The organism is Zobellia uliginosa (assembly GCF_018860745.1).
GTDB classification, from domain to species: Bacteria; Bacteroidota; Bacteroidia; order Flavobacteriales; family Flavobacteriaceae; genus Zobellia; species Zobellia uliginosa_B.
Window position 1 is genome coordinate 1009 of sequence record NZ_JAHKPY010000004.1, and the last position, 57671, is coordinate 58679.

General features: G+C 37.4%; 53 protein-coding genes (1 of these 53 running past the window's edge). 32 read left to right on the plus strand and 21 right to left on the minus strand.

Annotated elements, in window-relative coordinates; translation table 11 throughout:
* From KO521_RS08990 to KO521_RS09025, 8 genes are all read left to right on the plus strand, one after another.
* Nucleotides 1–1774, plus strand: a 1774-nt coding sequence (locus KO521_RS08990) for a hypothetical protein (RefSeq protein ID WP_215939593.1), incomplete at its 5' end; no start/stop codon positions are given.
* Nucleotides 1775–1795: 21 nt separating this feature from the next.
* Nucleotides 1796–3823 carry an Ig-like domain-containing protein gene (locus tag KO521_RS08995; protein WP_215939594.1) on the plus strand — a complete coding sequence of 676 codons (2028 nt, stop codon included), beginning with the start codon at nt 1796–1798 and terminating at the stop codon, nt 3821–3823.
* A gap of 8 nt (nt 3824–3831) precedes the next feature.
* Nucleotides 3832–4782: a PorP/SprF family type IX secretion system membrane protein gene (locus KO521_RS09000; RefSeq protein ID WP_215939595.1), complete on the plus strand. Its 951-nt coding sequence runs from the start codon at nt 3832–3834 to the stop codon at nt 4780–4782.
* A gap of 320 nt (nt 4783–5102) precedes the next feature.
* Entirely contained in the window at nt 5103–11537 is a 6435-nt protein-coding gene (locus KO521_RS09005; protein WP_215939596.1) for a DUF6923 family protein, read from the plus strand.
* A gap of 188 nt (nt 11538–11725) precedes the next feature.
* Entirely contained in the window at nt 11726–12271 is a 546-nt protein-coding gene (gene idi / locus KO521_RS09010; RefSeq protein ID WP_215939597.1) for an isopentenyl-diphosphate Delta-isomerase, read from the plus strand.
* Nucleotides 12255–12662: a 6-pyruvoyl trahydropterin synthase family protein gene (locus tag KO521_RS09015; protein ID WP_215939598.1), complete on the plus strand. Its 408-nt coding sequence runs from the start codon at nt 12255–12257 to the stop codon at nt 12660–12662. The genes idi and KO521_RS09015 overlap by 17 nt, the downstream gene beginning before the upstream one ends.
* 32 nt (nt 12663–12694) lie before the next feature.
* Nucleotides 12695–13657, plus strand: coding sequence for a type I phosphomannose isomerase catalytic subunit (locus tag KO521_RS09020; RefSeq protein WP_215939599.1), 963 nt, complete (start codon nt 12695–12697; stop codon nt 13655–13657).
* An 81-nt stretch (nt 13658–13738) separates the two neighbouring features.
* Nucleotides 13739–14008 carry a hypothetical protein gene (locus KO521_RS09025; RefSeq protein WP_215939600.1) on the plus strand — a complete coding sequence of 90 codons (270 nt, stop codon included), beginning with the start codon at nt 13739–13741 and terminating at the stop codon, nt 14006–14008.
* 43 nt (nt 14009–14051) lie between these two features.
* On the opposite strand, the gene KO521_RS09030 is transcribed toward KO521_RS09025, so the two are convergent.
* Nucleotides 14052–14753, minus strand: coding sequence for a DUF4369 domain-containing protein (locus KO521_RS09030; RefSeq protein WP_215939601.1), 702 nt, complete (start codon nt 14751–14753; stop codon nt 14052–14054).
* Nucleotides 14754–14960: 207 nt separating this feature from the next.
* On the opposite strand from KO521_RS09030, the gene rpiA reads away from it, so the two are divergent.
* From rpiA to KO521_RS09045, 3 genes are read left to right on the plus strand one after another with little or no spacing between them, the layout of a single operon-like run.
* Nucleotides 14961–15635: a ribose-5-phosphate isomerase RpiA gene (gene rpiA, locus KO521_RS09035; protein ID WP_215939602.1), complete on the plus strand. Its 675-nt coding sequence runs from the start codon at nt 14961–14963 to the stop codon at nt 15633–15635.
* A gap of 49 nt (nt 15636–15684) precedes the next feature.
* Complete coding sequence (locus KO521_RS09040) at nt 15685–17253, plus strand: protein adenylyltransferase SelO (protein WP_215939603.1); 1569 nt, start codon at nt 15685–15687, stop codon at nt 17251–17253.
* A gap of 11 nt (nt 17254–17264) precedes the next feature.
* Nucleotides 17265–18230: an aldo/keto reductase gene (locus KO521_RS09045; RefSeq protein ID WP_215939604.1), complete on the plus strand. Its 966-nt coding sequence runs from the start codon at nt 17265–17267 to the stop codon at nt 18228–18230.
* Between the two features lie 17 nt (nt 18231–18247).
* Here KO521_RS09045 and KO521_RS09050 read toward each other — a convergent pair whose 3' ends face one another.
* Genes KO521_RS09050 through KO521_RS09060 form a run of 3 tightly spaced genes read right to left on the minus strand, consistent with a single transcriptional unit; the run spans nt 18248 to nt 22683 of the window.
* Nucleotides 18248–19564, minus strand: a complete 1317-nt coding sequence (locus KO521_RS09050) for a DUF819 family protein (protein ID WP_215939605.1) — start codon at nt 19562–19564, stop codon at nt 18248–18250.
* A 31-nt stretch (nt 19565–19595) separates the two neighbouring features.
* The gene (locus KO521_RS09055) at nt 19596–20399 is read right to left on the minus strand and encodes a Cof-type HAD-IIB family hydrolase (RefSeq protein WP_215939606.1); all 804 of its coding nucleotides are present in this window, start codon (nt 20397–20399) and stop codon (nt 19596–19598) included.
* Between the two features lie 34 nt (nt 20400–20433).
* On the minus strand, nt 20434–22683 hold the full coding sequence (locus tag KO521_RS09060) for a transglycosylase domain-containing protein (RefSeq protein WP_215939607.1): 2250 nt from the start codon (nt 22681–22683) through the stop codon (nt 20434–20436).
* A gap of 106 nt (nt 22684–22789) precedes the next feature.
* Between KO521_RS09060 and KO521_RS09065 the strand changes: the two genes are divergently transcribed.
* Nucleotides 22790–23560: a S1/P1 nuclease gene (locus KO521_RS09065; protein ID WP_215939608.1), complete on the plus strand. Its 771-nt coding sequence runs from the start codon at nt 22790–22792 to the stop codon at nt 23558–23560.
* Nucleotides 23561–23578: 18 nt separating this feature from the next.
* On the opposite strand, the gene KO521_RS09070 is transcribed toward KO521_RS09065, so the two are convergent.
* The 3 genes from KO521_RS09070 to KO521_RS09080 all read right to left on the minus strand — a co-directional run bounded on the left by KO521_RS09070 (nt 23579) and on the right by KO521_RS09080 (nt 25559).
* Entirely contained in the window at nt 23579–23857 is a 279-nt protein-coding gene (locus KO521_RS09070; protein WP_215939609.1) for a TIGR03643 family protein, read from the minus strand.
* Between the two features lie 215 nt (nt 23858–24072).
* Entirely contained in the window at nt 24073–24672 is a 600-nt protein-coding gene (locus KO521_RS09075; protein ID WP_215939610.1) for an alpha-ketoglutarate-dependent dioxygenase AlkB family protein, read from the minus strand.
* The gene (locus KO521_RS09080; protein WP_215939611.1) at nt 24672–25559 is read right to left on the minus strand and encodes an AraC family transcriptional regulator; all 888 of its coding nucleotides are present in this window, start codon (nt 25557–25559) and stop codon (nt 24672–24674) included. Before KO521_RS09080 ends, KO521_RS09075 begins: the two co-directional genes overlap by 1 nt.
* A 215-nt stretch (nt 25560–25774) precedes the next feature.
* Between KO521_RS09080 and KO521_RS09085 the strand changes: the two genes are divergently transcribed.
* Nucleotides 25775–26359, plus strand: a complete 585-nt coding sequence (locus KO521_RS09085) for a hypothetical protein (protein WP_215939612.1) — start codon at nt 25775–25777, stop codon at nt 26357–26359.
* A gap of 62 nt (nt 26360–26421) precedes the next feature.
* On the opposite strand, the gene KO521_RS20435 is transcribed toward KO521_RS09085, so the two are convergent.
* The 6 genes from KO521_RS20435 to htpG form a co-directional block, all read right to left on the minus strand.
* Entirely contained in the window at nt 26422–26781 is a 360-nt protein-coding gene (locus KO521_RS20435) for a DoxX family protein (RefSeq protein WP_252729994.1), read from the minus strand.
* On the minus strand, nt 26778–27419 hold the full coding sequence (locus KO521_RS09090) for an MOSC domain-containing protein (RefSeq protein ID WP_215939613.1): 642 nt from the start codon (nt 27417–27419) through the stop codon (nt 26778–26780). The genes KO521_RS20435 and KO521_RS09090 overlap by 4 nt, the downstream gene beginning before the upstream one ends.
* A 97-nt stretch (nt 27420–27516) precedes the next feature.
* Nucleotides 27517–28338 carry a hypothetical protein gene (locus tag KO521_RS09095; RefSeq protein ID WP_215939614.1) on the minus strand — a complete coding sequence of 274 codons (822 nt, stop codon included), beginning with the start codon at nt 28336–28338 and terminating at the stop codon, nt 27517–27519.
* 343 nt (nt 28339–28681) lie between these two features.
* Nucleotides 28682–29056: a hypothetical protein gene (locus KO521_RS09100; RefSeq protein WP_215939615.1), complete on the minus strand. Its 375-nt coding sequence runs from the start codon at nt 29054–29056 to the stop codon at nt 28682–28684.
* A 181-nt stretch (nt 29057–29237) separates the two neighbouring features.
* Nucleotides 29238–30587, minus strand: a complete 1350-nt coding sequence (locus KO521_RS09105) for a hypothetical protein (protein WP_215939616.1) — start codon at nt 30585–30587, stop codon at nt 29238–29240.
* A gap of 100 nt (nt 30588–30687) precedes the next feature.
* Nucleotides 30688–32580 carry a molecular chaperone HtpG gene (gene htpG / locus KO521_RS09110; protein ID WP_215939617.1) on the minus strand — a complete coding sequence of 631 codons (1893 nt, stop codon included), beginning with the start codon at nt 32578–32580 and terminating at the stop codon, nt 30688–30690.
* Nucleotides 32581–33007: 427 nt separating this feature from the next.
* On the opposite strand from htpG, the gene KO521_RS09115 reads away from it, so the two are divergent.
* From KO521_RS09115 to KO521_RS09130, 4 genes are all read left to right on the plus strand, one after another.
* A complete protein-coding gene (locus KO521_RS09115; RefSeq protein WP_215939618.1) occupies nt 33008–33667 on the plus strand; it encodes a TetR family transcriptional regulator C-terminal domain-containing protein in 660 nt (219 codons plus the stop codon).
* 31 nt (nt 33668–33698) lie between these two features.
* A complete protein-coding gene (locus KO521_RS09120; protein ID WP_215939619.1) occupies nt 33699–35009 on the plus strand; it encodes an ABC1 kinase family protein in 1311 nt (436 codons plus the stop codon).
* A gap of 110 nt (nt 35010–35119) precedes the next feature.
* The gene (locus KO521_RS09125) at nt 35120–36127 is read left to right on the plus strand and encodes a 3-oxoacyl-ACP synthase III family protein (protein ID WP_215939620.1); all 1008 of its coding nucleotides are present in this window, start codon (nt 35120–35122) and stop codon (nt 36125–36127) included.
* 208 nt (nt 36128–36335) lie between these two features.
* Nucleotides 36336–36695: a CoA-binding protein gene (locus KO521_RS09130; protein WP_215939621.1), complete on the plus strand. Its 360-nt coding sequence runs from the start codon at nt 36336–36338 to the stop codon at nt 36693–36695.
* Nucleotides 36696–36741: 46 nt separating this feature from the next.
* Here KO521_RS09130 and KO521_RS09135 read toward each other — a convergent pair whose 3' ends face one another.
* Nucleotides 36742–38235, minus strand: a complete 1494-nt coding sequence (locus KO521_RS09135) for a sodium:solute symporter (RefSeq protein ID WP_215939622.1) — start codon at nt 38233–38235, stop codon at nt 36742–36744.
* 57 nt (nt 38236–38292) lie between these two features.
* On the opposite strand from KO521_RS09135, the gene recR reads away from it, so the two are divergent.
* The 11 genes from recR to ftsY all read left to right on the plus strand — a co-directional run bounded on the left by recR (nt 38293) and on the right by ftsY (nt 46691).
* Complete coding sequence (gene recR / locus KO521_RS09140; protein WP_215939623.1) at nt 38293–38913, plus strand: recombination mediator RecR; 621 nt, start codon at nt 38293–38295, stop codon at nt 38911–38913.
* 82 nt (nt 38914–38995) lie between these two features.
* Nucleotides 38996–40348, plus strand: coding sequence for a dihydrolipoamide acetyltransferase family protein (locus KO521_RS09145; protein ID WP_215939624.1), 1353 nt, complete (start codon nt 38996–38998; stop codon nt 40346–40348).
* 163 nt (nt 40349–40511) lie between these two features.
* The gene (locus tag KO521_RS09150; protein WP_215939625.1) at nt 40512–41789 is read left to right on the plus strand and encodes a hypothetical protein; all 1278 of its coding nucleotides are present in this window, start codon (nt 40512–40514) and stop codon (nt 41787–41789) included.
* Nucleotides 41790–41872: 83 nt separating this feature from the next.
* The gene (locus KO521_RS09155) at nt 41873–42649 is read left to right on the plus strand and encodes a 3'-5' exonuclease (protein WP_215939626.1); all 777 of its coding nucleotides are present in this window, start codon (nt 41873–41875) and stop codon (nt 42647–42649) included.
* 20 nt (nt 42650–42669) lie between these two features.
* On the plus strand, nt 42670–43281 hold the full coding sequence (locus KO521_RS09160; protein WP_215939627.1) for a fumarylacetoacetate hydrolase family protein: 612 nt from the start codon (nt 42670–42672) through the stop codon (nt 43279–43281).
* On the plus strand, nt 43281–43619 hold the full coding sequence (locus KO521_RS09165) for an Hpt domain-containing protein (RefSeq protein WP_215939628.1): 339 nt from the start codon (nt 43281–43283) through the stop codon (nt 43617–43619). The genes KO521_RS09160 and KO521_RS09165 overlap by 1 nt, the downstream gene beginning before the upstream one ends.
* Nucleotides 43619–44869, plus strand: coding sequence for a competence/damage-inducible protein A (locus KO521_RS09170; protein ID WP_215939629.1), 1251 nt, complete (start codon nt 43619–43621; stop codon nt 44867–44869). Before KO521_RS09165 ends, KO521_RS09170 begins: the two co-directional genes overlap by 1 nt.
* A gap of 66 nt (nt 44870–44935) precedes the next feature.
* Complete coding sequence (gene rpmB / locus KO521_RS09175) at nt 44936–45172, plus strand: 50S ribosomal protein L28 (protein ID WP_215939630.1); 237 nt, start codon at nt 44936–44938, stop codon at nt 45170–45172.
* Between the two features lie 11 nt (nt 45173–45183).
* A complete protein-coding gene (rpmG, locus tag KO521_RS09180; protein WP_038234759.1) occupies nt 45184–45366 on the plus strand; it encodes a 50S ribosomal protein L33 in 183 nt (60 codons plus the stop codon).
* Nucleotides 45367–45403: 37 nt separating this feature from the next.
* Complete coding sequence (locus tag KO521_RS09185; protein WP_215939631.1) at nt 45404–45556, plus strand: DUF4295 domain-containing protein; 153 nt, start codon at nt 45404–45406, stop codon at nt 45554–45556.
* Between the two features lie 178 nt (nt 45557–45734).
* A complete protein-coding gene (gene ftsY, locus KO521_RS09190; protein ID WP_215939632.1) occupies nt 45735–46691 on the plus strand; it encodes a signal recognition particle-docking protein FtsY in 957 nt (318 codons plus the stop codon).
* A 5-nt stretch (nt 46692–46696) separates the two neighbouring features.
* Here ftsY and KO521_RS09195 read toward each other — a convergent pair whose 3' ends face one another.
* Nucleotides 46697–47800 carry a serine hydrolase domain-containing protein gene (locus KO521_RS09195; protein ID WP_215939633.1) on the minus strand — a complete coding sequence of 368 codons (1104 nt, stop codon included), beginning with the start codon at nt 47798–47800 and terminating at the stop codon, nt 46697–46699.
* Nucleotides 47801–47920: 120 nt separating this feature from the next.
* Here KO521_RS09195 and rimO point away from each other — a divergent pair, with 120 nt between their 5' ends.
* The 4 genes from rimO to KO521_RS09215 all read left to right on the plus strand — a co-directional run bounded on the left by rimO (nt 47921) and on the right by KO521_RS09215 (nt 53012).
* Nucleotides 47921–49222, plus strand: coding sequence for a 30S ribosomal protein S12 methylthiotransferase RimO (gene rimO, locus KO521_RS09200; protein ID WP_215939634.1), 1302 nt, complete (start codon nt 47921–47923; stop codon nt 49220–49222).
* Between the two features lie 210 nt (nt 49223–49432).
* Nucleotides 49433–50590, plus strand: coding sequence for a galactonate dehydratase (dgoD, locus tag KO521_RS09205; RefSeq protein ID WP_215939635.1), 1158 nt, complete (start codon nt 49433–49435; stop codon nt 50588–50590).
* Nucleotides 50591–50657: 67 nt separating this feature from the next.
* Entirely contained in the window at nt 50658–51980 is a 1323-nt protein-coding gene (locus KO521_RS09210) for a GntP family permease (protein WP_215939636.1), read from the plus strand.
* Nucleotides 51981–52013: 33 nt separating this feature from the next.
* Nucleotides 52014–53012 carry an SMP-30/gluconolactonase/LRE family protein gene (locus tag KO521_RS09215; RefSeq protein WP_215939637.1) on the plus strand — a complete coding sequence of 333 codons (999 nt, stop codon included), beginning with the start codon at nt 52014–52016 and terminating at the stop codon, nt 53010–53012.
* Nucleotides 53013–53085: 73 nt separating this feature from the next.
* Here the strand turns inward: KO521_RS09215 and KO521_RS09220 are convergent, their stop codons facing one another.
* The 6 genes from KO521_RS09220 to KO521_RS09245 all read right to left on the minus strand — a co-directional run.
* The gene (locus KO521_RS09220; protein ID WP_215939638.1) at nt 53086–53571 is read right to left on the minus strand and encodes a hypothetical protein; all 486 of its coding nucleotides are present in this window, start codon (nt 53569–53571) and stop codon (nt 53086–53088) included.
* A gap of 99 nt (nt 53572–53670) precedes the next feature.
* Nucleotides 53671–54036 (minus strand): hypothetical protein, encoded by a 366-nt coding sequence (locus KO521_RS09225; protein ID WP_215939639.1) that lies wholly within the window; start codon nt 54034–54036, stop codon nt 53671–53673.
* A 46-nt stretch (nt 54037–54082) separates the two neighbouring features.
* Complete coding sequence (locus KO521_RS09230) at nt 54083–55543, minus strand: potassium/proton antiporter (RefSeq protein ID WP_215939640.1); 1461 nt, start codon at nt 55541–55543, stop codon at nt 54083–54085.
* A gap of 199 nt (nt 55544–55742) precedes the next feature.
* Nucleotides 55743–56780 carry an ACR3 family arsenite efflux transporter gene (arsB, locus tag KO521_RS09235; RefSeq protein WP_215939641.1) on the minus strand — a complete coding sequence of 346 codons (1038 nt, stop codon included), beginning with the start codon at nt 56778–56780 and terminating at the stop codon, nt 55743–55745.
* 3 nt (nt 56781–56783) lie between these two features.
* Entirely contained in the window at nt 56784–57422 is a 639-nt protein-coding gene (locus tag KO521_RS09240) for a low molecular weight phosphatase family protein (RefSeq protein ID WP_215939642.1), read from the minus strand.
* An 11-nt stretch (nt 57423–57433) separates the two neighbouring features.
* Nucleotides 57434–57671 carry the 3' portion of a DUF6428 family protein gene (locus KO521_RS09245; RefSeq protein ID WP_215939643.1) on the minus strand. It continues 230 nt past the right edge of the window, so 238 of the gene's 468 nt are visible here — the last part of the coding sequence; its start codon lies beyond the right edge, outside the window; the stop codon is at nt 57434–57436.

Genomic DNA, 57671 nt, shown 5'->3' on the forward strand with positions numbered 1-57671 from the left:
GATAACGATTCCAGCGAACAATGATAACGATGCGACGAATGAAATCCAGACAGTAGCTTCAGCAGATGGTTCTGTAGATGTAATTAGAACAGGAGACGATTTTGACCTTTCCGTAGCAGCTGCCGATGGTTCCGAAACCGTAGTTAACGGAGCAGGTATCAATGCGGTTACCGGTTCAGGTACGACAGCCAGTCCTTATGTAATTACCGGAACGGAAGTGGATGGGGATATCACGAACGAAATCCAGACACTAACCTCTACAGATGGTTCTGTGACCTTAACAGAAACAAATGATGATTATAATTTATCAGTAAACTTTCCTGCAAGTAGTGATAACCAAAATATAGAAAGCCTAGCGGTAAATACAAGTTCAAACGTTCTTACTGTTGGTATTGAGGATGGTAGTAGTCAAACAGTAAATTTATCACATTTAGATGATTCAGGTACTGATAATCAAAGTATTCGCAATCTGACTTTTTCAGGTAGTACTTTGACTGTGGGTATTGAAAACGGTAGTTCCGATACGGTAAGTTTAGCTGCTTTAGCAGACAATCAAAGTATACAGGGTTCAGGTTTGTCAGGGACTACCTTAACAATTGGTATTGAAGATGGAAGTTCTCAGACGGTTAACTTATCTAGTTTAGCAAATACGGATAATCAGCAAATAAGCCTTTCTGGAAATATTCTTACGTTAGATAATGGTACAGGAACAGATACAACAGTAGATCTTACTGATTTTAGAGATGATCAAAATCTTACTAGTGCTGTTGTTGTGCCGAATCAATCTGTTGAAGTACAAATTAACGATGGTACGAATACAACAATAGATATTAGGGATGCCGATTCTGATGCAACTAATGAATTTCAGGATTTAGAATTAACCGGATCAACTCTTACGTTAACTAATCCTGCAACTGCGGGAAATAGTGTTGATTTATCTAGCTTATCTGATCATGACTGGTATGAAGTAGGAGGTACAGCTGCTCCAGATGCTATAACCGATAATATTTATACTGATGGGAATGTTGCAATTGGTAAAACGACAATTACGGCTAATAGGGCTTTAGATGTAGAAGGTAATGTTGAAATAGATGATTACCTATACATGAATGGCAAAGAAACCTTGCGGGCAACTGATGCTTGGTTACGAATTAATACGCACGGCTCTAACGGTTTCACCACGGGTAACTTGTTTAATAAATATACAAGAATAGATAATAGGGTAACAATTAATGAAACAGGTGCTAATTATGATTTTAGGGTAGAAGGCGATACGAATACCCATCTATTATTTACTGATGCTTCAGCTGATGAAGTTGGTATAGGTACCAATTCACCAGATGCAAAATTAGATGTTGAAGGCGGTACAGTTCGTTTCTCCGACTACGGTTCAAATGCGGTAACGGGAACGGCTACTTCGTTAATTGGTGTTGAGGCAGATGGTGATTTAGTAGAGGTTAATTCATTAAAGGCATCTAAAATATTTTATCCTCCGTCTATTGAGGTGGATGCTTCAACAAATGGAACCGGAAGAACTATAGATTTACACGCTCAATATATAGCACAATTTGGTTCTCCAATGGTTGCTAGTGCCTCGGCACCGGCAGCTATTCCAACATATGCTAACACAGAGTTGTATTACTATGTTACGTTTTATGATACTGCTGTTTTCGACAATGTTTCGGTAAATGCTTCTGGTGTAATGACGTATGATGTTATAAATCAACCGGCAAGTTATAACTCATTAATAAACGTAGTTTTTGTTGTAAAATAATCTAAAGGATAACCAATCGATTTGAAAGCAAAATCTACATATAAAAAGCTTGTTCTCAGTATAGTGTTCACTATATTGGGATTTGCGGTATCCAGTGCTCAGTATCTATTGCGAGCTCCTGATGATACGGCAGAAGAAACCAGGACTAACTTTCGTTGGTATGAGGCACAGGATACCAGTACGGTTTTAAGCACGGATCCTTTTCTGGAAGTAAATGATCAAGGAATATATTTTGCTACTTATGACGGTACTTTATGTGGTAAAAATGCAACGAGTTATTTTATTGTTACCAACTGTAATTCGCCTTATAATGAGGTAACCCTGGACATTAGTGATAATACGGATAATCTATCTGCAGGAGCTTCTGTAAGTTGGAACCCTCCTTTACCCGGTAATCAAAGTGCGCCTATGGTAATAGCTACACAAACTGTGGAGCGTTATATTGCTACTATAACCAAGGCGGGGAATAATAAAAGTTTACCCAGTTTTACAGTGGTTTGTATAGATGAGGCAGCTATCCTTGTTGACGATTTAGTAACGGTAGATGAGGACAGTTCAGTTATTATAGATATTTACGATAATGATAGTGAGCTACCTACGGAAGGTGTTCTCACCGCTACTGATCCAGCAAATGGCACGGTAAATATTGATAACAACGGTACACCCAATGATCCAACAGATGATATTGTAACCTATATTCCAGATCCTGATTATAATGGTCAGGATACTTTTAATTATACGATTTGTAATGTTTTTGGAGATTGTAGTACCGCTACCGTAATTGTAGATGTACTCCCTATCCTTGATACAATAGACGACAGCTTTTCAACGGCGGAAGACACTCCTGTTGTACTGAACATTCTTGCTAACGATAATGATATTCCTACGGTAGGAACCTTAACTACGACCAATCCAGCAAATGGCTCATTAACATTAGACGATGGGGGTACACCAAATGATCCATCTGATGATATGGTGACCTATACGCCAAATGGAAATTTTGACGGTATGGATTCATTCACATATACCGTTTGTGATACGGCAGGTAATTGTGATACGGCTACTGTAACTATTTTAGTGACAGATGAAGTTGATCTAGATATGGATGATGATGGTATTCTGGACAATTTTGAAGACTTGAATTTAGATGCGGATAATGACCCTGCAACCAATCCAACGGATACGGACAATGATGGTGTTCCGGATTATTTGGATATAGATAGTGATGATGATGGTATTCCAGATAATGTAGAAGCACAGTCAACATTAGATTATGTTGCTCCAAGTGGAGTGGATGTTAATGGGAATGGAGTAGATGATGCTTACGAAATTAATGGACTATTGGGTATTATTCCTGAAGATACGGATGGTGATGATTTGCCTGATTATGTAGATGAGGATAGTGATGATGACAATATTCCAGATAGAATAGAAGCACATGATCACAACAGAGATGGTATTCCAGACGTTGTATTAATTGGTTCAGATAAAGATCGTGATGGTCTGGACGATGGCTATGAAGGTGGAACAGCAATAGATCTTGATGTAAACGATGAGATAAATGATCCTTATAATGATTTGCCGAATACAGATGGTGACGGAGAATCTGATTATAGAGATACGGATGATGATGATGATGGTATTCAAAGTAAAGATGAGGACATAAATATTGACGGGAACTACGCCAATGATGACTCAGATGGCAATGGTATACCGGAATATCTGGAACCAAATGAAGTAGAAGACCCTATTGAAGTATTTAATGTAGTGACGCCTAATAATGATGGCGCGCATGATGTGCTAACAATCAATGGTTTAGAAAATTATCCAGATAACTCAATTAGAATCTATAATAGATGGGGTGTTCTGGTTTACAATACGCAAGCCTATAATACAGAAGGAAATGTATTTGACGGAACCTCTCAAGGAAGAGTAACCGTTGATTCCGATAGGAAACTACCAGTAGGTACATACTTCTATATTTTAGATTACAAAGATGCTAAAGGAGAACAACAAACCCTTTCAGGATACATATATATTAACAGATAGCAGTAACGATGATCCCAAATCTCAGAATAACCGCTCGTAAACTTGGTGTAATGCTTGCCCTCTTATTTGTGGCAACCGTTCAAGATGCCATTGCCCAACAAGATTCTCAGTACACCCAGTACATGTATAACACAGTAAGTGTAAATCCGGCTTATGCTGGATCTAGAGGCCATATAAGTACGGCACTTTTGCATCGTTCGCAATGGGTAGGTCTAGATGGTGCACCTACAACACAGACATTTAACATACATTCTCCAATTGGGTATAGAGGCGTTGGTTTGGGAGCTTCTATTGTTAATGATGAGATCGGACCAACTTCTGAAACCTATATAGATATAGATTTTTCATATACTATATACACTTCTTCCGAAGGGAGACTAAGTTTTGGATTAAAAGGAAGTGCTCATTTATTAGATGTTCGTTTCTCAGAATTAAATCAGTTTACTTCAGATAATAGTTTACAGAATGATATAGAAAACAAGTTTTCCCCTAATTTTGGAGCGGGTGTCTATTATCATAATGAACGTTTTTATGCGGGACTTTCTGTTCCTCGTATGTTGCAGACACTTCACTTTAAAGATGGTCCAGAACCTTCTACGGCAAAGGAACAAATGAATTTTTATCTCATAACAGGTTATGTTTGGGATTTAAACGATAATACAAAATTTAAACCCGCTTTGTTAACCAAATTGGTAACAGGCGCACCTTTACAAGTTGATATTTCTGCAAACTTTATGTTTAGCGAAAAGTTTATTCTTGGAGCAGCTTATCGTTGGGATGCAGCCGTTAGTGGAATGGTAGGCTTTAATATCTCTAAGAAGTTTTTAATCGGTTTAGCGTATGATCGCGAAGTGACCGAGTTAGGCTCGGCCGTCTTTAATTCAGGTTCTTTTGAAGCAATTCTAAGGTATGATTTCATAAGTACGAAAGGCAATCTAAAATCACCACGTTTCTTCTAAAAAATTATAAAGCAATACAGTTTAGATAATTGATAATATGAATTAAATATATGGTCGATAATTGATTTTTTTTAGCTTTTCGCCGAATGGTAAAAAAAATGTCAGGAGCTAAAAACAAAGGAAGCCACAAGGTATTAGTGCTTTCACATCATAAATTATCAATTACACAACAAAAGTTCAGATTACGGTGCGGTTCAAGATTACTTTTATTGCTTCTTAATCTTATGATTGGGAGGCTGATATAAAATTTTTCAACGACATATTTTAACAATATTAGAAGGAGATTTTCGTTAAAATAGTTCATCTAACCTGCTTAGCATATGCGAGTCAAACAAAAAGGAAATTCTACCTTTTTTGCAGAATACTCTAGGTATTACGGTTTTCTACTACTTTTCTTTCTACTTATAGGAGAATCCTTATGGGCGCAGCCTGCAAACGATGATATAGCAAATGCTACCCCACTTTCAATTAATGGTTGTTCCGCAGATGCGGCGTACAATACCTTGAATGCCACCCCAGACGGTACTATTGGTTCTTGTTGGCCTGCTGGTCCCAACGCAAATGTTTGGTTTAGTTTCGTGGCAAGTGCTACCGGAACCGTGCAGATTAATTTAGATCGTGGAACTATCACCGGAGACATGACGGGCGATATGCGTTATGCTATGATGGCTTTGTGGGACGCAACGGGTTCTTCGGAAATTGCTTGTAGTTCCTTTAATGATGTGAGCGATGATATTTCAATATTACAAAGTGGACTAACCCCCGGAGATACCTATCTTTTTTCAGTAGATCGCCGTTATGGGACTCCATCTGGAGCGGAGAGTTTTAAACTTTGTTTAAGCGATACACCAACCAACGATTATTTAGAAGGAGCGATAAACATAGATTCATTTATGAACGGATGCTCTGCCGACGCTGCTTTTTCAACGCTAGGAGCTTCTGCAGACAGAAATGCAGCTTCCTGTTGGGGAACGGGCCCAAATAGAAATGTTTGGTTTCAAGTTACTGCGCCAGCTACAGGAAATATTGAGGTAAAATTAGATACAGGTTCTCCAAAGGGAACATTACAAACTGCATATTTAGCCTTGTGGGACAGTACCGGTACTACAGAACTAGGCTGCAATAGTTATAGACCCGGACGTGATTATGATGATATTTCATTATTGGCAACAGGTTTAACACCTGGAGATGTATACTATGTTTCGGTAGATAATAGATATATACATGCTTTGGATACATTTACATTGTGCTTAAGTGATCAGGCAACAAATGATTATTACCAAGGCGCAACAGATGTTACAGGTTTAATCGGAGGATGCTCTTTAGATGCAGAATATACCACACTTGGTGCTACCTTTGATAAGGGTACTGGTTCATGTTGGTTAGACTTGGTAAACCATAATAAATGGTTCAGTTTTGTAGCACCTACTTCTGGTAGAATAGAAGTAAATCTTGATAGAGGAGGCAGTAAAGGAACCCTACGCCATGCCTATATGGCCCTTTGGGAGAATGATGGTGAGACTGAACTTGCCTGTACCACGTATTCTGACCCAGAAGATGATTTAAGAATTAGGCATTGGAGTCTTACTCCTGGCGAAACGTATTATATTACGGTAGATAACAGATATATTACAACCACAGATACTTTTACACTTTGTTTAGATGCCTTGAACGGTCCAGATACGGATGGAGATGGTATGGGCGATGTGGTTGACCTGGATGATGATAATGATGGTATTTTAGATACGGTAGAAGGTTGTGAAAATACAGATATTTCTGGTACGGTGGGGATTGGTAATCCTATTACAGATACCACCTATCCATTGGTAGGTACAGATATCACCTATACTATTAGCAAACCTGCAAGTACAAATATTTATGCATACGATGCTGGTGCCAATGGACATGGTATTCGTATTGAAGGCCAGGCAGGAGATGTTGGAAGTTTAACTTCCACTTACAGTACGCCAATCGAAAATGTCTTTTTTAAGATGACGGATTTCGATAACAACACACAATATACGATTGAAGTTTATGATGATAGTAATGTGCTGTACGATTTAGATTCTGAAGGTGTTATTTTGGTAGGTTCTGATATTACACAGACTGGAAATGACTTTGTTGCCGATGCCGTAAATTCTAATGGAAACGACCCAGCAGATGATATGCACGGCGCAATTTACTTTTATTTTGAGAGACCTGTAAGTCGTATTGTTCTATCATTCAATCATCCTTCAAATTCATCAACTCGTTTTATACAGCCAACTTTTTGCATTGCTGATTTTGATAATGATGGCATAACCGATCATAAAGATTTAGATAGTGATGGAGACGGTATTCCGGACAACATAGAAGGGCAGACTACCTTAAATTACATTGCCCCTAATACGGATAACGCAGCCACATATCGCAGTAATAATGGTGTCAACTCTGCATATTTGGGAGGAATAACTCCTGAAAATACAGATGCTACGGACAACCCGGATTATCTGGATTTGGATTCCGACAATGAAGGAGGAAATGATATTGCAGAAGCGGGAATAACACTTTCAGGAAACGATATAGATAATGATGGTCTTGATGACAATATGGATGCATTTACATCAGGTTATGATGATCCAGCTGGTACTATCGATGATCCTTTAAGCAACCCCATTGCCTTACCGGATACTGATTCTGATGCAAGTACTGGGGGAGATGTAGATTATAGAGATGCTACGGATGATCGTCTGGATTCCGATAATGATGGCGTAGTAGATGTTGTTGATTTGGATGACGATAATGATGGTATTCCCGATATTCACGAACAAGGAAGTATGTATGAGTGTTCCGAAACCTTCTTGGTAGACGGTGCACATGCTGTTAATACACATACCACAACTCAAATAAATACTACTTCATCTGGTATTACATGGGATTTACAGACAATGAACGGTATTACCTTAGATACCTCTGTAAGTCCAGATTTTAATAATACGGTGGCATACCCCGTAGGTGCGGAGTTTCAAGGTGCTCAGACGCATATGATGATGGTCATGAATACGGATCGTAATGTGGGTCAGCATGCAACTTTGACCATTACATTTCCTAATCCAGTTAAAAACCCAACCATTTACTTTGGTAACCTTAAATCATCACCGGGCATTGGAAGGCGTAGTGTCTATTATGAGTTGATCAATGTGGGTGTTAATATGGATGTGGTATATACGGATGGTGATTTTTATGTAGCTGATAACAGAATAGGAACCTCATTTAATAATACAAGTACCCGAGGAACCGGACTAGTGCGTTTTAACGGTGTATTCAATGCATTGACATTTACCTTAGGTCACTTTTCTAATGTTAATGAAGATGGAGTAATCAGAACTAATCTAAATTTAGGTTATTATGATTGTGTTGATACCGGTTTTTCTTCGAACGCAGATACCGATAATGACGGTATAGTTAATTCATTGGATTTAGATAGTGATAACGACGGTATTTATGATGCTGTTGAAGCTGGTCACAATCAACCTCATACGGCAGGTCGTTTGGATGGGCCAATTGGCACAGATGGTATTCCTGATGCAGTAAGGCTCACACCGGATTATTCATCAATTAATTATGACATTGCCGAAAGTACGGACGACACAGATTTAAATCCTAATTTTTTAGATTTAGATAGTGATGGAGATGGTATTCCTGATAACGTAGAAGCGCAGACAACTACGGGTTTTATACTTCCAAACGAAACTGTAGATGTTAATGGCGTTGATACAGCATATCCTTCAGGCATAGTCCCAACTAACACAGACGGAACGGATAATCCAGATTATTTGGATACGGATTCTGATAACGAAGGAGCAAATGATACTACAGAGGCGAACATCACTTTAACAGGCAATGATGATGATAATGATGGTTTAGATAATGCAACTGATACAACAGCAGATTATTCTGATGTTGCAGGTACTATAGACAATCCGTTGACAGGAACAGTGATTTTACCGGATAACGACTCAGATGCAACTACTGGTGGTGATGTAGATTTTAGAGATGATAACACCATATTATTACCTTTTACCTGTGATGAAAGTTTGTACTTAAGTCAGCATGAAGCAGGCACTGCAACTATATTCTATGATTTAGAATCTTCAACAAATCCATTTACAGTCTCTCAATTAGGAAGTAATTCGCACGGTATTCAATACAATGCTATGGGCTATAATCCGTTGGATAATTTTATTTACGGAATAGAAGAAAACAGTAATAATCTAATTCAGATTGCTGCAGATGGCACAGTAATTAGAGCAGGAGCAATTACAGGATTACCGGTTAATATTTATTCTTCGGGTGACATAGATAATAATGGCAATTATTACGTTCAGGAAGATGGTAGTTCTTCGATCATATATCAAATTGATATTGCCGCGCGAACCGCAACAATAATCAACTTAAGTCAGAGTATAGTTGTTAACGATTTCGCCTATAACATTACTAATGATTTAATGTATTCAGTAATGCAAAGTGGAGCGGATGCAGGTACCTTGCTTACTATAGATGTAACGACCGGAACGGTTAATACAATCGGCAGCACCAATAGTTTAAATTTATTTGGAGCCATGTACGCCAGTAGTACGGGAGATATTTATGGTAACTTGAATACAGGAGGATTCTACCAGTTTAACACACTTACTGGAGAGCGTACACTTATTTCAACCTCTAGTTCTGCTTTACATAATGATGGTGCGCACTGTGTTACGGCACCTATTATGTTCGAATCCAATCTGTCCGTTACAAAAACAGATGGAACTACTACCTACGTTCCGGGAACGGATACAACTTATACCATCGTGGCTAGTAATAACGGTCCTTTTGGCGTTCTTGATGCCTCTGTTACGGATACGCCTACCGGAATACCTGCAGCGAACATATCCTACTCGGCAGTAGCTTCTTCAGGAAGTGTTACTACCGTTACAGGGACACAGACAGGAGCAATAAACGATACTGTTAGTATACCCGTTGGAGGTACTATTACCTATACGGTTACGGTTAGTATTCCATCAACATTTACAGGAGATTTAACCAATACGGTTACCATAAACAATCCGGTAAATTCAGATGACCCTGATACAAGTAATAATACGGCTACGGACATAAATACCTTATCGAATCCGGATATAATTATTGATGATGCCAATGCTATAGAAGGTAGTGAAGTTTCCTTTCCAGTAACATTAAGTGCTGCCAGTACAACAGATATAACGCTAACGTTTACCTTGATTAATGGTACTGCGGGCGATGCAGATTATACAACTACGGATATTCAAAGAACTATCCCGGCAGGAACGACTACAATAAATGTAGATGTACCTACTATAGATGACACTATAGATGAATTAGATGAGGTATTTACCATTGCAATTGCAAGTATAGATGCAGGTATGGTTGGTGATATATCGGATACGGCCATAGGTACGATAATAGATAATGATAATGGGCCCATATTAACCATAGACGATGCCAGCGCGGTAGAAGGAAATGCAATTTCTTTTCCGGTAACTTTAAGTAACGCCAGTGCAACGGATATCACCCTAACCTTTACATTTATGAATGGTAGGGCAGACGATACGGACTATACCAATACAAATATTCAGGCTACTATTCCGGCAGGTACCACATCCATTACTATAGATGTGCCTACAACGGATGATACATTAGATGAGATTGACGAGGACTTTACTATTTCCATATTAAGTGTAGATGCAGGTATTGTGGGCGATACATCAGACACTGCTACGGGTATTATTCTGGATAATGATTTACCGGATATTGATAGTGATAACGATGGTATTTTGGATGTAGTGGAAGATTTAAATACCGATGGTGATGATGACCCATCTACCAACCCTACAGATTCAGACGGAGATGCGTATCCAGATTATTTGGATATTGATAGTGATAATGATGGTATTCCTGATAATGTAGAAGCACAGACTACATCAGGTTATATAGGGCCAAGTCTAGTAGATGCGAACGGCAATGGGTTGGATGATGCCTATGAAAACGGAACGGATTTAGGATTGGTTCCTGTAAATACAGACGGAGAGGATCAACAAGATTACTTAGACCCAGATAGTGATAATGATGGTGTTCCGGATGCTATAGAAGCACATGACCATAACCAAGATGGTATGGCAGATGTAACGTATGTAGGTTCGGATAAGGATAATGATGGTCTAGATGATGGTTACGAAGGTTTTGAAGCTATTGATGATGATGTAAATGATGAAATAGACAATCCGTTCGCAATGCTTCCAAATACTGATGGTGATGAAGAATCAGATTATCGAGACTTAGATGATGATAATGATGGCATTCCAACACTAGAAGAAGATACCAATTCAGATGGTAATTATGCGAACGATGATGAGAACAACAATGGTATCCCTAATTATTTAGAAGAACCTTACACTCCAGTTGTTGTCTTTAATGTTGTAACTCCAAATGGCGATGGCGCGCATGATACACTAACCATTACGGGGCTTGAGGTAAGACCAAATAACAATATACAGATTTATAACCGTTGGGGTATTTTAATATTCAGTACAGAATCTTATGACACACTAAGCAATTATTTTAATGGGTATTCGCAAGCAAGGCTTACAGCAGGAAAAGAAGAAAGACTACCAAGTGGAACCTATTTTTATATCCTGAATTACGAAGATACAACAGGGGAGCAAAAATCAATTTCAGGTTATATTTACTTGAATTGAGGTGCTCTACAGAATGATACTAACACTTAAACCTCTGAATTTTAATTTAGAGGTTTTCTGGTTATTAATGGAAGGCCTAATAGTTTCTATAACTATTATTTAGCAAGCTCTTGGCGGGATACTAATGTAAAGGTGTTATTTTTGTAATTGAAGAACGTCTTTATTCCCTCTAAAGAAAAACAGTAGTATTGAAAGAAGAAGAAGTAATCTTGGTAGACCAAGACAATAATCAAATAGGTACTATGCCTAAAATGGAAGCACACGAGAAGGCTGTGCTCCACCGTGCATTTTCCGTTTTTGTAATGAATGATAAAGGTGAGACCATGCTACAGCAAAGGGCTTCACACAAATACCATTCCCCGCAACTTTGGACGAATACTTGTTGCAGTCATCAACGTGTTGGTGAGAGCAATATAGAAGCAGGAAAGAGAAGGTTGCAAGAAGAAATGGGATTCGTAACGGAACTCAAAGAGTTATTCTCATTTATTTATAAGGCCCCTTTTGATAATGGACTTACTGAGCATGAACTAGACCATGTAATGATGGGTAGCTACATGGGTGCACCAAAAATAAACCCCGATGAGGTAGCGGATTGGAAATGGATGAAACCAAGGGATATTAAAAAAGATATTGCCGAAAATCCGGATACATACACCGCATGGTTCAAAATTATTTTTGAAAAATTTTATGATCACATAGGCCAAAACTCAACTGAAGATGAAAGTAAAGGTTAGTAGAAAAGCCCATTTTAATGCCGCCCACCGTTTGTATCGTAAAGATTGGGACGATGACAAAAACACTCAGGTTTTTGGCAAGTGCAACAATCCAAATTTTCACGGTCACAATTATGAGTTGATTGTGAGTGTTACAGGGGAAATAGACCCTGAAACAGGTTTTGTGATGGATATGAAGGTTTTAAAAGACCTCATAGAGGAAAAAGTAGAAAATGCCTTAGATCACAAAAATCTTAATATTGAAGTTCCGGAATTCAAGGACATGAATCCCACTGCAGAAAACATATCTATTGTAATATATAATAAGTTGAGACCTCATATTAATAAAGATCATGAGCTTGAGGTTGTACTTTATGAAACTCCCCGAAATTTTGTTACCTATACCGGTTGATCCGAAAAAATAAATAACTATAAACAAACGCTATGCATCCCTTAAAATTCAATCCTATTTTAAAAGAACGCCTTTGGGGCGGAACCAAACTTAAAGATGTTTTAGGCAAACCAATAGAAAATGACATTACTGGCGAAAGTTGGGAGCTTTCTACTGTGCCAGGAGATATCTCCGTTGTTGCCAATGGAGATCTTGCCGGTGCTTCATTGCAGGAACTTATAGAAAAAGACCCACAAACTGTATTGGGTAAAAGTGTTTATGAACGATTTGGAACCGATTTTCCTATTCTAATTAAGTTTATTGACGCTAAACAAGACTTGTCTATACAGTTGCACCCTAATGATCAGTTGGCTAAAAAACGCCATAACTCATTCGGAAAAACGGAAATGTGGTATGTCATGGATGCTGATGATGATGCTAGCCTTATCGTAGGTTTTAACAAAGATGTCAGCAAAGAGGAATATGCAAAAAGTATTGAAAATGATACACTCTTAGATCTTTTGAATTATGAAAAGGTAAAAGAAGGAGATACTTTTTTTATCAACACAGGAAAGATTCACGCTATAGGCGCAGGTGTGCTCCTTGCAGAAATTCAACAAACATCAGATGTTACATATCGTGTTTTTGATTTCAATAGAAAAGACAAAAACGGAAATCTTAGGGAATTACATACAGAGCAGGCTTTAGATGCTATTGACTATACTCAGAAAGATGATTTTAAGGTCCAGTATAGCAATACTAAGAACAAGGTAAACGACATGGTAGATTGTCCGTATTTTAAAACCGATTTTCTAGACTTGAATTCAGGTTTAACCCAAGATGTAACGGAGCGAGATTCGTTTACGATTTTTATGTGCGTAGGTGGTTCGGCAACTATTGGTAATGAAAACGGTTCAGTGAAAATCCAAAAAGGAGAAACTACGCTTTTACCGGCATCGACCAATGTTATAGAAATTACGACAGATGGTGCAAAACTTTTAGAGGTCACTATCTAAACCCTTAAAACCATTTCTTCGCATATATTTTCTGTTCTAATTGATTATAAATAGCGTATTTTTGCGTAAAATTTATTGAAAATGGCAAGTGTAAAAGAATTAAAGAAGGATATTAATAATGTCTTGGGAGACATCATTGAAGCAGTATACATAGTAGAAGCCGCTAATGCAGACCAAGAGTCTAAAGAAGGAGCAAAGGTTATTGATGAAGCTATTGAGACTTTTGATGTCCTTATTCAGAAAGTAAATCAAAGAGGTGTTGAGAATAGAAAGAAACACCTAACAGAAGTTCGTCAGGAATTAGAAGCAAAAGCTACTGGTCTTGTTGAAAAGGTGAACAAATTAGGTTAAACCTGTTAAGAGTAAATGAAAAAGCCCGCTACAGCGGGCTTTTTTACTTTTTAATACTTTCTAAATATGACTTTAGTTGCTTGCCGTATTTGGATTCGGATACCTCGGGCGAAAGTACGTTGTAAATAGAATCCAGATATTTTACATTGGCATCCGGCACTTCGTTAAGGGCTATGTAAGGAGCTATGTAAGAGTTTTTATTATTCAGGGCAAAGTTAAGTGCAAAAGCATAACCACGCTGCAGGTTTCGGTCGCTCAAAGTCTGAATAGAGTCTGACTGTAATGAATCCTTAGCTATATTTGGATTGTTCGCCATTTGAGCGATTTCCAACGTTTTCATATTAAACCTAGACATGGTTTTTCTATATTCTTCAAGTCTTTCTTGACTTTCAGAGCCCGTTATTTTTGCATTCGTATCAAATGTGTTCCATGTCGTATTTATAGTAATGGCACCAGGTTCTCCAAAAAAGGTGATACGGTCGTTTACATCGTTAGCATCTTTTTTGTTTAGGTAGAGATAGAAAATTTCAGGACTGTCTAGCTCTGTAGTAAAACTGAAATTCCCATCACCCTCTATCTGCAAAGAATCTATTGTGGTTAAAGTGGAATCGGGTACATGTTGAAGGTAGAGAGTCCCTTTCTTTAATCCTTTCACATTTCCCGTAACTGTCATCGTATTTTTGCTATCACCTCCACAAGAAAGCAACAGAAGGGAAATAGCACTTAAAAAAAATATGTTTTTCATGTTTAGTTTTTGGTGGGGCAAATATCTATATTTTTTTTGGTTTCCTTAAGATGCTATTTTCAAAATCATTAAGTGCTTTGTATACACACCTTTATTTAAGGAATGATATGATGAAAGAAAACGGTACGGATTACGACTAAATTGGGAAGTGATTCTGCAAATAATTCTATATCTTTTCAAACATTGAATTACTTCTAATGTTAGCTTATGAATGCTGAAAATGAAAAATGGATTGCAGCTATTGCTTCCGCAGATTATGTAAAGAATGGAATGCTAGTTGGTCTAGGTTCTGGGTCTACCGCAGCTTTTATGATTGCAGAGTTAGGTAAGAGAATAGCAGGTGGTCTCATTATGAAAGGTGTACCCTCATCAGATGCTACGGCTAGACTTGCAAAACAAGCTGGTATTTCCTTGGTATCTTTGGATGAGGCAGGTACTATTGATATCAATATTGATGGTGCAGATGAATTTGATTCTAAATTTCAATTGATAAAAGGTGGGGGAGGAGCTTTACTCCGCGAAAAAATATTGGCTCATAACGCAAGGTTTAATATTATCATAGCAGATTCTGGTAAGCGGGTGGAGCGTTTAGGTAAATTTAAACTACCTATTGAAACAATACCTTTTGCTACACAAATTATTATTTCTGAATTGCAGAACATGAATTTACAACCGCAATTACGCATGAAGAATAATGAAGTTTATAAGACCGATGAGAATAACTGCATCATAGATGTTGATATTTTTCAAAAAAATCATTTAAATGAATTGAATAATCTCCTCATTCAAATTCCTGGTGTTGTGGAAACGGGACTTTTTTTGTCCACCACGGATATAGTGTTGATGGGAGAAGGAAACAAAGTAGTAACATTTAAGAAGTAAGCATTTTTAATTGTTTGGAGATGGCGATAAAATGAAAAAAGAGAAACAGATGAAATTCAATATAAAAGAAACTTTCAATAAAGAATTACCTTCAGACCCAATTTTGGAGAATAGTAGAAGGCAGGTAGAAAAAGCTTGTTTTTCCTATGTCACGCCAAAGCATACCGCCAACCCAAGTATGGTTCACGTATCGCCTGAAATGGCAAAAGAATTGGGCTTTTCTAAAGAATACATTCAGAGTGAAGAGTTTCTAAAAATTTTCACTGGGAATAAAGTTATTGAGGGCACTACTCCTTATGCCATGTGTTATGGTGGTCATCAGTTCGGAAATTGGGCAGGGCAACTGGGTGATGGTAGAGCTATTAACCTAACGGAAATAGAACAGAACGGCAAACACTGGGCACTACAATTAAAAGGCGCTGGAGAAACCCCATATTCCAGAACAGCGGACGGACTTGCGGTTTTACGGTCTTCCATACGGGAATACTTATGTAGTGAGGCTATGTACCATTTGGGTGTACCTACAACACGAGCCTTGTCTTTGGCATTATCCGGAGACCAAGTACTTCGTGATGTACTTTATAATGGTAATCCTGCTTATGAGAAAGGCGCTATCGTTTGTAGGGTAGCACCCTCATTCCTTCGTTTTGGCAACTATCAGATTTTCGCTGCACACGAAGATATTGCTACCATGAAAACGTTGGTAGATTACACCATAAGGCACTTTTTTCCTGAACTTGGCAAACCTTCAAAAGAAACTTATGCTAAATTTTTTCGGGCTGTAGCAGATGCTACTTTAGAGATGTTAGTGCATTGGCAACGGGTAGGTTTTGTACACGGTGTAATGAATACGGATAATCTATCCATTCTTGGTTTGACCATAGATTATGGTCCCTACGGATGGTTGGAAGGGTATGACCACGGATGGACGCCAAATACTACAGATCGCCAACATAGCAGATATAGGTATGGGAATCAACCTAATATAGGACTTTGGAATTTATATCAATTGGCAAATGCGCTGTACCCCTTAATTGGAGAGGCAGAACCTTTGGAAAATGTTTTGGAAGGTTTTAAAACGGAATTTGAGGATAAGTATCGGGAGATGATGAAATCTAAAATCGGACTATTTTCTGAGGATGCCAATGACCAAAAGTTGCTGGATGATTTAGAGGAAAATTTACAACTAACCGAAACCGATATGACGCTGTTCTTTCGGAATTTATCTAATTTTAAAAAGGAAGCTGAGAATGCGGACTCCTATATGAAAGTGGTTGAAGATGCGTTCTATATTCCTGAGGAGGTAAAAGGTGAAGTATTGGATAAATGGTTGCTTTGGTTCAATACCTATCAAACTCGTTTGGACAAGGAAAGTCTTACTGATGCTGAACGAAATGAAAAAATGAATGTCATAAACCCTAAATACGTATTACGTAATTATATGGCGCAATTGGCCATTGATGCTGCAGATGAAGGGGATTATAATTTAATAGAGGAACTGTTCAATCTTCTAAAAAAGCCCTACGACGAACAACCTGAAAGGGAAAAGTGGTTTGCCAAACGGCCGGATTGGGCGCGTAACAAAGTAGGTTGTTCCATGTTATCCTGCAGTTCATAAATAAGTAATTAATGACAGAAAAGAACTCCAAAACCCAAATAGGTTTGGGTATGGCCGCTTTGGGCCGCCCTGAGTATATAAATATTGATAGTTCGGATAGGGATAAAAGAGAAGTTGCTTTTAGAGCCAATGCTTTTAAGGTTTTAGATGCGGCTTATGAAAAGGGTGTGCGTTATTTTGATACGGCACCTTCTTACGGTAAAGGCGAAGCCTTTTTAAAAGACTGGAACGAGAGCCGTAATCACACAGATGTAGTTTTGGGAACCAAATGGGGCTATACCTATGTCGCCAACTGGCAATTGGGTTATGAGGGAGCTCACGAAGTAAAAGAGCATTCTCTAGCGAAGCTTACGGAACAATGGGAAGTATCGCAATACTTACTTCCTGCTTTGGAGTACTATCAAATTCATTCCGCGACTTTTGAAAGTGGGGTGCTCCAGAATAAACCTGTTTTGGAAAAGCTACTAGACATTAAAAGAATAACCGGACTTAAAATAGGTATTTCTACAAGCGGACCAAATCAAAATGAGGTTATAGAAAACGCTTTGCAAATTAGAATAAATGGGGAAGTAGTTTTTGATAGTTTTCAGGTGACATTTAACATGTTGGAACAGGCTACATTGTCCGTTTTGAAAGAAGTTAAAGCTCATGGTAAAAAGCTGATTATAAAAGAAGCCATGGCCAACGGTCGCGTATTTCCAAATGTAAAATATAGCCATTACCAATCGCTTTACACTAGGCTAAAGACTTTAGCAGAAAAATACCAAGTAGGAATTGACGCCATAGCTTTGCGCTATGTAATGGATGTTTTGCAACCGGACTACGTTTTGAGCGGAGCAGCTGATATACAGCAATTAAAGGAAAATTTAAATGCGAATAGGTTTACTTTAAACGATAAAGAACTTGCTCAACTTACTAAGGAAAAGGCAGATTCCAAGACCTATTGGAACGAGCGTAGTCAGTTGATTTGGGATTGATTTTTAAGCTTTATTATTTATAACGCCGAAGCCACCTCCATCAAATAAGCACATAACAACGCACCGCCAGTACCCACAACATAGCCAAAAACAGCTAAAAGTACGCCTACGGATGTCAACGATGGGTGAAATTCCGCTGCCACTACAGGCGCTGAAGCGGCACCACCAACATTTGCTTGGCTACCTACCGCCAAGAAGAAAAAGGGAGCTTTAATCAGTTTGGCAACAAGTATCAATAGTCCCGCATGAATTGAAATCCATATAAAGCCAATAGCAATCAAACCTGGGTTTTCAAGAACTCTCCCTAAGTCCATTTTCATTCCTATGGTCGCAACCAAAAGGTAAATGAACATACCACCAATTTTACTGGCTCCGGCACCTTCATAATTTTTCGCTTCGGTAAATGACAATGCAATACCAGCTGCCGTAGCAATGACTACCATCCAAAAGAAGCTGGAACCTAAGAAAGATAAAAAGCTTTTCTGGTCGCTGACACTTTCAAAAGAATTGGTTAACGTAGCACTGATATGATTACCAAATAAATGAGCAATACCAGTTGCCGCAAAGGCAAAACAGAGCATCATCATATAATCTTTCAAGGTAGGTACTCGGGTAATTTTTTCTGCAAAAGCGGTAACCTTTACTTTTAGCGTTTCAATGGCTGAAGTATCGGCTTTTAACCATTTGTCAATTTGTTTGGTACGGCCAACACCCAAGAGAATAATAGCCATCCATACATTGGCAACAACAATGTCTACCAATACCATGGCACCGTATTTTTCAGGTGTATATTGAAAAATCTCGTACATAGCGGCTTGATTGGCTCCACCACCGATCCAACTACCGGCAATGGTTGCAAGTCCTCTCCATATAGCATCAAAATCATTGCCGCCCACCGTATCTGGTGAAAATATAGAAACGATTAAAATGGCAATCGGTCCGCCTATGATAATGCCTGCACTACCAGTTAAAAACATGATCAGGGCTTTAGAGCCCAAATTCATAATAGCCTTTAAATCTATGCTCAAAGTCATGAGCACCAGGGCAGCAGGCAGTAAATATCGGCTAGCTACATAATATAAACTAGAAGTATGGGTTACGACTTCACCAGTGTCGCTTAGGGTTTCCCATTTTTCGGCTACTATGCCTGTAGAGGCCAGTATACCGGGCAATAAGTAACACATGAGTACACCGGGAACTATGCCGTAGAATTTGCTCCAGAAACCGGTTTTTTTGGATGAGCCGTAGAAAATAAAGCCTAGGCAGAGTGCTAAAAGTCCAAAAACAACCGTATCATCGGTTATTAGCGGAGCAGGTAATAAGGATTCGGTCATATGATTCTTGGATGCTTTTCCTCAAATATAATCAAATTACCAGATGCTTTTTAATGTAGTCAGCCACTCCGTTTTCAGTATTGGGTAAGGTAACGGCATTCGAAACAGCTTTTACCTCTTCTCTGGCATTACCTACAGCAACACCACAGCCGCTATTTTCAAGCATTTCTATATCATTATAGTTGTCACCAAAAGAGATAACGTGTTCAAGAGATTCGTCTTCTTGTAATACTAATTTTATAGCTGATAGTTTTGAAACGGATTTGGGAGCCACTTCAATTAAAGTATCATTGGAGCGATATAGGTTGAGGTATTTACCCAATTTTTCTTCTAAAGTAGGGTAGAGGATATCAGCACTTTCTTTGGTGCTCATGAGCATTATTTTGTGTGCTCCGATCTCACGGGCTGTCCAATCGGAAAGCGTTTCTGACGTAGGTCTAAAAGCAGGAGTAGTTTTCGTATATCTGATTTCTTTTTGAACCCGTTCGGAATCTTCTTCTACATACCATTCATTTTTATAGTATAAACCGAGCTTGGTGTTATTGGCTTCTGATAACTCATATATTTTTTTAAGGTGGTCAGTGCCAATATATACGGAGGAAAGTTCTTTATCACCATCAAGAACCAAGGCGCCGTTGTAGCAGATAATAGGTTGTTCTTTAATCGCTAGGTCTTTTTGTAAATAGGTCATAGCGCTAGGCATACGAGCTGATACTAAAATGACTTTTAAGTGCTGTTTTATACGTTTTATCTCAGAAATCGTAAAGTCTGAAACATCACTTTTTGAGGTCAATAATGTGCCATCTAAGTCGGAGCAGAGTATTTTGTATTTCAAAGGGTTTATTGATTTTAAGTTTGTAAAAGTAGAATTAATTTCTCTTTCTAAATTCTTTGGTCCTTTTCTTGTTGGGGTTCTTGAATAACCGTTTAAAGAAACCATCTCGTTTAACAGGTTCACAGTTCAGCATATTTAATATGGCAGGGTCTGGGCGTTTGAACTGTGCTTTTGTAATTTCGTTATAGGACGGGTGCTTGTTCATTTCTTGCATCCATTTGGCAAAAATAGGAAGGGCCGCACTTGCTCCTTGTCCCAAACTTGTGCTTCTAAATCCAATTTCATGATTATCAAGACCCACCCAAGTTACATGAACCAACTTAGGCATAATTGCCACGAACCAAGCATCTTTATTATTTTGTGTAGATCCCGTTTTTCCTGCAATGGCATTATTTAACTTATAAGTGGTTCGTATTCTGGATGCGGTACCTCTGTTAATCGTACCTTTCATCATTTCTACCATAATTTGCCTTGTTTCTTCGGAAAAAGCTGTGGTTCTGGCTCTTTTTGGTTCAAATTTGGTTAAAACCGAGTCTTTTCTATCAGTTATTTTTTCGATTAAATAGGGTAAAACGGCTTTCCCCTTATTGACATAGCCGGCATAAGCACCCGCTAGTTCATTTAAGTAAATTTCACCCGTACCCAATGCTAAAGAAGGTTGTTCCGGTAATTTGGAAAATATACCCATATTTTTTGCCATCGTTATAACATTTGGAATACCAGCTTTTTCCAACACTTTTACAGCTACCGTATTTACGGAATGGCTAAGTGCTTCTTCCATAGAATAGTTAAGGTAGGTCTCATCTTTTTTTCCTGAATTGCTGGGCGTCCATCCCTTTAAGTTTTCATATTCAACTTCTTCTGCAGAAAAATATGTACAAGGTGGGGTACCTGTTTCCAAGGCCGTGGTATACACTATAGGTTTAAAAGTAGAACCCACTTGCCGTTTACTTTGTGCTACATGATCGTATTTAAAATGTTCAAAATCTACACCGCCAATCCAAGTTTTTACTGCTCCGGTTTTTGGGTCTAGGCCCAAAGAACCGGTATTCAGGAATTTCATATAATGGGTAATACTATCTATAGAACTACCCTGGATTGTTTTCTCACCCCCCCAATCTGTTAGAACTAGTTGTTTTTTAACACTGAGCGAATCCATTATTTGTTGATGTTCCATCCCTTGTTTTTTCAACTTTCTATATACATCTGAATTCTTTACTACCTTTTCAATTAGTTTTTTATTCGTTTTCCAAGGTGCATTCTTTCCATAACTTTTTTCAAAACTATTTTGGAGCGTTTTCATGTGATCTTGCATAGCCTCTTCTGCCCAGAACTGCATGTTATAATCTAAGGTGGTGTAAACTTTTAGACCGGAAGTATAGATGTTGTATTCATTACCCTCTTCCTTCTGTTTATCGTTCCATTTAAGTAATTGCTTTCTAACTTCTTCTCTAAAATAAGGCGCCAGTCCAGAATTATTATCAAAATCGCGATAGTCCAATTTGGCAGGAATATGGGTCAAACTATCCTTTTGTTCAGGGGAAATATAATCGTTATTGGCCATGGCAAGAAGTACCAGATTTCTGCGGTTAAGGCTCTTCTCTGGGAATATACGAGGGTTGTAGCCGTAGGTGGCTTTAAGCATGCCTACAAGGACAGCTCCTTGTTCTACGGTAAGGTCTTTAGCTTGTTTGTTAAAAAATTTTAGGGATGCGCTTTCAATTCCAAATGTATTATCGCCAAAGGAAACCGTATTTAGATAGTTGGTAAGAATCTCATCTTTGGTATAAATATCTTCCAATCTGGAAGCAATGAACATCTCCTTTATCTTATCAACTACAATATTCGCTTTTTTTCTATCCCTTCGGGGATATAAATTTTTAGCCAACTGTTGGGTTAAAGTGCTTCCCCCACCTGCAGATTGGTCTTGCATAAGTACGGTCTTTATGGCAACACGCCCTAAACTTTGGTAATCTATACCTGTATGCTCATAAAAGCGTTCATCTTCAATGGCTACTAGGGCATTGAGTACATGCTCTGGAATGGCTTCAAAAACAATGGGCTGTCTATCATATAAATAGAATTTGCCAATAAGTACGCTATCCGCTGTATACACCTCGGATGCACGTTGGTACTGGAAATCAGAAAGCTCTTCCTTACCGGGTATTTTACCCCAAGCGCCCCAATAAATACTAATTATAAATACAAAGAAGAACACAACTAACGCAAGAAGGGCTAGTAAGGTGTATCTTAAAAATGGAGACTTTATTCTTTTTAAAATCAAATCGATAAATTTTGTGAGTGCAATATCAAATTAAAAAATGAAACACTTTAGTTTCTTAACAATAGATTCAACTTCAATTTTCTACTTTTGCGGCTAAATTTATTTCATGCGAAAAATAGTATTCTTTCTGTTCTTAATAACAACACTTTCTAACGCAAACGATGGGGATTGGTCAAAAACCGGACACCGAACGGTTGGTGAAGTGGCACAAAGTCATCTATCCAAAAAGACAGAGAAAGCCCTAAAAAAGTTATTGAACGGAGAGAGCCTAGCCTACGTATCTACGTTTGCAGATGATATAAAGGCCGACAGGGCTTACAAAGAATTTAGTGCATGGCATTATGTGAATATACCTGAAGGAAAGAATTATGGTGATATTGAACCTAGTAAACATGGGGACCTTATTACCGGTATCAATAAGTGCATTGAAATAATCAAGGACGAGAAAAGCAAAAAAGAAGATAAAGTTTTTTATCTAAAAATGTTGGTACATTTAATAGGAGACCTTCACCAGCCAATGCATGTGGGTCGTTTTGAAGATAAAGGGGGTAATGATATTCAGTTGCAGTGGTTTAATGAAGGAACTAATCTTCATAGAGTTTGGGATTCTAATATGATAAATACCTATGGTATGAGCTATACGGAATTGGCATCTAGCCTACCACAGTTATCTAAAGAACAGGTACGGTTTATTCAGCAAGGAACTGTTCTGGACTGGGTAGAGGAATCTCAAGAAATTGCGGGTAAGCTATATGATTCTGTAGAAACAGGAGAAAAATTATACTACCGTTACAATTACGATTGGTGGGGAACCGTAGAAACCCAGTTGCAAAAAGGTGGACTTCGGTTGGCCAAGGTCTTGAACGAACTTTTCTAATTGTACCTAATAGTCTGCTTACCGTTTTGAAATTTTGTTCATAGAGATTTGTCGTTGGCGCGTACTTTTAAAACGATGACCTCCTGCATTGTTCAATTTGGAATGTTTTGTACTTCTACCTTGAACTCGCTTACGCCACATTCTAAAGCTGCTAGGCTTTAAATTGTATCGCATAAGCTCAATGGTTTCTTGTTCCGAAATGCCAAATTGAAAGGTAAAAGCATCAAAAGGAGTACGGTCTTCCCAAGCCATTTCAATAATACGGTCTAATTCTCTTTCTGTAAATTCTTTTTTCATAGCAAAACAAAAATACGAATGCCTGAAGAATAAAATTACCTCAATAGAACTAAAAAATACGAAATTCAACGAGTATATACATTGTAAGCCACTATCTGGAGTTATATTTAAGTAGATGGTTGTGAGGACATTAGTCGGCACCCAGTGGCTAAAGGCAGCAAACTTCTCATATGTTAAGGGTAAAAAAAATCGACCATTTTTAATGGTCGATTTTTTTATATAATAATTCTAAACGTTAGATTAATACGCTCATCAATAATTTTAGCCGTTTTTGGAATTTGATGTAACCAGTGTTTTTGTGTACTTCCCCTCATCAATAGAAGGCTACCGTTTTGCAATAAGATCTTTTGTTTTAAGCTTTTGTCACTTTTATGTTTTAAATGAAAGAAGCGTTCTTGCCCTAAAGTAACCGATGCAATAATAGGATTTTCACCTAACTCCTTCTCATTATCTGCATGCCAGCCATTACTGTCTTGCCCATTTCTATATAAGTTAAGAAGGCAGGTGGTAAATATAACACCTGCTACAGTTTCTACTTTATCCTTAATTTTTAAAAGTTCTGGTGTAAACCTATGCGGTGTCATTACTAGCTTGGAATAGGAATAGGATTTGCCATTATTCCCATACAAAGCGGTAAGTCTGGGTTGTGCATAGGTTTTGCCAAATACCGTAATGTCATCCTGTTGCCATGGTATTTTCTCCCGAAGCGTACGAAAAGAATCGTCCGCTTCTTTTTTATCCATAAAATTTGGGTAATAGATGATATCACTACTCGGTAGGTTCAAATGGATTTCGTCCGTGAACAAATCCTTCATTATTTAAGTACAGTTTTAAGTTCATTTCTATATTCCGATGGGTTTTGCCCTGTAAAGTTCTTGAACTGTTTATTAAAGTGAGAAAAATTGTTAAAGCCGCTTTCAAAACAAACCTCGGTTATACTCAACGGCTGTTCGGCCAAAAGTTTGGATGCATGTACTAAACGGTACTCGTTTACGAATTGAACAAAAGTCTTGTTCGTAATCTTTTTAAAGTATCGGCAGAAAGATGGTACAGTCATACTTACCATATTGCTTATCTCATCTAAAGTGATTTCTTCTTTAAAGTTATTTTTTACATGATTAAAGACTACGTTAATCCGATCATTATCTTTCACTTCGGTCTCCATGGAGAAACCTTCGGCATTAAGAATTTTAAATTCTTTGGAATTACCCAGTTCATTTAAAATATTCAGTATAGATAATAAACGTTGAAAATGCGTCTGGTATTCCAGAATCTGCATTTTCTCGCCAATCTTTCTTTTGGTCTTACCAGAAAAGGCAATACCGCCTTTGGCCATTTCAAAAAGTGATTGAATTTTTTTCATCTCGGGAATATTAAAAAAATCATTCCCTAAGAAATCCAGTTTCATCTGTATTACGGTTTCACTCTCATTATCCGTAAGAGAGTTGGTAAAACCACAATGGGGTAGATTACTACCTATTAATATAAGGTCTCCCTTTGAATAATAAGATACGTGACTACCAATCTGCCTTTTCCCCGATCCACCATGTACGTGAACCAGTTCTATTTCTGGATGGTAATGCCAAACGTTATTCTTGTTGTTCTTACTGGCATCAAATCTTTGATACGTATAAGAATGCCCAAAACTGGGCTCAATTGACTCAAAAGCAGGCTTTTGATTTAGTTGTGGGGATTGTTTCATAGAACAAAATTAAACATGACTATTTTTACCTTTCTATACAAAATTAACTAAAATATACTCAATATTACCCTTAAGGGTGTTTTGCTATTTACACGATGGTAAAATAGCATAGTTATTGGCGAATTGTGGAGTAGTGAGAGCTATAAAACGGCTGTATGTTTGTATCATAATATTAACCTACCCCGTATCATAACGGGCTATTAAACAAAAACGATATGAAAAAAGTAGTAAGAACCGCCGCAATGATCGCTTTGTTATTTACAACAACCGTTGGCATGGCTAACGAACCCAAACTAAGTGTTGTACCAAATGAAAATGTAAAAAGCTTTGTTTACGAACTAGATGCCCAATCGGGAAGAACAACTATCAAGTTTACGGACGCAGAGCAAAATGTTATATTCTTTGAAACTGTTGAAGAAGGAGGTTATGCAAAGAAATTTGACCTCTCTAACCTTAAAGATGGACTTTATTTTTTCAAGTCTGAAGATGATTTAACCTCTGTAGCTTACACTATTAAAGTAGAAGGAAGTGATGTAGAGGTAATTGATAGAAAAGAAAACAGTAAGCCAGTCTTTAGAGTTGAAGGTGAAATGGTTTTCTTAAATCTTTTAAACCTTGACAGCGAAGATGTTGACATTAAAGTTTATGATAGCAGCAACAGATTGGTTTTCTCCGAGAAAAGAGAAGGTGAGATGGTTATCGAAAAAGCATTTGATTTTACCAAAGCTTACGAAGGTGAGTACACCCTTGTAGTTAGAGACAGCAAAGAAACTTATTATAAAGCTGTTACGGTAAACTAAGGAAGTTTAAGTTGAGTTGAGTTAATTGCCCCTAATGTTGTTGAGAGCGTTAGGGGCTTTTTTTATAGTGGAATATAGCTATAAGCCCAATACATAAGTACAAATTGTATAGGTAGCCTTAGCAATAAAAGCCACTTAGGAAAGCCAGCGGAAGCTTTTTTGCTGGATAGCATATAAAAATGTACTAGTAAGAATACAGCCAGCATTAAAACTAAGCCGTAAATAGAAAAGTTTTTTGTAATAGGAAAACAAACTCCAATTCCTAAGATAATTTCTGCTACTCCGCTCAATAGAACCAAAAGCTTATGATTGGGTAAATATTGAGGCATAATTCTCATATACATTTTAGGTTTTACAAAATGCATAATTCCCGCCATTGTGTACGTCAATCCCATTAGGTATAAGTGCCAAGGGTAATTCATAACTTGGACGAGTATTTTTTTAAACGTTCTCTTTTGTATTCCGGCAGGGCCTTGTTGGACAGAGCCAGTTGCAAGATTTCAGGGTCTTTGGTCCGCATGTATAATAGGTTATAGAATTCTTTTACGGTAAGTTCATTTTTGGATTGTTCCACTAAAACCAATTCATCTCCTTTTTTTACTTTTCCCTCTTCTAATATTCTTACATAAGTACCAGGAAATCCGTAATCAATATATTTTTTAAGAATCCCTTGGTCTTTAAAACGGACGCCCAGTTTATAACATGGTTCCCTTGGTTGTGACACCTGAACCAGTGCAGTTCCCAACTTGTAAATATCACCAATGCGAATTTTAGATTCATCCCAGTTGCTTACTGTAAGATTCTCGCCGAACATACCCCAATCCCAATCCAAATTTGGATATAAATTCTTCCAATAGGCATAATGGTTTTTGGAAAATAGATAACAAGCTTTGTTTACGCCGGCATGGTGTACCCGGTCAATAACAGTGTCTTTGGCTACATCTATTTTACCTAAAAATAGGGGTTCTGCTACAGGATATTTAAATATACCAGTCTGTTCTTCTTTACCATTCCAGGTAATAGTGGTCGGACTGCCAATGTTGGTTGAGATAACTTTCATAGATTAAAAATAGACAAACCATCGGCAATTAGCGAATGATAATTGCGGTTTAAAAGATAATGGACCCATATATCTTATCAATTCTAATCTACTAATGTTACTTCTGGTAATAAGGAGTACGTTTCATTAAGTAATTTAGGGCGGTTATATAATTATTACGTGTGGTAGCCATAAAGGGAACACGGTTCACGTCTACAATTTTGTCTCCGTTTTTGTTATATATCTTAAAAAGGACTTTAGTGTCAAATTCATCCATAGATGTACTATAATCGGATGAATATGTTTTTACCTTTTTTTTCTTGGTGTTGACTCTAGTAGTGGAGGAGCCGGATGTAGAGGAGGTTGTACTACGATAGTCCACCGTTATTTTGCCCGTCACTAATATGCCGGCACCAACAATTTTGGCAATTTCGGTCATTTCATAGTCTCGCATATCATTAGCTTTAGTAATGCCTGCTTCCCGTAATCTTTTTAAAGTGATTTCTACATCTTGGTATGCTATGGTATTTCTCTCGGGTCTGCGCATAAGATTGTGATAGTAGTAATCTTGGGCTTCAAATCCTTCCTCAGGAGCTTCAGCACCATCAAAGACGAATTCAAAAGGTAATATGGCGCCTTCATTTTGTTTCATAGTAGGGTATTCAAAAGTTGGACTTATAGATTTACGACCTGTCATGGTGTGTGAAAACAGTTGTTCGCGACCACTTTTGAAAATAATTTTTATGACCTCATCTTTTTCGACTACGTTTTCTAAATCCTCTCCTAAATACGTGTAGGTAATTGTATTGGGCTCTACTCTCAAAACTTTAACGGCTATAGTTTCGCCATTACTCATGAAAATCTGGTCTGAGCCGTTCTGAGCATTAGCAGAGTAGAACAATCCTATAAAAAACAATATCACCAGTTTGGAGTAATTCATTTTAAAACATGTTTGTAGTTGATTGCTAAAATACAAACCCACTATAGATTATGAAATACTGGAATTCTGGTATTTTTACATGTTTCAATTAAGAGTGTATGTTTGCCACAATTGGTCGGAGGTTATTCCGATAAGCTTAAAATCAACAAGCTAATTGTAGGAAAAAGTATTGAATTCGCCATCTTTACGGACGTACCAAGAGCCAAAAATAGATGGTTTGGACGCTGAATAGAACTTTTATCGGCCCTTTGCAGAAAAGTATTTGGGCAAAGGGACCTATAAATTGGTAGACTAAATTATAAGAAACTCAAAATGGCTGTTCTACTTTACAGTGTAACGGCCATTATCTTTTTATTTCTAATATCTTTATTATGACGGTATTCTCTCCAATATTTTCTAAATCATGTACCATTTCTCCTTCTTTGCTTTTCCAATAGAAACATCTTCCTTTTTCAATGCGTATAAGGGCTATCTGACCGTTGGTGTTACGTGATAATAAAAGGCCATCCGTAAGACTAGTGCAGCTACAATCATTTTTATGATTTCTAAAAGGTAACCGTTCTTTAGGCTTTAGCACAATATCATATAGAATACATTGCTCATCTTCATGAAGAATATCACCAAGCTTATCATTGAATCCATTTTCTTTTATTTCCTTAAGTTTTTTTTTGTCCCAATTTTCAAAATGACCTTTTGGGTTGAGTTCTGTAACAATCATAAAAATTATACTGGTTTAAAAAAATAGCTGAGAAGTTACATTGACTAACTTACTTTTGATGAATTTAATTATTCACTTTTTTAAAGCTTCTTGAGATTTAAACAAATAGAAAGAATAATATTACAAAATGTTTAGTACCTAGCATTGGAACGCGTCAAAAGATTTTGAAGGGAATTTGATGTTATTCAGGGAAGTACCAAAAAGGGATTGTAACTAAGGTCTTCCTAATCGTTTTTGAATCACTATCCCATTTGTTTTCTTTTGCAGGGCCAGTAATTGTTAATACATGTTTTCCATCTGAAAGATTCTTGATATTTAAATAAGTCTCAAATCCTAATCTCTTTTTTGCATTTCTGGAAACCACAAAATTACTAGTATAGGGCAGTGAGTCTATTTTAATAGAATATAGCTGATTAACTGTTTCTAAATATAAATCTAGATTATTTTGCGTTTTTTCTCCAATTACCTCCTTCTTGTCTACTGCTACGGAGACACCATCCAAGAAAGAAGAAGTATATCCTCTTTCACTATCATCAGATTTTAATGATTCATTTTTCTCTATTACAAAATCTTCAATATGTTCCCTATAGGTCATAAAGACTTTTAGGTAGTTTTTATCGATAACTTTTGATGGTATGCTTGCAATATTTATGAATTCGGTATCCTTTAAAGTTTCATTTTCGTAATTTTTAGTGTCTGCATAATGCGGTGTAGCCTTATTTAAATTAGATAAGTAAGCAGAGTTTTTATAATAAGAAGTGGTAACTAGTGTCAATAAAATATATGTGGGTATCAGTAACGTAACAACTCTTTTTCCTAATTTGTTATCCAAGAAATTATAAGCTAAAGGGCGATATAAAAAAGAGAAAGTAATTTTACTAAATACCCAGTAAATTGGAAAGTACAATTTGGAAGTCCATCTTTTTTTCTTGAGTATACCTTGACCGAAAAAATCAACCATTACAAAAACAGAGGCCAATAAAAATAGAATTTCAATGAAACTTCCCAAAACTTCAAGAATATTTTCCGGAACGAATGTCAAGCTTGCAAGCAATTGGAAGCACAAATAAAAAGCAGAAAAAGCGGTAAAAATGCCCGTGATATAAAAAATGAGGAGAAAGGAAATGGCGAACAGTACACTACAATAGTTCTCTAATTTAAAAATATAACGATCAAAAGAACCTACTTTTCTCTTTAAGTATGAATTGAATTTTTCAGAATAATTTAATTTTTCGAAATCAATATCACCGGAAACATATCTAAGGCCTATGGCACCTATCCATAGACCTCTAAGCAGAACGTGCAGTATAAGGTTGAAGGTTAGTATACTGCAGCATATTAAAACTAACTGAAGGGCATTGGATTGTAATTCTTGGTCAGCCAACGATAACTTGAATAGTTTAATCTGTAATGGCTCATAGGCCATAAGTAACCCATAAATAGCAAACCCGGATATAATTAGCTCCAACTGCCAACTCTCTTGTTGAAGCTTATCTAACCATTTTTTAAAATCAGGACTAGTGTAATCCATATACTTACATATTTTTACGGAAGATATGAATTTTAACAAGAAAAAACGCCCAGCCGCTGAACTCAGCAATTGGACGTTTTGTAAGTGTATTTATTTAAATTTACTTCACCATCTCGTAGCTACGCTTAATGAAGTTGGTTAATTCCTCACCTTTCAACAAGCCTTTTGAAAGACGTGCCAAGTCAATAGACTGACTGATTAAACGCTCACGTTTTTTAGCTGTTTTGGTATTCAATATTTCACCAACCAATTCAGAATTTGTGTTTACGATAAGGTTGTACATATCTGGCATAGCACCCATACCGAACATACCACCACCGCCGCCGGTTTGTTGCATCTCTTTCATACGACGCATAAACTCGGGCTCCGTAATTATAAAAGGGGAAGCATCACTATCCATCGCTTCCAATTGAATGGTGTAGGTTTTGTCTTCTATAACCTCTTCTAGATTCTTTTTGAGCGTTTCTTTTTCCTCATCGGATAATTTAGAAATCTGAGTATCCTCCTTTTTGATAAGGTTGTCTAAATGATCTGCATCAACACGTGCAAAAGAAACCTTCTCCTTGGAAGTTTCCAGTTTTTGCATTAAGTGGCCAATAATGGGAGAATCCATCAAAAGAACCTCATAACCTTTAGCTTTTGCAGCTTCAATATAACTATGCTGCGCAACTTTGTCAGATGCATATAGAACAACTAGTTTATCGTCCTTATCCGTTTGAGTTTCTTTAAGGTTTTCCTGTAATTCTTCAAAAGTAAAATACTTTCCATCTACGGTAGGGTAAAGGGCAAATTTATCTGCTTTTTCAAAGAATTTATCTTCGCTAAGCATTCCGTATTCAATAACTATTTTAATATCGTTCCACTTTTGCTCAAATTCTTCTCTGCTGTTTTTGAAGAGCGAATTTAATTTATCAGCTACTTTTCTAGTGATGTAGGAAGAGATTTTCTTTACAGCTCCATCTGCCTGAAGGTACGATCTAGAAACATTCAAGGGAATATCTGGAGAATCAATAACCCCACGTAACATGGTCAAGAATTCCGGTACAATACCTTCTACGTTGTCTGTAACAAAAACTTGATTTTGGTATAATTGAATGCGGTCTTTCTGAACGTTGAGATCGTTTGTTAGCTTTGGAAAGTAAAGTATACCTGTAAGGTTGAACGGATAGTCTACATTTAAGTGAATGTGGAACAAAGGCTCCTCAAACTGCATAGGATACAGCTCACGGTAGAAATTTTTGTAATCCTGATCTTCTAAATCCGCAGGTTGTTTTGTCCAAGCTGGGTTAGGGTTGTTGATAATATTGTCTACTTCTTGGGTAGGAGCAGGATCCTCTTCCTTTGCATCTTCCGGCTTGGGTAGTGTTTCCGTTTTCATTCCGAACTTGATCGGAATAGGCATAAACTTATTGTACTTGTTTAAGAGTTCACTAATACGGTTTTCTTCTAAAAATTCTGTAGAATCATCAGCAATGTGCAGAATAATCTCAGTTCCGCGCTCTTTTCTGTCTCCTGGTTCCAAGGTAAAGTTTGGTGAACCGTCACAACTCCATAATACCGGTTCAGCATCTTCTCTAAAGCTTTTAGTACTGATCTGTACTTTATCCGCTACCATAAAAGCAGAATAAAAACCAAGACCAAAATGACCAATGATACCAGAATCTTTAGCACCATCTTCATACTTATTCAAGAATTCTTCAGCACCTGAAAAGGCAAGCTCGTTAATGTATTTTTTGACTTCGTCTTCGGTCATACCGATACCTTGGTCAATAACATGTATTTTTTTTCCTTCTTTGTCAACTTTCACTTCGATCATTGGTTGGCCATACTCAACTTTGGCCTCGCCTATAGAAGTTAGGTGTTTTAATTTTAAGGTAGCATCCGTTGCATTGGATATCAGCTCTCTTAAAAAAATCTCGTGGTCACTGTACAAAAATTTCTTTATCAGCGGAAAAATATTCTCCACCGAAACATTAATCTTACCTGTAGCCATAAATTATAAATTTTATAAATGTTCTTGCTTTAGCTTGAACGTAGTTTACTAATAGTTTTTAATTCTTCGCCTTGGAAGAATCCTGGCAGTATATACCTGTTATCCTGGTTGTCAAAAAAAATACCACATCTTAAGACTGTGACAAACTGACATATTCTATGACGAAATAAACACTTACAATATTTTTGTTTAATTTATTTTCAAATAAGTTAAACATTTTATATCTTTGGGTCAGATGTGATTAAGATTGCTATGAGAGAGAGATTTTTCGATCAATATCACGTTTATAATCATTTATTGGTTAGGTTGTTTTTAAACGTGCTTTCTCAAGAAAGCACGTTTTTGTGTTGTAGATTAAAATTGGTATACCGTTAACAGTGAATAAGGCTCTTTAGACGTATTTTTACTATATAAAAAACAGTTCAAAATGGTGGCAAAAGCAAAAGCAAAAAAAATTACGGAAGATAATATTATAAGTATGTACATGGATTATGTTTTGGAGCATGAAAGTGTTCCCAAATCCATTTATAAGTTTTGCAAGGAAAATAAAATACCAGAAACGGATTTTTATGCATTTTTTGGTTCCGTAGAGAGTTTGCAAAAAGACATTTGGAATAAATTCTATACCAATACAGAAACGCTTCTACATAAGAACGCAGAGTTCGAAAGCTTTACGAACAAAGACAAAATGCTCACCTTTTTCTACACGTTCTTTGAATTGCTAACACTGAACAGGAGTTATGTGCTTTTTGCTTTAAAGCAGAGCAGTAGTCCATTAAAGAATTTGGAGCAGTTAAAAGATTTACGCAAACACATTAAAGGTTTTGCTACAGGCCTTATAAATGATGCCAATGCGGATAAAAACCTGAAAATCACTAAATATAACCCGCAACTTTTTTCAGAAGGAGCGTGGTTGCAGTTCTTATTTGTACTTAAATTCTGGATGGATGATAATTCTGCAGGATTTGAAAAGACGGATATGGCCATTGAAAAATCAATTAATACCATTTTTGACATTTTTGATAATACCCCTTTGGAAAATATTTTGGACTTTGGAAAATTTCTTTACAAGGAAACATTTGCATAGGTAATAGGAAAGTCTCATAAAAAAAAGATATATGAAAACACTTGATAGTATACCCACCGGTAAGATAGAAAGAGCCAGCAAATTGGTAAAAACAGGTGTGAAGATAGGGGGCAACTATGTAAAGTATTTCGGTAAAAAACTGGTAAATCCGGAATTGGATAAAGATGAGCTGAACGAGAGTAATGCAGAAGATATCTATGACGGATTAAAAAGTTTGAAAGGTAGTGCGCTGAAAGTGGCACAGATGCTTAGCATGGAGAAGAATATCTTACCTAGGGCATATGTAGATAAATTTTCTCTTTCTCAGTTTTCGGTACCACCGTTGTCCGCTCCGTTAGTGCGAAAAACATTTAAGAAATATCTAGGAAAGTACCCGGAAGAATTGTTCGATACTTTTGAAAAAGATAGTATAAATGCCGCCAGTATTGGTCAGGTACACAAAGCTACGAAGGATGGTAAGCAATTAGCTGTAAAAATTCAGTATCCGGGTGTTGCACAAAGTATTTCTAGTGATCTGGCTTTGGTAAAGCCTATTGCTATTAGAATGTTCAACCTTCAAGGAAAGGATTCCGATAAGTATTTTAAGGAAGTAGAGAATAAGCTTATTGAAGAAACCGATTATTTTCTTGAGATTGACCAAAGCATGAGCATAACGGATAGCTGTTCGGTTATAGAAAATCTTCAGTTTCCTAATTATTACAAAGAACTGTCTAGTGAGCGTATCATTACTATGGATTGGATGTCCGGCCAACATTTAAGTGAATTTACCAACAAGGATTTTACGCAAGAAGTAGGGAATAAACTGGGGCAAACACTTTGGGATTTTTATATGTTTCAGATACACGGACTTAAAAAAGTACATGCCGATCCACATCCTGGAAACTTTTTGGTAAGTGAAGACCACACCTTAATTGCAATAGATTTTGGATGTATCAAAGAAGTACCTACAGAGTTCTATGTGCCTTATTTTGAATTGGCTCAAAAGGAGAATATAGAGAATGATACCGTTTTTATGGAAAAACTGTACGAGTTGGAAATTCTAACGGAAACAGATTCCCCAGAAGAAATCGTATTTTTTAAAGCACTTTTTAAAGAGATGCTCAGTCTTTTGACCTCTCCATTCCATGAAAATTATTTTGACTTTGGTGCAGATGATTTTTGGGATAAAATTGCTGATTTAAGTGAGCGTTATTCCAAAGACAGTACTATACGAAAAATGAATGGCAATAGGGGCTCTAAGCACTTCCTTTATATGAATAGGACCTTCTTTGGTCTTTATAACCTGCTACATGACCTAAAAGCTAAAATTGAAGTAAATAGCTATAAGCAATACCTCTCTTAATTGCGAGTATGTTAAAATTCATGCTATTTATTTTGCTTATCTTAGAAATTAACGGGTTACTTTGCAGTATGGTTTAAAGCAGTAGCTTTTTAAATTTTAAAAAACCTTCTATGTACAATTCAAAAATAACGGGACTAGGATACTTCGTGCCCGAAAACGTAGTGACCAACGATGACTTGGCCAAGGTAATGGATACCAACGATGCATGGATCCAAGAACGAACGGGTATTAAAGAAAGAAGACATGTAGTAAAAGGTGGCGATACTACCACTACAATGGGTGTGAAAGCCGCTAAAATTGCTATTGAACGTGCTGGGATAGATAAAGACGATATAGATTTTATTGTTTTTGCTACCCTTAGTCCGGATTACTATTTTCCTGGCCCAGGTGTTCTAGTACAGCGAGATTTAGGTATAAAAACGGTAGGCGCCTTAGATGTAAGAAACCAATGTTCTGGTTTTATTTATGCCTTAAGTGTCGCAGATCAGTATATTAAAACGGGTATGTACAAGAATATACTTGTTATTGGTTCTGAATTACATTCCCATGGGTTGGATATGACTACAAGGGGTAGAGGTGTATCTGTAATATTCGGAGATGGAGCAGGGGCTGCTATATTGAGTAGAGAAGAAGATAACTCAAAAGGGCTTCTTTCCACTCACTTGCATAGTGAAGGCCAACATGCCGAAGAACTATCCTTAATTGCACCAGGAATGGGAAAACGCTGGGTTACGGATATTATTGAAGATAATGACCCTAATGACGAATCGTATTATCCATATATGAACGGTCAGTTTGTATTTAAAAATGCGGTTGTACGGTTTAGTGAGGTTATTATGGAAGGGTTGAAAACCAATAATCTAACTCCCACAGACATAAATATGCTGGTGCCTCACCAAGCTAACTTGCGTATTTCTCAATTTATCCAAAAGAAATTCGGTCTAGGAAATGATCAGGTTTTCAATAATATAATGAAATACGGTAATACTACCGCTGCTTCTATTCCCATAGCACTAACAGAGGCTTGGGAAGAAGGAAAAATAAAAGAAGGAGACGTTGTAGTCTTGGCCGCATTTGGTAGTGGCTTCACTTGGGGAAGCGCTATTATAAAGTGGTAAGTATTTTATACACAAAACCCCAATGTTTCCATTGGGGTTTCTGTCGTTGATGCTACTATACTAAACACTAACCATTAACTATAAACATATAGTATTATCACCGACCTAACTTATTGTGTTGTCGTTCTATTTCAACCGACTTCAGTAATAGACGATATTTTTACTAAAAAGTTACACTTTAAATGAACTTTAACATCATATTTAACATATGAAAGATACCCTAGTTTTTGGCGCTTCTCTTAAAACAAATCGATATAGTAATCTGGCCGTAAATAGGCTCTTAGACCATAAAATCAAAACTGAAGCGTTTGGTTTGCGCGAGGGCAAAATCAGGGAAACACAAATAAAGACCAATTTAAGTGATTTTCAAAATATTCACACCATTACTTTATACATAGGACCAGCTCGTCAGCCTGAATATATCGACAAAATCCTACAATTAAATCCTAAAAGGGTGATTTTTAATCCGGGAACGGAAAACCCCGAATTCTTCGCATTACTGCAAAAAGAAGGGGTTGAGGCAGTTGAAGCATGTACTCTGGTACTTTTGGCTACAGGACAATATTAAAGATCGATGAAATACATGTAAGTTTTTTCCTATAAAACTTTAACGTTTAGGAAGTTACATTTTTATCCGATGAAGGGGAATTGTTTTTATCACGGATGATATAAAGTCCTATAAATGTCAAAATACCGTTCAAAGGTAGTAATTCATATCCAATTTTATAACCTCCCAAAAAATCTGCAGGAAGGTTGGCAAAACCTATGATGGAAAGAACGGATATAAGGGCTACTAACCATACATAATTGTCCTTAACGGCATACTTTGTAAAAATACCAAAGCTAAATAACCCTAATAGCGGACCGTAAGTGTAGGTGGCTACTGTTAGAAGGCCGTCAATAACGTTTCTATCCAAAATGTATTTAAATAGGATTACGGTCATTATCAATAAGATACTCATACCTACGTGAGTGCTCTTTCTTATTCTATTTTGATCCTTATCTGGCTTTTCATCAATACTTAAAAAGTCTACACAAAAAGATGTGGTTAATGAAGTTAAGGCACTATCTGCGCTACTGTAGGCAGCCGCAATTAGGCCAAGCATAAATGTTATGGCCACTACCATTCCCAAACCGCTATTAAGGGCAATTTCAGGAAATAAAAGGTCGGGTTTTGCCTGTCCATCCATTAAGGGGACTGCAATATTGAATTTATTGGCGTAAATGAATAGCAGAGCTCCTAATAACAGAAAAATAAAATTTACTACAACGAGCACTACGCTAAAGGAAACCATGTTCTTTTGGGCATCTTTAAGAGAGCGACAGGTAAGATTTTTCTGCATCATATCCTGGTCAAGACCCGTCATGCAAATGGTAATGAACATACCGCCAAAAAAGGACTTAAGAAAATGGTTCTTTTCATAAAAACTATCGGTAAATATAATTTGATTGTATTGCTTTAATTCATCGGAAGAAAGAAATTCAGCGAAACTCCAATCTAATTTTTGATTGATAAAGTAGATGCTCAGCCCAACGGATAAAAGCATAAAGGCAGTTTGTAGCGTATCCGTCCAAACAATAGTTTTTATCCCACCTCTAAATGTATAGATCCATATCAATAAAATAGATAGAATAACAGTCACCTCAAATGGCACGCCCAACTCATCAAACACAAATTGCTGCAGCACAATAGCAACTAGAAAAAGTCTAAAAGCAGCACCTAGTACCCTAGAAATAAAGAAGGATACAGCACCTACTTTATAGCTTATGGTTCCAAAACGCTTCTTTAAATACTCATATATTGAGGTTACATTGAGCTGATAATATATAGGTAGCAGTATAAACGCAATGACAAAATAGCCTGCTAGATAGCCAAAAACAACCTGCATATAACTGAACCCCGAAGCTTCTACCCATCCAGGTACGGAGATAAAGGTGACTCCGGATAGGGATGCGCCCACCATTCCAAAAGCAACCAAATACCACGGTGATGATTTTCCGGCTTTGAAGAAATCAACATTGGAGTCGTTTTTTCCCGTAAAATAAGATATCAATAAAAGTAAGAGAAAATAAGCACCTATTAAGATTAGGATATGGGTGGCGGTCATGTAATAAAATTTAAAACCAAAGTACAAAAAGTAAAAATAGTACGTAATTTTGTACCTATGGATTTTTCTTCTAAACTTCTCGAAAATGCCGTTTATGAAATGTCGCAATTGCCGGGAATAGGTAAACGCACGGCACTTCGCTTGGTACTCCATTTGCTTAAGCAACCTACGGAACAAACAGAAAGACTTTCTGGTGCACTTTTAAATTTGCGCAGTGAAATAAAATTTTGCGAAAATTGTCATAATATTTCAGATGTGGCCTTATGCGAAATTTGTGCCAACCCTAAGCGAGACAGAAGTTTGGTCTGTGTGGTTGAGGATATTCGTGATGTAATGGCAATAGAAAATACGAGCCAATATAAAGGGTTGTACCATGTTTTAGGAGGAAAAATATCACCCATGGAAGGTGTTGGTCCGCAAGATTTAACCATTAATTCTTTAGTTGATAAAGCCAAAAAAGGAGAGGTCAAGGAGTTTATTTTTGCGTTGAGTTCTACAATGGAGGGTGATACCACAAATTTTTATATTTATAAGCAATTAAACGGTCTAGACATAAATACCTCTACTATAGCTAGGGGGATAGCAGTTGGTGATGAATTGGAATATGCCGATGAGGTAACACTGGGACGGAGTATTTTAAACCGAATTCCATTTGAAGGTTCGCTGAAAGCGAATTAAAAATGTGATAAGTTTAACTGATGGGTGTTTTTTTTGGTATTTTTGCGACAAAATTAGAGTAAAAGCAGTCTAAAATAAGAATATGTCAAAGTTTGAACTGAAATTACCGAGGATGGGAGAGAGTGTTGCAGAGGCAACGCTAACTACTTGGTTGAAAGAAGTTGGTGATACTATTGAGTTGGATGAACCTATTTTTGAAATAGCTACCGATAAAGTAGATTCAGAGGTTCCAAGTGAAGTTGAGGGTGTTTTGGTAGAAAAACTTTTTGATGTAGATGATGTGATCAAAGTGGGTGATACCGTGGCGATTATTGAAACGGAACAATCTGTTGAGACGGTTCAATCCGCAGCAATGGCCGCACCTAGTGAGGAAGAGAAATCTGCAGCCCTGGTAGAGGAAACCGTAAAGGTGGCAAAGGAAACGGTTAGTGCTCCTGTGCATCAGGTTCAAAAAACTACTTCCGATAGATTTTATTCGCCTCTGGTAAAGAATATTGCTAAACAAGAAGGGATTTCTGTTGCAGAGTTAGATACGATTCAAGGAACGGGAAATGAAGGTCGTGTTACTAAAAATGACATTCTTGCTTATTTAGAAAATGACAAACCTAAAAATACTGAACAGCCCATTGTAAAAGAAGCTGCTCCAGCGGTCGTAACGGCTCCCGTTACAAATAATAAACCTATAAAGAGTAATGAAGCCAATGGATCCGGTACAAGTACAACTGCGGACGGCGAGGTAGTTCCCATGAGTAGAATGGGTAAATTAATTGCCAAGCACATGGTAGATAGTGTTTCTACTTCTGCACATGTTCAGAGTTTTATAGAGGTAGATGTTACTAAAATCGTTAATTGGAGAAATAAGGTAAAGAACGTTTTTGAAAAAAGAGAAGGCGAGAAGTTGACATTTACTCCCATCTTTATGGAGGCTGTTGCAAAGGCACTTAAGAAGTATCCTTTAATGAATATCTCATTGGTAGGTGATAAGGTTATAAAGAAGAAGAATATTAATATTGGAATGGCCGCCGCCTTGCCGGACGGAAATCTTATAGTTCCAGTAATTAAGAATGCAGACCAATTGAATTTGGTAGGTATGGCCAAAGTGATAAACGACTTGGCATCTAGGGCTAGAGAGAATAAATTAAAACCGGACGAAGTTCAAGATGGTACTTATACAGTTACTAATGTAGGTACTTTTGGCAGTGTTTTTGGCACACCAATAATAAATCAGCCGCAAGTAGGTATTTTAGCGTTGGGAGCTATCCGAAAGATACCTTCGGTTATTGAGACTCCGGAAGGAGATTTTATTGGGATAAGAAGTAAAATGTATCTGTCTCATAGTTATGACCATAGGGTTGTGAACGGTGCTTTGGGTAGTATGTTCGCTAAAGCGGTGGCAGATTATTTGGAAGCTTGGGATGTAGATAGAGAGGTTTAGGGATTGTGACTTTTTCCTATTTGTTGAAATATTCGCTTAAAAAAAAGAGTTTTTTTTAAAATCTGTGAATAATTTCGGTTTTTTACCAGCCTTTTGCTTTTAGTAGATTAATAATCTTATTTTCATGCGATAGACTAGTAATCATCAGGCTTTCCAAACCAAAATGCCAAACAGAAATTTTACAGCACGATTAAGTCGAATGCTACGTGTATTCTGCTTTGTTTTGTCCATTACGCCTATCTTTACCAATGCTCAAGAAGAGAGTGATGGCGAAGAGGCAAAAGCTCCTCTAAAATTATATATAGATTGTAACTGCGAAAAGAATTATCTACGGCAGGAAATTACATATGTCAATCACGTTCGTGATCAAGCGCAATCCAATATTAAACTATTTATTTATGACATTGCCAATGGAAGCGGTGGGCGTACATATATGTTGGAGTTTGAAGGTGTTGAGGATTACAAAGATATACTAGGTAAGCTTACTTATGACAGTACCGCAAGCATGACTGATGATGAGGTACGGAAGGGACTTCTCAAAAAAGTACAGTCAGGATTACTTCAGTATGTTCTGGAATCGGATTTGGCGGAAAATATTACTTACACAGTTAACAAAGATGGACTGGCCGAGATTCAAGAAGTTGATTTTAGAGATCCTTGGAACAATTGGATTTTTGAAGTGTACGGAGAAGCCAAACTAAAAAGGGAATCCAGTCGGAAGGAGTTTGAGTACGAATTAGGTTTTCAAAGTGATCATGTAACGGAAAAAATAAGAATCCGTACGGATGTAGAGCTTAATCAAGCAAATAAGGAGTTCGTTAGGGACGAGGAAACTTTTACCAGTGAGCGCTTCAGGTATTCTGCTGATGCCAGTATTGTAGCTAGCTTATCCGATCATTGGTCTGCTGGCGTTTTTGGTGGGATGCAACATAATACATTTACAAATCTAGATTTTAGGTACTACGCTAGGCCAGCTATCGAGTATAATATTTATCCTTATAAAGAAGTGCTTCGCAGAGAAATCGTATTCGCTTACAAAATAGGCTACTTTCATAACGATTATATAGAGCAAACCGTTTTTTTAAAGGAGGCGGAAGGTATTTTTAGTCATTCCCTAGATGTGCAGGTAAGATACCGTCAACCTTGGGGCAATATTTACGCCCGTTTAATCGGGTCTACTTTTTTGAATGATTTTACCAAGAATAGAATTCAATTGAACGGTAGTTTTTCTATACGTCTTTTAAAAGGGCTTGCTGCCCGGTTTTCAGGAAGGTTTGAGCTTATACGAGATCAAATTAATTTACCTGGTGGTGACGCTTCATTAGAAGATGTACTATTACAACAAAAGCAGATTGCAACAGACTTTGAGACCAGCCTGAGCGTAGGTCTTAGTTACACTTTTGGTTCTGCTTTTAATAATGTTATAAATACTAGATTGTAAGGTGTTATGTTCGTTAAGAAATGTAAGGATATGTTTTATTGATGCCTGTTAAAGATTATCTTTGTTAAAAAATTGCACAAAAGATGGAGCTTAACCTCACACGTCCCATTTGTTTTTTTGATTTGGAAACTACGGGTACGAACGTAGCCAAAGACCGAATTGTAGAGATATCTGTTTTAAAAGTTTATCCCAACGGGAATAAAGAAAGTAAAACCTGGCTGGTGAATCCAGAAATGGAAATACCTAAAGAGGTGATTGCCATACATGGTATTTCCAATGAAAAAGTGGCCAATGAGCCTACTTTTAAAGATCTTTCCAGAACCATTTACGCAATGATAAAGGATTGTGATTTAGGTGGTTTTAATTCTGATCGTTTTGATATACCTCTATTGGCCGAAGAAATGTTACGGGCAGAATTGGATTTTGATATGAAGAGTATGGTTTCCATAGATGTGCAAACTATTTTTCATAAAATGGAAAAACGTACGTTGGCCGCCGCATACAAGTTCTATTGCCAAAAGGACCTTACGGATGCCCATAGCGCAGAAGCGGATACCCTGGCTACCTATGAAGTGTTGTTATCTCAATTGGATAGATATCCAGACCTTGAGAACAATGTGAAAAAATTAGCTGAATTTTCTACACACCGTCAGTTTGCGGATTTTGCGGGTTTTCTAGGTTATGATAAGGATGGGGCCGAGGTTTTTGCATTTGGCAAACATAAAGGTAGAAAAGTATTGGATGTACTTGATAAAGAACCCGGCTACTTCGGGTGGATATTAAATGCCGATTTTCCCCTGTATACAAAAAAGGTATTGACACAAGTTAAATTGAGTCAGCTCAACAATAAGTTAGGTTAGGGAATTCTAAAAATGTTTAGATGAAAATTATCTGTATCGGTAGAAATTATACGGAGCATATAGAGGAATTATCCAATGAAAGGCCAGACGAACCTGTGGTTTTTATTAAACCGGACTCTGCAATTTTACCAAAAGAACAAGATTTCTATATCCCTGAGTTTTCGAACGACGTGCACTATGAAGTTGAGGTGCTTGTGAAAATAAAAAAAGTAGGGAAGCATATTAGCGAAAAATTTGCTCATAATTATTATGATGAAGTTGGTTTGGGCATAGATTTTACTGCCAGGGATTTACAATCAAAGCTAAAAGAAAAAGGTTTGCCTTGGGAAAAAGCAAAGGGTTTTGATGGTGCTGCGGTCATTGGAGAGTGGCTTCCCAAAACAAATTTTGAAAATTTAAACAACATGGAATTCTCTTTGTTGAAGAATGATAAAGAAGTGCAAAAGGGCAATACTAGTCTCATGCTGTGGAAGATAGATGAACTGGTCTCTTATGTGTCTCAATTTTTTATGTTAAAAAAAGGGGATGTAATTTTTACGGGAACACCAGCAGGTGTTGGTAGAATTGAAGCAAATGACTACCTTTCAGGTGTTCTGGGGGGACGCGAACTTTTTCACTTAAAAGTAAAATAATGATTTACAATCTTGATAAAATCAATGAGATGGCCGAAGGAGATGAAGATTTCATCAACTCCGTTATCTCTGTATTTTTAGAAGAAGTGCCTCAGGATTTAGAAGATCTTGAAATTGCGCTAAATGAACAAAACCACGATCAGGTGTACAAATTGGCTCATAAAATTAAGCCAAATGTAGATTTGCTAGGTATGGAGCAGACTCGTGCAGCGGCCCTGCAAATAGAAACGCTGGGAAAGGCGGAAGCCAATATGTCCGAGATACAGGTAGTTTTTCCAATGTTAAAAAAAGATATACACCAAGTGGTATCTGAGCTTAAAAAAGATTTTAATATCTAATGCTTGCCGAAATCATTACTATTGGTGACGAGATTTTAATAGGTCAGATTGTTGATACCAATTCCGTCTTCATTTCCAAAGAACTTAATAAAATTGGAGTATCTGTATATCAGATTACTTCAATACAGGATGATAAGGAGCATATTCTTCAAGCTTTGGCAGATGCCAGGAAAAGAGTGCAAGTTGTTATTATAACGGGTGGTCTTGGTCCTACGAAGGATGACATTACAAAACATACACTGTGTGAGTTTTTTAATGATTCTCTGGTAGAAGACAAAAGTGTTCTTGCCCATGTAGAGGAACTTTTTAAAAAGTATATTACCAGCACACCTATATCGGATATTAATAGAAAGCAAGCTTTAGTTCCTTCTAAGGCCACGGTTTTGCCTAATGCCTTCGGAACGGCACCTGGTATGTGGATACAGGAAGATGGAGTAGCATTTGTTTCTTTACCCGGAGTGCCATATGAAATGAAGAATCTGATTACGGATAAGGTTATTCCAAAAATCATTTCAGATTTCAAACGCCCGTATATTTTACACAAAACAGTAGTTACTTACGGTTTAGGAGAAAGTGCTATTGCCGATAAAATCGAAGATTGGGAAAATAACTTGCCTGAATTCATAAAACTGGCGTACCTACCTAATTTAGGTAAGGTAAGATTACGTTTGAGTGCCAAGGGACCTGATATGCAAATCCTGGAAAATGCAGTAGAGGAAGAGATTAAAAAGTTAATCCCTCTAATAGGTAACATTATGTACGGCACAGAAGATGAGGAAACCTTAGAGCAAGTTGTTGCCAAGTTATTAACCAAAAAAGGTCTGACTTTGGCAACGGCAGAAAGTTTTACCGGAGGTAAGATAGCAGAGCAATTAACGGCAATACCAGGAGCTTCGGCCTATTTTAAAGGCAGTGTAGTGAGTTATGCTACGGAAGCCAAGATAGATGTACTAAAAGTATCTAAAGAATTAGTGACAGCCTATTCCGTTGTAAGCGAAGAGGTAGCTAGTGAGATGGCTAAAAATGTAAAGCAATTATTCAAAACCGATTATGCAATAGCTACAACAGGTAATGCGGGGCCCACAAAAGGGGACTCGGACGCGGAGATTGGAACGGTGTTCATAGCTATTGCATCTCCAACGGGAGTTCATGCCCAAGAATTCACTATGGGCAACCATAGAGAGCGCATTGTAGAGAAGTCTGTAAACAAGGCTTTGGAGCTGTTGCAAAAAGAAATTTCAAAAATCTGAAATATTGTTTTGTGCATCCATAAAAATGATATAAATTTGCACCCTGTTTAAAGAAAAATCAGCGCGATGTCAAAAGTTTGTGAAATTACGGGAAAGAGAGCGATGTTTGGTAACAACGTATCGTTTTCTATCAATAAGACCAGAAGAAGGTTCAATGTCAATCTTTCTAAAAAACGTTTTTATATTCCCGAAGAAGACCGTTGGGTAACCTTAAAGGTTTCTGCAAAGGCGTTGAAAATTATCAACAAAAAGGGTATTTCTGCTGTATTGAAAGATGCAAAAGCAGAAGGATTGGTAAAATAAGCTAGAATACGATGGCAAAGAAAGGAAATAGAATACAAGTAATATTGGAATGTACCGAGCACAAAGAATCGGGACAACCAGGTACTTCAAGGTACATTACTACCAAAAACAAAAAGAACACTCCGGAAAGAATGGAGATTAAAAAGTTCAATCCTATTTTGAAGAGGATGACAATCCATAAGGAGATTAAATAAGTTTTCGTCTTAACGAGAACATAAAAGCATATTAGTCATGGCAAAGAAGACGGTAGCAAGTTTACAGACAAGTTCAAAAAGATTAACAAAGGCCATTAAAATGGTTAAATCACCAAAAAGTGGTTCCTACACTTTTGTTGAGTCAGTTATGACCCCAGAAGCGGTTAACGAATGGTTGTCTAAAAAGTAAGATACTTTTACAGTATTACAAAGCCTCTTCATAAAGAAGGGGCTTTTTTTGTTTGTTTAACTCAGAGTTAGGGAAGTAGAGTGTAAAGATGGAAGGAGTTAGGTTAACGGTAGTATCATTTTAAATAAAAAATTCCACCTTACTTTATTATCTTTGAGACTATTAATACAAAGAACACATGAGTTTATTCAAAAACATATTTTCTTCAAAGAAAAAAGAGAGCCTTGACAAAGGGCTGGAGAAATCCAAATCTTCCTTTTTTTCTAAACTTAGTAAGGCAGTTGCCGGCAAGTCAAAAGTAGATGATGATGTTTTGGATAATCTAGAGGAAGTTCTTGTTTCTTCGGATGTTGGGGTAACAACTACATTAAAAATTATTGACCGTATAGAGGCCCGTGTTTCAAAGGACAAATATATGGGCACTGATGAGCTGAATGCAATTCTTCGCGAAGAAATTTCAGGTCTTCTTTCAGAAACCAACGTTGGTAATCAGACAGAATTTTCAGTACCACAAGACAAAAAACCATATGTAATTATGGTAGTAGGAGTTAATGGTGTTGGTAAAACTACTACCATTGGTAAATTGGCCTATCAGTTTAAAAAACAAGGTTACAAAGTGGTTTTAGGAGCGGCGGATACGTTCCGTGCTGCAGCTATAGATCAGTTGCAGGTTTGGGCAGATAGAGTAGATGTGCCTATAGTAAAACAGAGTATGGGTAGTGATCCTGCTTCCGTGGCTTTTGATACGTTGAGTTCTGCGGTTAAGCAAGAGGCGGATGTGGTTATTATTGATACGGCAGGGCGTCTTCATAATAAGGTAAACTTAATGAACGAGTTGACCAAAGTGAAACGTGTAATGCAGAAAGTAGTTGATAGCACACCTCATGAGGTAATGTTGGTGCTTGACGGTTCTACCGGTCAAAATGCATTTGAGCAAGCAAAGGAATTTACAAAAGCTACAGAAGTTACTTCTCTAGCGGTTACTAAATTAGATGGTACTGCAAAAGGAGGAGTAGTAATAGGAATATCGGACCAATTTCAAATTCCTGTAAAGTACATTGGCGTTGGTGAGGGCATAGAAGATTTGCAGGTATTTAATAAGCATGAATTTGTTGACTCGTTTTTTAACGTATAGCAGGTTTAGTTTATAACAGCATTCAATTTTGCCCATAGTTCATTGTCAAAACTAGAAAGGCCTAATTGCGTTTCTCCTGCTGTTTCACCGCTACGCACAACTACCAAATTTTTGCTGGGTACCACATATATTTTTTGGTCGTTGGCACCTAATGCGGCAAATAGATCAGAAGGTGCATTTGGTATTAGATTACTTGCTATTACTTCTTGAGAAGTAGTTCCCATATAACTTTGTTTTCCATTAAGCCACCATAGGTAACCATAGCTCTTATTAAGTTCTTGAGAGGTAGAGATCATATCATTAAAATAATTCTCACTAATTAGTGCGTTACCATCCCATGTACCTTTATTTAGAGCAAGTAGTCCAAACCTGGCCATAGTGCGCGTGTTACTGTTATAAATGTTGAGTCCAAGAGCTTTGGTCCAATTTCCTTCCATGCCTATTACATCTTCGAGTTTTGTTTTGCCGTAATTTTGAAAGCCTACTCCTGTACTTTGAGAAATAATATCTTGAAGTAAGATAAAAGCGCCTTGATGGTAGGCCCATCTTGTTCCTGCATCTGAAGTATAATCAAGGCAATTTGGCAAGGTGCATACCCATGCGGTATAATCTCCCACATGGTCAGTTAGGCCCGAAGTCATGGTCATATGGTGTTTTATTGTGATAAGGTTTTCTTTTTCGGTGGATAAAGAGCTCCAGTTCATGCCTAGATAATCAGATGTTTTATCATCAATGTTGAGCAAACCTTCCTCTTGAGCTATACCGGCAATAGTAGCAGTCAAGCTTTTTCCGGCAGAAAACCAAGTCCATTTTGCATTGGCATTATGGCCATTAAAGTACTTTTCCATTACGATGCGCCCATTTTTTAAAACTATAAAGCCTTTGGTCTCGTTCGCTTCCAGATACGAATACAGATTTTCTATTTCAGTATCGTTCCAATTGAGCTGGTCTATGGTGGTAGTTTCCCATTTATTATCCGTTATCGATGGGAAATACATTTCTTCAGATTCATTATCTATCTCGGTGGATGCAGAATCAACTTTATCTTTTGAACAGCTTGCGAGTACTATCAAAAGAAAGCTTAGTAAGAGAGTGGTTTTAAGTTTCATGGTAATGGTTTCTTATTGGACATCAACTTGTTACTAAAGTTTAACGCAATTCAACAAGAAATCGTACCAAAAGGAAGCTGTTCGTTCATCTTGTTGTATTTTTGCGCTCAATTTCTAGTTATGAGAACAAAATCGCAGAAGCAAAATAAAATCAATGTAGTTACTTTGGGATGCTCTAAAAACGTGTATGATTCCGAAGTACTCATGGGGCAGTTGCGTGCCAATGACAAAGAAGTGGTACATGAAGAGGAGGGTAATGTTGTTGTAATCAATACCTGCGGATTTATCGCAAACGCAAAGGAAGAAAGCGTAAATACTATTTTGGAATACGTTCAAAAAAAAGAAGCTGGTCAGGTAGACAAAGTATTTGTAACCGGTTGCCTAAGTGAACGTTATAAGCCAGATTTACAAAAAGAAATTCCTAATGTAGATGAGTATTTCGGTACTAGTGAGTTACCCAATTTGCTAAAAGCATTAGGTGCGGATTACAAGCATGAATTAATTGGTGAACGTCTCACGACTACACCAAAAAACTATGCATATTTAAAAATTGCTGAAGGGTGTGATAGACCTTGTTCGTTCTGTGCAATACCCATAATGAGGGGTAAACACCGCAGTACGCCTATTGAAGATTTAGTTACTGAAGCTGAGAAATTGGCGGCAAAAGGAGTTAAAGAGCTTATTCTTATTGCACAGGATTTGACCTATTACGGTCTTGACCTTTATAAAAAGAGAAACTTGGCAGAACTACTTCAAGCCTTGGTAAAAGTTGAAGGTATTGAATGGATTAGGCTACATTACGCGTTTCCAACAGGATTTCCTTTAGATGTGCTTGATGTAATGAAAGAAGAACCTAAGGTCTGTAATTACTTAGATATTCCATTACAGCATATTTCTGATGCGATTCTTAAAAGTATGCGTCGTGGAACTACACAGGCAAAAACAACAAAATTGTTGAAGGAGTTTAGGGCAGCTGTACCGGAAATGACCATTCGTACTACTCTAATCGTGGGGTATCCGGGAGAGACGGAGGAAGATTTTCAGACCTTAAAAAAATGGGTAGCAGATATGCGTTTTGAGCGGTTAGGTTGTTTTACCTATAGCCATGAGGAGAATACGCATGCCTATACCTTGGAAGATGATGTACCGGAAGATGTAAAACAAGAAAGGGCCAATGAGATTATGGAATTACAATCTCAGATTTCATGGGAGCTCAATCAACAAAAAATAGGACAAACTTTTCGATGTATCATAGACAGGAAGGAAGGAAATTATTTTGTGGGCCGTACGGAATTTGATTCTCCGGATGTGGATAATGAAGTTTTAATTGATGCCGCAAAGTACTATTTGAAACAAGGGGAGTTTGCAAATATAAAAATTACGGAAGCTGCGGATTTTGACTTGTACGGAGAGCCTATATAGCTTCAATACATATAAAAAGTTTCTATTTAGAATTACAACCCGTCCATTAATGGACGGGTTTTTTTGCCTTTAGATTTTATGTGCAATAGGTTTTTTAAACGTACTTATTACACTTCAAAATTATTCACTACTTTAGAGGAAATCAATTTAGGAGTATAAATTTCTATTTTGATTGTCAAAAATCAAACATTAGAACTTTAGTAGAATAGTATGGACGACTTGCGAATTGAAAAAATAGAACTTTTTAAAGTGCCACCACGTTGGCTTTTTCTGAAAATAACAACTAAAAGCGGAATCATAGGTTGGGGGGAACCCGTTGTAGAAGGTAAGGCCGCTACGGTTGAAGCCTGTGTTAACGAACTTTCGCAATATATAATAGGTCGCTCTGCCAGTGACATTGAAGATATTTGGCAAACCTTGTACGGAGGGGGGTTTTACCGTGGGGGTCCTATTCTTATGAGTGCAATTTCTGGTATTGATCAAGCGCTTTGGGATATAAAAGGAAAACATTTAGGTGTTCCCGTTTATGACCTTTTAGGTGGTGCCGTTCGTAAGAAAATGAAGATGTACTGTTGGATCGGGGGAGACCACCCGGAAGTTGTTTTAGAGCAAGCGCGTGAAAAAGTAGAACAGGGCTATAAGGCGGTTAAAATGAATGCTACAGGTGCTTTTGCTTGGATAGATTCATTACAGAAGGTAAAGACCGTTGCAGATAATATAAGGTTGCTTCGTGAAGAATTTGGAGATACGCTAGACGTTGGTTTGGATTTTCATGGAAGAATACACAAGGGTATGGTAAAACGTCTTATTGATGAGCTTGCTCCATACAATCCTATGTTTATTGAGGAACCGGTCTTGAGTGAGAACAAAGAGGCTTTTGACCATATTTATCCATATACTAGTGTTCCTATTGCCACAGGAGAACGTATGTTCTCTCGCTGGGATTTTAAAGAATTGTTGCATAGAGGTACAGTAGATATTATTCAACCGGATTTAAGTCATGCCGGTGGAATTTCTGAGGTACGGAGAATAGCAGCTATGGCAGAAGCCTACGATGTAGCTTTGGCACCTCATTGTCCTTTGGGACCAGTGGCTCTAGCTTCTTGCTTACATGTTGATTTTAATTCTATAAATGCTGTAATTCAAGAAAGTAGCTTGGGTATACATTATAACAAGGGTTTTGATTTGTTGGATTATATGGATAATCCTGAAGTTTTTGATGTAAAAGATGGCTATGTAGAACTTCTTAAGAAGCCAGGTCTAGGTGTGGATATTAATGAAGAAAAGTTGAGAGAGGGCCAGAAGATAGGTCATGACTGGGCTAATCCTGTATGGAGAAATGAAGATGGTAGTTTTGCCGAATGGTAAAAACCTGGCTAAATTAGAGTTTTGAAAGATTAAGTTCTTAAATTCAGAGAACTTAAACCAACCGATTATGCGTTATGTTATTGCCTTGGTCTGCGCCCTTGCATTTATTATTCTGGGTATTGTTCGCTGGAAAATTCATCCGTTTTTTGTGCTGTTATTGGCTGCCACCGGTTATGGATTTATAACGGGAATGAGCGTTGAGGCCATTATAGGTTCCATAAATAATGGCTTCGGTAGCATAATGGGTAAAATTGGCCTAATCATATTTTTTGGAGTGGCCATTGGTACGGTTTTGGAAAAATCAGGAGGGGCTATGGTAATAGCTACTCGTATGATTCAGCTAATTGGTGAGAAATCCATTCATTTAGCTATGATGCTAACAGGTTATCTCCTATCTATTCCTGTATTTGCGGATAGCGCTCTTATTATCATGAACTCCTTGAATAAGGCACTTTCCAAAAAGGCAAAAGTTGCGTATGCGGGCACTACAGCAGCTTTGGCCTTAGGACTTATGGCAACGCATGTAATGGTGCCGCCAACACCAGGGCCTATTGCCGCAGCGGGAATTTTGAACGCGGAATTGGGAAGTGTAATTTTATGGGGTTTGATCGTTAGTTCCTTATCACTCATAAGTTGCTATTTTTTTGCAACCAAAATTGCTTCTAAAGTAGACATTCCCATTCATATGGAAGTGACTCCTAGTGTAGTGCATCGTCCTAAATTATCACTTTCATTATTGTGCATTGTAGTTCCTATATTTCTTATTGTATTAAAATCTGTTTTTGATTATCCTGCGTTCACTCTTAGTAGTTTATCCATATATCCGATCATAGCTTTTTTGGGTACACCGGTCATTTCACTTTTAGTGGGGGTTATCCTATCACTGCTCCTACCGGAAAAATTAGACCAAAGAGTTTATTCGGCAACGGGTTGGTTGGGTGATTCTTTGCGTATTGCAGCTCCTATTATTTTAATTACAGGAGCTGGAGGAATTTTTGGAGCCATGCTTCAAAATTCAGGTTTTGCAGATATGATTACAGAAAGTTTTTCAGAAATGTCTATCGGTCTGTTTTTTCCATTTTTGCTGGCAGCTTGTTTAAAGACAACACAAGGCTCATCTACTGTTGCCTTAATAACCACGGCTTCTATAGTCGCCCCAATGATGCCTGCACTGGGACTTGATGAAGTTTTTATGAAGACCATGACCGTTTTGGCAATTGGTGCAGGTTCTACGGTAGTTTCGCACGCTAATGATAGTTTCTTTTGGGTATTTACGCAATTAACCGGTATGGATGTAAAACAGGGAAATCAAATACAAACCGTTGGTACTTTAATTTTAGGTACGTCTGCAATGACAGTAATATTTTGTATTTCAAAAATTATGGGTTAATATAAAATTGATAATTATTTAAATGATTCGGTTATGAGTAGATTTTACATACTTGTTTTTATAATAGCGTTTCACGCATCCCTTATATCCCAAGAAATGAATCATTCGTTTTCAGTTGAAATTATGGATGAAGAAGCATTACAGATAATAGATGAGAATGCTGATTTTAATATTATAGGAAGTGGTTTTAGTTGGACGGAAGGTCCTTTGTGGATTGCAGATGGTGATTATCTTTTGTTTTCTGATATACCTAATAACACCGTTTTCAAGATTGATGCTTTAGGGAATACAACTGAATATCTAAAACCGTCAGGTTACTTGGGTGAAAGTGATTATGGGGCAGAACCGGGGTCCAATGGATTATTATTGAGTCCTGATGGAAAATTAATATTGATGCAGCATGGCGAAAGGCGAGTAGCTCAAATGAAATCTGATATAAATGCACCTAAAGCGGAGTATGATGTCCTTGCGGATTCTTTTAAGGGTAAACGATTCAATAGTCCTAATGATGGCGTTTTTGATGCCGATGGAAATTTGTATTTCACAGACCCACCGTACGGGCTTCCGCAACAAATGGACGACCCAGATAAGGAGCTGGATTACCAAGGGGTATATTGTTTAAAGACTTCAGGAGAAGTGGTTTTGGTAGATAAATTGTCTAGACCTAACGGTGTGGCCGTAAGTAATGATGGTTCCAAATTGTACGTAGCCGTGTCCAATCCTGAACACGCGGTTTGGTACCAATATGACATTTTCGCCCCAGGTGCGGTGGATAATAAAAAGTTGTTTTATGATGTTACCAATTTGATAGGGAAAGAAGGCCAGCAAGGTTTGCCTGATGGCATGAAAATGCACAGTAAAGGATATTTGTTTGCCACGGGTCCTGGCGGGGTTTGGATATTTAATGAAGAAGGAAAAGCTATAGCACGGATTCATACCGGCGAAAAAACGGCCAATTGTGCTTTTGGAAAAGATGAAAAAGTCCTCTATTTGACGGCGGATAATTATGTTATGACTGTTTCGCTTAAATAAAATAACCTTCTAAAAAAAGCAAAACCCCTACAGTAAGCTGTGGGGGTTTTAATGTGCAAAATAGGGTTTCTGGTTAAACAAGAGCGTTAATCATATCTGCCCATTTTTCTGCCGTTTGTAACTCTCCATTTAATTGTAAGTTATTTTGAGAGTTGAAAAGCTCAAAAACCACACCTTTACTTGCTGATGGGCTAGTATTGAAAACGAGTTCTACTCGCTCAATAGTCTGTTCTACTTTTCCATTTTTACGAACGGATTTTCCTATTTTGGAAACCTTGCAGTTCTTTACGTCTTTTAGGTTAACGGATAATTTTTCTGTAGCAACTTTTTCTTCTTTATAGAAAAAAACAGCTCTCTTACCAGTATCCATACCTATTATAAAATCGCCAACATACTCATGTTCATGTATTTTACAATGGTCTTGTTCCGCAAAATCATTTAAGGAACGGAGCATTGCTTTTTCTTTTTTCTTTACGCTTCTGGTAACCAGTACAAAAGGGGTTACACATAGTATTACGGATACGGCCCCAATAAGGGTCGTGCCTAAATCTAAATCCATTTTTTAAGTTTTTTAAATTGATAAATAGGGCAATGCGTTTTGCAAGCCCAATAGTAGTTGTCAAAACAAGATTTGACGCGGTTTTACTTAAAAATGGAATTACCAGAAATAATGAAAAGGAAAAATAATATCGGTCTTTCCCTTAGAAATAAGAAGATTTTGCGAAAAACGCGTGTATTGTGCCAGTTTACTTTCAAAGGAACGCTCGCTAGTTTTTTGTGTTCCCCAAAGCTTGTCTGAGCCTTCAAACTGATTTGAACTGTTACTAGAAGGGCTGTCTATTAAAGTTTCTGACTCGGAAGTATGACAGTATAATTTAGCTGTTACCGCAGAAACTGATTCTTTCTGCGAATGCTCATGGCTTTCTATAGTAAGATTTTGGTCAGGATTTATGCCCATGCCAACGGCACAACAATAAATTGCTGTAAGCAAGAATAAGCTAAATATCTTTCTAACCGAATCCATAAGAACAAAGGTAGAATTATATTAAATTGTAAATGCTAAAAATATGTTATTGATTCAAACATTCTTGAACTTCGTTTAATCCTTCTTCGTTGTCTGAAAGAACTACGAGAGTATCACCGGCTTCAATAATAGTAGATCCATTGGGCGTAATGTAAACATCTTGGCGTTTGATCATTGCAATAATGGCGTTTTTAGGAAAACTTAGCTCAACTATTTTTTTGTTCACGGCAAAACACTTTGGTGTAATGACGATTTCCTTCATTACAGCTTTGGGAATCTCAGCTAGAAATTTCTCGCTTTCATAAATTCGTTTTGCTTTTTCGGGCAGCCCCACATTTAGCCATTTGGCCACTATGGTCAACGTAGTACCTTGTATTAGAACCGAAGAAACGGAGATAAAGAAAACGATGTTAAAGATAATGTTGGCTTTGTCAATACCGGCCAATAGGGGATAGGTGGCAAACACAATAGGCGAAGCCCCACGAAGGCCAACCCAAGAAATATAGAACCGTCTGCGCAGTTTCATCTTAAACCACATGAGACTAATAAACACTCCAATAGGGCGTGCCACAAAAATCAAGAATAAGGAAATAAGTAGACCAATACCCATGTATGGTATTACGTGACTAGGGAAAACCAAAAGCCCCAAAGTCAAGAAAAGTACGATCTGCATTAACCAAGCTAAACCATCAAACATTCTAAAGATGGTCTTTTTGTGAATCAAATCTTGATTACCCAAATATACAGCACATATGTAGATGGCAAGAAAGCCGTTACCCCCAATAAAATCAGTTGCGGAAAAGGTGATGAACATTAGTGTAATTACCAGTACAGGGTAAAGACCCTCAAAATCTAGTTTAATCTTATTAATTACCAACTTGCTTAATTTACCAAAGCCAAAACCTGCTGCTCCACCTAAAATCATTTGCTGCAAGAATACTGGTATTACGGAGGCGAACCCTTGGTCTTGATTCACTACTAAAGAAAGAAAGGCAATGGTTAATACGTATGCCATAGGGTCGTTACTACCGCTTTCTAATTCTAGGGTGGGTCTAAGGTTGGTTTTAAGTGCCAAACTTTTTCCTCTCAAAATGGAAAATACGGCTGCGGCATCCGTTGAGGAAACAATAGAACCTAGTAAAAGGCTTTCATAAATAGTGAAGTCGGTCACGAAATAGACAAATGTACCAAGTGATACCGCAGTTAGGAGAACGCCAAGGGTAGAAAGCAGAATACCTTCCTTAAGGATGGGTTTTACGGCAGGCCAACTCGTATCCAATCCGCCGGAGAACAATATGAAATTAAGGGAGACCACACCAATGAATTGGGCCATTTTTGGGTCATCAAATAAAATACCACCAATGCCTTCAGAACCGGCCAACATACCTATACCAAGGAAAAGTAAAAGCGTAGGAACTCCAAATTTATAGGAAGTCTTACCTACAACAATGCTAATGAACAACAGTAAAGAGCCAATTAAGACAATATTTTCAATAGTGAGATTCATTCCTTTTGTGTCCTTAAAAATATCTGTGCAAGATATCGTTTCTAAGTAAGGTAATCAATCAAAACGAAGAGGGAGTTTATGGTTTAAGCGAATAAATACCATTTTAAGCGGAAATAAAAAAATACCATCAATATCAAGGCGTAAAACACGGTTGACGCTGATAATGATGGTATTCTTAAATAAACTGTTAAGCGAATTTTTATTCCTTTTTATAATATTTTTTCTTCAACCAAAAGGAAACCCGAACAAGTAAAATTAAAGCAGGAACTTCTACTAGTGGTCCTATGACCCCGGCAAAAGCTTGCCCAGAATTCAGCCCAAAGACCGCAATAGCTACGGCAATAGCAAGTTCAAAATTATTTCCGGCAGCAGTAAATGCTACTGAGGTAGTTTTATCATACTCAGAACCGGTAGCTTTTGTAACAAAGAAGCCAATTAGGAACATCAAGGCAAAATAGATAAGCAACGGTACGGCAATAATCAGAACATCCATAGGGATTTCAACAATCATTTCTCCTTTTAATGAAAACATGACCACAATGGTAAATAATAGGGCAATCAGTGTCATTGGAGAAATAGTGGGAATGAACTTTTGGGTGTACCATTCTTCGCCCTTTAGCCTTACCAATATCACCCTACTTAAAATTCCCAATAGAAAGGGTAACCCTAAATAGATGGCTACACTTTCGGCAATAGTAGCAATGGAGATATCTACAATTGCACCTTCAAAGCCAAAGTATGGAGGTAGAACGGTTATAAAGATATAGGCGTAAAAGCTATAGGCAAAGACCTGAAAAATGCTATTTAAAGCTACAAGACCTGCGCCGTATTCACTACTGCCTTCTGCAAGGTCATTCCAAACTAAGACCATGGCAATACAACGAGCAAGCCCAATTAGGATTAAACCTACCATATATTCAGGGTAATCCTGAAGGAAGGTAATGGCCAATAAAAACATGAGTACAGGACCAATAATCCAATTGAGTACTAATGAAATGGATAGAATCTTTACGTTTTTAAAAACTTTGGGCAGCAATGCATAGTTCACTTTGGCCAGTGGCGGGTACATCATCAAAATTAGACCTATGGCTATAGGTATATTCGTAGTTCCGCTGCTTGCGGAATTTATAAGTTCCGGAAACTGGGGTGCAAAATTACCAATGGCAACCCCCAGTATCATGGCTATAAATATCCATAGGGTTAGGTAACTATCTAAAAAACTTAACTTCTTGGGCATTTTCTATAAGTTTATTTTTGAGAAAACAAAATATAGCTCTGTAGCAATTTGAATACTTCGCTCATTGTATTTTTCTGCTTGTTGCGGTGTATTGTCAAAAGCTTTTGGGTCTTCAAAAGTAATAGGAATACGTTTTTCCGCTCCAGCAATAAAAGGACAACCGCCATCTGCTTGGCTACAGGTCATAATTGCAGCAAAACCTGATTTTGGATTAAAATCATCATCCAACGTTTTAGAAAAACAAATAACAGGATGTTCGTTCTCAGCATATTTAATACTGTAAACCGGATTTTTGTCTTCAGAACGTTTAACAACCTCAAAACCGGTATTCTTAAGCGTTTCCGCTGCCATGGGGAACAATGCCGTGGCTTCCGTTCCTCCTGAATAACAGAAAACGTTATTTATATTAAAGTGATATGCCATTGCCTGGGCCCAAACTTGTGAAAGGTGACTTCTACGTGAGTTATGGGTGCAAATAAAATTTAGTCTAATTTCCTCATTTGCTGTCACCTTTTCTTGAATAAAGTCAATTAAGGGCTGCAATGTTTCTTGTCGCTCTTTAGATATAGAGTCGGTTTGCAGAGAAGCAATAGTGTTCTCAATCTTTTCAAAAGTGCGCATTTGTACTGTTTTAGGTATCATAATCTATGTTTTTAACAACAACCACTTTTTGGGTCACATGAACTTCCTTGGCTTAAACTCGAAAATTGTAATTTTGGCTTCTCGGCAGGTATACCACAGTTGTCTTTGGCCAAACAATCTGTTTGTTTGGTAGTTAACAGAAAGTTGGTTCCGTCAAAATCCAATCCAAATTTACCGATAGTGTCCCCTTGGTATTCCACTTCAATTTCCAAATCGCCTATACCTAAGGTTTTTTCAGAAAGCTCTATA

Bases quoted from the DNA above. Each gene is read 5' to 3' on its own strand.
- KO521_RS09070 (WP_215939609.1), bottom strand. From the start codon at position 23,857: ATGAAAAAAGAATTTACAGAAAGAGAATTAGACCGTATTATTGAAATG.
- rpmG (WP_038234759.1), top strand. From the start codon at position 45,184: ATGGCAAAGAAAGGAAATAGAATACAAGTAATATTGGAATGTACCGAG.
- KO521_RS09005 (WP_215939596.1), top strand. From the start codon at position 5,103: ATGCGAGTCAAACAAAAAGGAAATTCTACCTTTTTTGCAGAATACTCT.
- ftsY (WP_215939632.1), top strand. From the start codon at position 45,735: ATGAGTTTATTCAAAAACATATTTTCTTCAAAGAAAAAAGAGAGCCTT.
- KO521_RS09165 (WP_215939628.1), top strand. From the start codon at position 43,281: ATGATTTACAATCTTGATAAAATCAATGAGATGGCCGAAGGAGATGAA.
- KO521_RS09085 (WP_215939612.1), top strand. From the start codon at position 25,775: ATGAAAAAAGTAGTAAGAACCGCCGCAATGATCGCTTTGTTATTTACA.
- KO521_RS09105 (WP_215939616.1), bottom strand. From the start codon at position 30,587: ATGGATTACACTAGTCCTGATTTTAAAAAATGGTTAGATAAGCTTCAA.
- KO521_RS09220 (WP_215939638.1), bottom strand. From the start codon at position 53,571: ATGGATTTAGATTTAGGCACGACCCTTATTGGGGCCGTATCCGTAATA.
- KO521_RS09095 (WP_215939614.1), bottom strand. From the start codon at position 28,338: ATGAATTACTCCAAACTGGTGATATTGTTTTTTATAGGATTGTTCTAC.
- rpiA (WP_215939602.1), top strand. From the start codon at position 14,961: ATGAATGCTGAAAATGAAAAATGGATTGCAGCTATTGCTTCCGCAGAT.
- KO521_RS09155 (WP_215939626.1), top strand. From the start codon at position 41,873: ATGGAGCTTAACCTCACACGTCCCATTTGTTTTTTTGATTTGGAAACT.
- KO521_RS09170 (WP_215939629.1), top strand. From the start codon at position 43,619: ATGCTTGCCGAAATCATTACTATTGGTGACGAGATTTTAATAGGTCAG.
- KO521_RS09020 (WP_215939599.1), top strand. From the start codon at position 12,695: ATGCATCCCTTAAAATTCAATCCTATTTTAAAAGAACGCCTTTGGGGC.
- KO521_RS09045 (WP_215939604.1), top strand. From the start codon at position 17,265: ATGACAGAAAAGAACTCCAAAACCCAAATAGGTTTGGGTATGGCCGCT.
- rpmB (WP_215939630.1), top strand. From the start codon at position 44,936: ATGTCAAAAGTTTGTGAAATTACGGGAAAGAGAGCGATGTTTGGTAAC.
- KO521_RS09090 (WP_215939613.1), bottom strand. From the start codon at position 27,419: ATGAAAGTTATCTCAACCAACATTGGCAGTCCGACCACTATTACCTGG.
- KO521_RS09195 (WP_215939633.1), bottom strand. From the start codon at position 47,800: ATGAAACTTAAAACCACTCTCTTACTAAGCTTTCTTTTGATAGTACTC.
- KO521_RS09240 (WP_215939642.1), bottom strand. From the start codon at position 57,422: ATGATACCTAAAACAGTACAAATGCGCACTTTTGAAAAGATTGAGAAC.
- KO521_RS09100 (WP_215939615.1), bottom strand. From the start codon at position 29,056: ATGATTGTTACAGAACTCAACCCAAAAGGTCATTTTGAAAATTGGGAC.
- KO521_RS20435 (WP_252729994.1), bottom strand. From the start codon at position 26,781: ATGAATTACCCTTGGCACTTATACCTAATGGGATTGACGTACACAATG.
- KO521_RS09145 (WP_215939624.1), top strand. From the start codon at position 38,996: ATGTCAAAGTTTGAACTGAAATTACCGAGGATGGGAGAGAGTGTTGCA.
- htpG (WP_215939617.1), bottom strand. From the start codon at position 32,580: ATGGCTACAGGTAAGATTAATGTTTCGGTGGAGAATATTTTTCCGCTG.
- KO521_RS09080 (WP_215939611.1), bottom strand. From the start codon at position 25,559: ATGAAACAATCCCCACAACTAAATCAAAAGCCTGCTTTTGAGTCAATT.
- KO521_RS09225 (WP_215939639.1), bottom strand. From the start codon at position 54,036: ATGGATTCGGTTAGAAAGATATTTAGCTTATTCTTGCTTACAGCAATT.
- recR (WP_215939623.1), top strand. From the start codon at position 38,293: ATGGATTTTTCTTCTAAACTTCTCGAAAATGCCGTTTATGAAATGTCG.
- KO521_RS09040 (WP_215939603.1), top strand. From the start codon at position 15,685: ATGAAATTCAATATAAAAGAAACTTTCAATAAAGAATTACCTTCAGAC.
- KO521_RS09120 (WP_215939619.1), top strand. From the start codon at position 33,699: ATGAAAACACTTGATAGTATACCCACCGGTAAGATAGAAAGAGCCAGC.
- KO521_RS09025 (WP_215939600.1), top strand. From the start codon at position 13,739: ATGGCAAGTGTAAAAGAATTAAAGAAGGATATTAATAATGTCTTGGGA.
- KO521_RS09065 (WP_215939608.1), top strand. From the start codon at position 22,790: ATGCGAAAAATAGTATTCTTTCTGTTCTTAATAACAACACTTTCTAAC.
- KO521_RS09130 (WP_215939621.1), top strand. From the start codon at position 36,336: ATGAAAGATACCCTAGTTTTTGGCGCTTCTCTTAAAACAAATCGATAT.
- KO521_RS09185 (WP_215939631.1), top strand. From the start codon at position 45,404: ATGGCAAAGAAGACGGTAGCAAGTTTACAGACAAGTTCAAAAAGATTA.
- KO521_RS09050 (WP_215939605.1), bottom strand. From the start codon at position 19,564: ATGACCGAATCCTTATTACCTGCTCCGCTAATAACCGATGATACGGTT.
- KO521_RS09160 (WP_215939627.1), top strand. From the start codon at position 42,670: ATGAAAATTATCTGTATCGGTAGAAATTATACGGAGCATATAGAGGAA.
- KO521_RS09075 (WP_215939610.1), bottom strand. From the start codon at position 24,672: ATGAAGGATTTGTTCACGGACGAAATCCATTTGAACCTACCGAGTAGT.
- KO521_RS09125 (WP_215939620.1), top strand. From the start codon at position 35,120: ATGTACAATTCAAAAATAACGGGACTAGGATACTTCGTGCCCGAAAAC.
- KO521_RS09030 (WP_215939601.1), bottom strand. From the start codon at position 14,753: ATGAAAAACATATTTTTTTTAAGTGCTATTTCCCTTCTGTTGCTTTCT.
- KO521_RS09000 (WP_215939595.1), top strand. From the start codon at position 3,832: ATGATCCCAAATCTCAGAATAACCGCTCGTAAACTTGGTGTAATGCTT.
- KO521_RS09115 (WP_215939618.1), top strand. From the start codon at position 33,008: ATGGTGGCAAAAGCAAAAGCAAAAAAAATTACGGAAGATAATATTATA.
- KO521_RS09215 (WP_215939637.1), top strand. From the start codon at position 52,014: ATGAGTAGATTTTACATACTTGTTTTTATAATAGCGTTTCACGCATCC.
- rimO (WP_215939634.1), top strand. From the start codon at position 47,921: ATGAGAACAAAATCGCAGAAGCAAAATAAAATCAATGTAGTTACTTTG.
- KO521_RS09150 (WP_215939625.1), top strand. From the start codon at position 40,512: ATGCCAAACAGAAATTTTACAGCACGATTAAGTCGAATGCTACGTGTA.
- KO521_RS09210 (WP_215939636.1), top strand. From the start codon at position 50,658: ATGCGTTATGTTATTGCCTTGGTCTGCGCCCTTGCATTTATTATTCTG.
- KO521_RS09135 (WP_215939622.1), bottom strand. From the start codon at position 38,235: ATGACCGCCACCCATATCCTAATCTTAATAGGTGCTTATTTTCTCTTA.
- KO521_RS09230 (WP_215939640.1), bottom strand. From the start codon at position 55,543: ATGAATCTCACTATTGAAAATATTGTCTTAATTGGCTCTTTACTGTTG.
- dgoD (WP_215939635.1), top strand. From the start codon at position 49,433: ATGGACGACTTGCGAATTGAAAAAATAGAACTTTTTAAAGTGCCACCA.
- KO521_RS09015 (WP_215939598.1), top strand. From the start codon at position 12,255: ATGAAAGTAAAGGTTAGTAGAAAAGCCCATTTTAATGCCGCCCACCGT.
- arsB (WP_215939641.1), bottom strand. From the start codon at position 56,780: ATGCCCAAGAAGTTAAGTTTTTTAGATAGTTACCTAACCCTATGGATA.